Genomic DNA, 51525 nt, shown 5'->3' with positions numbered 1-51525 from the left:
TCCTCCACACCTACAACCACCACCGCAGCCACACCGCACTGGCCGGCAAGCCGCCGATCAGCCGCGTTAACAACGTTGCAGGTCAATACACCTAGCGCGTCGAGAGCCGTGCTCAGTTCGGCTCGTTGCCGGTGGAGGGCGGGGACGCGGTGCCGGGCCAGATCCTCCCGGGCCGCGGCCCGCTCACTGTGCCGGATCCGCAAGGTCAGCACCGACAGCCGGTCGACGACGGAGGCGAGGGTCTCGGTGTGCGGTGGCGCGTCGGCCGGGCCGGCTGCCGCCAGGGTGCCGAGAACCTCGTCAGCCCGCTCGGCGAGCGCGTTGCGTTCGGCGTTGAGCTGGTCGATCTCGCGCTTGCAGTCGGCGACCCGGGTGGCCGGGAGAAGGACGCCGCGTACCCGGTCCTCGGCGTCCCACAGGCGTCCGTTGACGGTGTGGAGCCGGGTGATCGTGTCATGCAAGCGGTGCCGGTCCTTCTCGGGCAGATCGGACAACGCTCGGATCAGTCCCAGGGGAAGGGCCAGGGGCGGGGATTCCCGGGTCATCGGCGACTCCCCTCCGTGAGTCCGGTGAGCAGGGCCGGGCCGAGGCGGTCGACCACATCGGCGTGGACCTCATCCACGGAGCGGTCCTCGCAATCCACGACCGCGGTGTACGCGCCTTGGTCGGCCTGGTGGAGCAGAACCGCGTGCAGCGTTTTCTGGTACGCCGGATACACCCCGGTCCAGGGGCGGCCCTCGCGGGCGCTCGTGACCGCGTAGCTGGGCCCGGCGTCGAGCGACGGGAGCAGAAGAATCGAGGTCTCCACCGCTCCCGCCCGCGAACCCGCGATCCCCGCCACCGTTCTGAGGGCCTCGCGCACCGTCAGCCCGTCCTTGACCACACAGGTCGCGGCGGCCACGGCGAGGAGCATGGGCAGGCCCCGGTCCAGCAGCCCCGTACGTCCCGGTGCGCGGGCCGCGGCCCGCTTGGCGTGGCCGACGAGCAGCATCTCGGTCAGTTCGACCGTCGTGGACGTCTCGAACCACCATCGGGCGTAGCCGCCGTCACGTACCCGCGCCCACGGCCCGGGGTCGTGCTCGTGAACCGAGCCCAGGGAGTGGAAGCCCTCCCACCGCTCGGCCAGCCGGGTGAGGTGTGTCGTCTTCCCCGCATTGTCGGGGCCGTTGAGGCTGATGAAGTCCGGGACCCGCGCCATCGCTCACGCCTCACGGATCGGGGTGTCGAGGACCGAGACGATCGCGTCCCGGTTCACGGTGATGAACTCGGCGAGCTCCGGCGGCATCACGTTCAGCCCGCGCACGGCCTCGGCGGTGAACGGCACCCGGACGACCTCGTACCCGCCCCGCTCCGGCCTGGCGAACTCCGTCCCCGTACGGGCGGCCAGGTCCATCGTTTCCAGACGCGCGGCGAAGATGTGCTGGACGCCGATCCCGCCGTCCACATGGTCGGTGATCAGATGGACCAGTTCGGCATGTGCGACCTTGCCGCCCAGCTCCTCGAACACCTCGCGGCGCAGGGCCGCCTCGATGGTCGAGTCGCTCTCCTCGACGCCACCGCCGACGGTGACCCAGTACGGGTCCCGGCCCGGCTTGGTGCGCTTGATCAGGACGAGGTCGTCTTCTCCGTCGAGGAGGATGGCGCGGGCGTTGCGCTTGACGATGTCGGTCATGGTGGCGGCTCCTTCTGGTCGGGGGTACAGGCACCGGGTCGACCCTTCCTGCCCGGTCGCACCAGAATGGAGCAGGACGGTGGCGGAGCGTGACGTACCAGCGCTGCAGCAATGCCGCAGCTCTGCCGAACCCGGCTCGCTACGCTGAGCGTTTCGGCGTTTCGCCGGGCGGTACGGAGGGGGTACGAGTGGTCACGGTGCAACGATGGTCCGGGCGGGAAGCCCGACTCTTACGGGACGCACTGCGTATGAGCTTGCGGGACTTCGCCGCGTATCTGGGCGTGAGCGATCGGACCGTATCGAACTGGGAGGGCGGCGGCGCCCGTTATCAGCCCCGGGCCGAGTCTCAGGCCGTCCTCGACACGGCGCTCGGCCGGGCGCCGGACGAGGCGAAAGCACGGTTCTCCGCCGCGCTCGGAGCGCAGGGCGCAGCACCGCCCGCCACCGCCGGTCTTGGCGCCATCGCGGTCGACTCCCACAAGTTTCTGCCGGTCTTCATCGGAGTCGAACGGGCCCGCCGCCTCCGTGCGCGTATGAACGACGGCGGGGGCGCGGGGTGGCTGGAGTCGTCTTCGGCCCGGCTGGACCACCCGGAAGCACGGGAGTGCGTCCTCCACGTCTTCGCCTGCGGGGTCGCCGTCTTCCACCTCGTCCAGCCGCACGAACCCCCGTCGCTCACCGAACTCGCCGTCTGGCGCTACCGCTCGTACGCCACCGATCTGCCCTGGGGACACGACAAGCTCCGCGACCTCCTGGACGAGGACCATCGACAGACCCCGAAGCCCGAGTACGTCCTCTCCCTCTACTGGCTGACCTCCGGCCCCTGGGCCGATGACGTCCACGACACCGCCCTGCGGCTGCTGTCCACCCCCTCGGTCCTCGTGGACCGAGGCGCCCCCGGCGGGCCCGCCCCGCTGGACGGCTCCGTCGAGGCGTCGCTCCTCGCCACCGGATTCGACCACCCGGACATCGTGTCCTTCGGCGTACGGGGAGTCTCCACGGGCTATGCCGGATGGTCGGGGGTCGCCTACGCGTCCCACTGCCGTGACCGCAGTCTTGCCGCGGACGAGCTGATCAGCTGCGAACTGACGGTCCAGGCCCTGTGGTGCTTCACCCGCCGGGTCCAGCAGATGATCGAGGACGGACAGGACCCGTCCATGCCCGAGGAGTACGGCTGGCGCTTTCTGCGGGCCGCGTACTCCCGTCTCACCGCGGCCCGCGCGCAGGAGACCGCACAGCACGTTCTGATGCGGGAGGCCATCATGAAGACCAGCGGACTGGCCGAACAGCTGCGTGCCGCGCAGGACGCGCTACGCGAGAGCGCCGGCTGAGGACACGGGTGGGAGAGAGCGTATGGACATCGGTAATGCCGCGCTGGTCGTCATCGATATGCAGAACGGCTTCGTGAACCACCACAGCCGCCAGGCCGTGCCCGCTGTCTCTGACCTGGTCGCGCGGTGGTCCGCCGCCGGTCGTCCGGTGCTCTTGACCCGCTACTTCAACTATCCGGACAGCCCCTACGAGCGTTTCTTCCAGTGGCGCCGCCTCCGTGATTCGCCGGAGACCGATCTCGTCCCGGAACTCGCCGAGCCCGCGGCCAGGGCCCATGCCGTGGTCGACAAGACGGGGTACACGCTCTTCACTCCCGAAGCCACTGAGCTGATCCGCCGGGCGGGGTGGACCGACCTCGTCTTCTGTGGGATCGCCACCGAGAGCTGCGTGCTGAAGTCCGCCGCGGACGCCTTCGAGCACGGTTACGCGCCGTGGATCGTGACCGATGCGTGCGCGAGTGACGCGGGCCCGGATGTCCACGACGCCGGTCTCGTCGTAGGTCGCCGGTTGATCGGATCCGGCCAACTCGTTTCGATGGACGCCGTGGTGCGACAGATCACTGCGTATGCGGGGACCGTGGTGCTGGAATAGGCACATGGTCGATACGCCGTCGCATGAGGGTTCGTCTGTCAGCTTCGACACCGATCTGATCGTCGTCGGCGGAGGGCCGGCCGGTTGTGCGGCGGCCCGGATGGCCGCGAGTGTCGGTATGCGCTCGATGGTGATCGAGCCGGACCGGTTGTGCCGGAATCTGTATCGGATCCCGGCGTTGAACAATGCTCTGGGCGGCTACAGCAGAGGTGTGGAGCTGGCGGACGCGATGACGGCGGAGCTGAAGGCCACCGAGCTGTGCCGTCTCGAACTCGGCCGCCAGGTGGTCGAACTCCGTGCCGATGACGACCTGGTGGCGGTTGCGTTGGATGACGGTACGCGCCTGGTGGCGCCGTACGCGGTCGTCGCCACCGGTGTCGGTCCGCTGCAGCCCGATGACGTCCCGTGGGTCACGGCGCCCGCCGGTCTCGTCCTGCCCCCGCTGTGGGAGGCGGAGGCGGACGTCGCCGAAGGCCGTACGCTCCTCGTCCTCGGCGGCGACCGCCCGATCGGCACCTTTCTCCGGGCTCACCCGGGCCTGGATGTCCGGCTTTTGGTGGCGTATCCGGAGGCGGACGCGTACAAGGTGGATGAGATCCGGGACGACCCCCGCGTTGTGCTCCAGCCTGTGGAGCATCTGACGGTGCGCTCTGCCGAGGGGGCCTCGGTGACGGCGGAGGCGGTGGACGCGGACGGCACGCGACGTGATCTGCCTGCGGATGCTGCCTACCTGTCGATCGGCAACGCACCTACGGCTCCGTCCGGTGACCTGGTACGTGGCACGGACGGCTACTGCCCGCCGACGGGTCAGCATCCGCGCGTCATCGTGGCGGGTGATCTGCGCTCCGCCCGCTACCAGCGGATCATGACGGCACTCGGCTCCGGCGCGGAGGCAGCCCTGCAGGCTTACTACGCGGGACGGGGACTGCCTGAGAGGGGCTGAGTCGGTTGGGTTGTGAACCCCGACCCCCCTGGGTTGATGACGACCTGCGCGACCACGGGCCGGGCCGGGGCGCGTCGTTGTTGTGAACCCTCCAGGGTTGATGGCGACCACACCCGGACAGCCCGGTGAGCCGTTCCACGACGGGTTGCGAACCCTCCAGGGTTGATGACGACGTGGCCTCGGACGTGGGCGAGGGTGTGAGTTTTGGTGTTGCGAACCCTCCAGGGTTGATGACGACTCGGCGACGGCAGCGGGCAGTAGCCGAGCAGGGCCTGTTGCGAACCCTCCAGGGTTGATGACGACTCATGGTCGGGTCCATGCCCTGCTGGGTCATGATGCGTTGCGAACCCTCCAGGGTTGATGACGACCCCGGTCCGGGAGGTGCTGGCCTATCTGGCGGACGCGTTGCGAACCCTCCAGGGTTGATGACGACGGCCAGGCCCGGCTGGGTGCAGCGCCACGACCGGCGTTGCGAACCCTCCAGGGTTGATGACGACGGCCAGGCCCGGCTGGGTGCAGCGCCACGACCGGCGTTGCGAACCCTCCAGGGTTGATGACGACCCGAGTGTAAAGTCGCAGGTCAGTCGGCTCTACAAGGCTCGCTTGGCTGCCATTTTTGCAGTGACTCGATGATGATGCATCTGCCCAGGTCAGACGGTTCCGCTGGGCCTTGCTGCCTGGGCAGCCGAGGGAGCGGACCGCAGCCGGTGGGAGGAGTCGTTGGAGCTGCTGGAGGGCAAGATCGACTGAGAGGGTTCCGGCTGCCCCGGGCCCTTGCGCGGGGGACGGATCCGGTCCCGGACTTCGGGGAGATTTCAGAAAAAACAGCCGCCACGAGCCGCCCCGGACCGTCCACAGCCGGACCGCCGGGGCGGTTCGGTGGGCCTCCATCGGGACCGGGTCGCGCCCGGTGAATGGTCCCGACCGGCAAAAACGCCCTCCCGGCGGGGAGGGCGGACGGCAAAGAAGGAAAAGCGCCCCCGGCAGGACTCGAACCTGCGGCCAAGCGCTTAGAAGGCGCCTGCTCTATCCACTGAGCTACGGGGGCCGGGTGTGGTGGGTGGCCGTGGGAAACGGAGTGCTTGAGTCCGTGGCCGTGCCGGGGACAAGGATAGGGCTCCCGTCGCCTTGACCCCGATGCTTCGCCTGCGTGGCTCGATGTGGAGGTTCGGTGAAGCGAACCGATAATCGCAGGCAGGTGCGATTCCTGCATCGCTTTTCCCGCCTCTGGTCCCGGGTGTTGTGCACTCGTTATGCCTGCGCCCCACTCATCCCCTCTGCCCCTTGTGTCCGACCGGCGCGCAGACATGGCCATACGCTTCAAAATAGCTGAAAAATTGGGCATTCTTCACATGTGGTGACCTTGGATGCCCGGCCTCAGCTGATCGACGCTCTGACCGTCCTGCGCGACCGTGTGGCCGGCGTGCGTCTGCCGCTGCCGCTGGCGGGGGCGCCCAGGGCCCGGCAGACGCGGGGGGAGCTGCTCGCGCAGCTCGACGACTATCTCGTACCACGGCTCAAGGATCCGGGGGCGCCGCTGCTCGCAGTGATCGGGGGGTCGACCGGGGCGGGGAAGTCGACGCTGGTGAACTCGCTCGTGGGGCGGCGGGTCACGGAGGCGGGGGTGTTGCGGCCGACGACCAGGACGCCGGTGCTCGTGTGCCATCCCGACGATCAGCACTGGTTCATCGGGGCCCGGGTCCTGCCCCGGCTCGCCCGGGTCCGGCCGCCGCATCGGGAGGAGGCCGTCGACGATGGCGGGGGGAGCGGGGAGCTGCGGGTGGAGACGGCGGGGGCCCTGCCGCGGGGGCTCGCGCTGCTCGACGCGCCCGATATCGACTCGCTCGTCGTCGAGAACCGGCTGCTCGCCGCCGAGCTGATCTGCGCGGCCGACGTCTGGGTGATGGTCACCACCGCGTCGCGGTACGCCGACGCGGTGCCCTGGCATCTGCTCCGTACCGCCAAGGAGTACGACGCCACACTGGTCACCGTGCTCGACCGGGTACCGCACCAGGTCGTCGCGGAGGTGTCGAGACAGTACGCGGCGCTGCTCACCAAGGCCGGGCTCGGGCATCTGCCCCGGTTCACCATCCCGGAGCTGCCGGAGTCCGCGGGCGGGGGCAGCGGGCTGCTGCCGACCTCCGCCGTCGCGCCCCTGTACGAGTGGCTCGCCCACCGGGTGCTGGACCCGGCCGCACGGCAGCAGGCGCTCGGGCGGACCGCGACCGGGGTCGTCGACTCCCTCAAGGCGCGGATGCCCGAGCTGGCCGCCGCCGTCGCCGGGCAGTACGCGGCCACCGTACGGCTCACGGGGACCGTGGAGGACGCGTACGAGACCGAGCGCGCCCGGCTCGACCAGCGGCTGACCGCCGGGGCCGTGCTCGCCGGGGACGCCAGGACCCGGTGGCGCGGCTTCCCCCGCGACAGCACCGCGGGCGAGCTGCTGGACGCGCTGGCCGACGGGCTGGCCGCGCTGGTGCAGTGTGCCGTGGCCGCCGCCGACGAGCGGGTACGGGACGCCTGGCGCCGCGACCCCGCGTCGGCCGGGGTGGCCGCCGTACGGACCGACCCCGAGGCGGGCGAGCGGATGGGTATCGCGGTCCGGCGGTGGCGGCGGGAGCTGGAGGAGCTGGCGGACGAGGAGGTGGGGCAGCTGGAACGTACCCCCGCTCCCGATCCCGAGACCGTCGCCGCCCTCGTCGCCGCCGCCCTCCTCGGCGGGCGGCGGGCCCGTTCGGCGGGGGAGCGGCTCGCCGAGCGGATCGGGGCGCAGGCCGCGCTCCGGCTCCGCGACCGCGGCGGTGAACTGCTGACCGCCGCCGTCGGATCGGTGTTCGACGGGGAACGCGACCGCAGGCTGGCGCCCGTCGACGCCCTCGATGTCTCGCCCGAGCCCCAGGCCGGGCTGATCGCGGCCCTGTCCGTACTGCAGAAGGTGAAGTGACTGGCGTGGAAGACGACGACCGGAGCTGGGACGACGGACTGATCGCCCGGCGGGCCGCCCCCGCTCCAGCACCCGCCCCCGCACCCGCCTCCGTCGACGAGCACGTGACGTTGGAGCAGGAGGAAAACGAGGCGGAAGGGGAGGCTCCGGGATTTTCCGGTGGCGGGATCCGGGTCCGGCTCGACGCCCTGCGGGAACTCGTCGGCCTCTCCCGCGCCCGCCTCGACGACGACGCGCTCGCCGAGGCCGGACGGGTCCTGGGCGAGGCCGCCGCCCGGCAGCGGCTCTCCGGACGGCATACCGTCGTCGCCGTCGCCGGGGCCACCGGCAGCGGTAAGTCCACCCTCTTCAACACCCTCGCGCAGGTACCGCTGTCGGAGACCGGTCTGCGCAGACCCACCACATCGGCGCCGATCGCCTGTGTCTGGTCGGAGGGCGCGGCCGGGCTGCTCGACCGGCTCGCCATCCCGCCCCGGCTGCGGCGGCGACCGCTGGCGGGCGGCGCCGAGGAGCTGTCGGGCCTGGTCCTGGTGGACCTCCCCGACCACGATTCGGCGCTGCGCAAGCACCGCGACCAGGTCGACCGGGTCCTCGCCCTGGTCGACGCCGTGATCTGGGTCGTCGACCCGGAGAAGTACGCGGACGCCGCCCTGCACGAACGCTATCTCCGGCCGCTCGCGGGCCATGCCGAGATCACCTTCGTGGTGCTCAACCAGATCGACCGGCTCCCCGGCGAAGCCGCCGATCAGGTACTCGACGATCTGCGGCGGCTGCTGGACGAGGACGGCATGGCATTGGGCGAGCACGGCGACGCGGGCGCCACGGTGCTCGCGCTGTCGGCGCTCACGGGCGAGGGCGTCGGTGAACTCCGGGAGGCGCTGGGCGCGTTCGTCCAGGAACGTACCGCCGCCGCCCGCAGGCTCTCCGCCGATGTCGACGCCGCCGCGCACGGGTTGCGCGGCGCCTATGTGTCCACCGGCAGGACCGGTCTCGACGAGGGGGCGCGCGAGGAGTTCGCGGACCGGCTCGCCGAGGCGGTGGGCGCCGACGCGGCGGGCGAGGCCGCCGAACGGGAGTGGCGGCGGCACGCGGGACGCGCTTGCGGCACGCCCTGGCTGCGGCTTTGGCGCTGGTACGAGCGCCGGCGCACCCCCGGTGCCGCCCCGGTACCCGGCGCGCCGCCCGCCGAGGACGAACCTACGGCCCGGCAGCGGGTGGAACAGGCGGTCCGTACGGTCGCGGACGAGGCGGCTTCGGGGCTGCCCGCGCCTTGGGCGCAGGCGGTGCGCGAGGCGGCCGTCCGGGGCTCGGAAGGGCTGCCGGAAGCCCTCGACGAACTGGCTGCCAAGGAGGCGGAGGAGACCGGGAAACGGCCGCTGCGCCCGGCCTGGTGGCCCGCAGCCGTCCTCGCCCAGGCGTCGATGACGCTGCTGCAGATCTACGGCGGGCTGTGGCTGGTGGGGCAGATCGTGGGGGTGTTCCCGCCGGGGCTCGTCTTCCCGGCGCTGCTGATGCTGGTCGGGATCGTCGGCGGGCCGCTGGTCGAGTGGGCCTGTACGGCCGCCGTACGCGGCCCCGCGCGGCGTTACGGGCAGGACGCCCGGCGCAGGCTGCGCGAGGCGGCGGCCGGTTGCGGCCGGGCGATGGTGCTCGATCCCGTCTCGGGTGAGCTGATGCGCTATCGGGAGGTACGGGAGCGGTACGCGACCGTCACGGGCGTCACCCGTACGGTGCTGGGCGGTTCGCGGGGCGCGATCGACGGGCGGGGCGGCCGGGGCGCGGGTGGTCCCCTGGGGGTGACGGGTTTCTCCACAACCGGCCGGTAACCCACAGGGCCGGGACGGAAATCGGCGGCGGCTCCAGCATGGATGTCCGGGGCCGCGCAGGGCGGCCGTCCGGTCGAGCGGCGGGTCGTGTGGTCCGCCGGGGGGAGTGGTCGTGATGTACGAGGCGACGGTGACGCTGGTGGGGAACGCCGCCACGGCGGTGGAGTACCGGGAGACTGCCAACGGCCCTGTGGCGCGGTTCAGGATGGCGGTGACGCCGAGGCGCTGGGACCGGCAGAACGCCACCTGGTCCGACGGGCCCACCAGCTTCTACACGATCTTCGCCTGGCGGGGGCTCGCCACCAATGTGTCGGGGTCGGTGTCGGTCGGCGATCCGGTCCTGGTCCACGGGCGATTGCGGGTACGGGAGGCCGAGCCGGCCGGCCAGGAGAGGGACGGCGGCGGGCGAGACGGGCGGGACGGGGGCGGCAGGCGGACCTATGTCGACGTCGACGCGATCTCGGTGGGGCACGACCTCGGCCGGGGGACATCCGCCTTCCGGCGGGTCGGACGGGCCGCCGCCGGAGCGGATACCGGTGAGCCCGTTCCGGCGGCGTGAGACGGCCCCTTCCCCGGGCGGGGTAAGGGTAGGTGATGCGCGGCGGCCGGTCGTCGCCGGACGCCCGAAGACGGGATCAGGGGTTGCATTTCCCCTGCAACCTCTTCGCCGCTCGGGCTGTTCACCGGTCCCGGAGATGCTCGCCGGCTTCTTCCGGTCGTCCTCCCCGTATTTGTCCAATGTTGTTGCGAAAGTTGGAAATTCCGCGTTGACCTGCGGATTAGCCGCTTGATGGGGGGTGTTGGGGGTAAAGCGGAGTGGTGATTTGTCGATAAGGAAAGGAGGGAGGGCAGTTGACGCGGGCATCTGCGATAACGATTCCGATTCGGAATGGTTGTATGACGGTACGGCGGGGGATGGGGCCGCTCCGGCGTTCATAGGATCCCTCCGTACTCACGGGGGCACTTGAGTCTGTTGGCGAGGCCCACTCCCCATCTGCATCACGCACACCGCTGCGAAGCCTCGCCCGGAGGGGATTTCTGTGTTTGCACTGTTCTCCGCGCCGTCTGTGTCGTCAGGGGCGCCCGGTTCGGCCGCGTCCGGTCGCCGCGGGCGTTCCGCCGTTCGCCGTATCGCCGCCGCCACCGCTGTGACGGGCCTGGTCGCGACCGGCGCGCTCACCGGTGCCGGTGCCGCCGTCGCCCTCGACGGGGTCCCGCACACCGGCGGCGCGGTGGCCACGCTCGCCGGGCTGAAGGTCTACGACACCGCGCTTCTGCACACTCCGGGCGACAAGGAGCCGTTCCGGATGCCCGCGGGGCTCTTCGAGCTCAACGGCAGCGGCACGCTCAAGACGTACTGCATCGACCTCCACAACCCGACCGAGGACGGCACCAAGTACCAGGAGACCCCCTGGGACCAGAGTGTCCTCAACAAGAACGCGAACGCGGGCAAGATCCGCTGGATCCTCCAGAACTCCTACCCGCAGGTGGACGACCTGGCGGCGCTGGCGCGGAAGGCCGGGTCCGGACAGCTCACCGAGAAGACCGCCGCCGCGGGTACCCAGGTCGCCATCTGGCGCTACTCGGACAAGGCGGATGTGACCGCCGCCGACGAGAACGCGGAGAAGCTGGCCGACTACCTGGAGAAGGAGGCGCAGAACCTGGAGGAGCCGAAGGCGTCCCTCACGTTCGAGCCGCTCGCCGTCTCCGGCAAGCCGGGCACCCGGATCGGTCCGGTGACCGTCACCACCAACGCGGCCCGCGCGGCCCTGACCCTCGACCCGGAGGCGGCCGGCGCCGGCGTCAAGGTCGTGGACGCGGCCGGGAAGCCGGTCACCGGGGTACCCACCGGCGCGAAGGTGTTCTTCGAGGTCCCGGCCGACGCCCCGGACGGGCGGGCGAAGCTGACCGCGAGCGCCACCACCACCGTTCCCGTCGGCCGGGTGTTCGCGCCGCAGGTCGGTACCAGCCAGACCATGATCCTGGCGGGCTCCAGCAACTCCGACGTGACCGCGGAGGCCACCGCGACCTGGGCCAGGACCGGTCCGGTCCCGGCGGTCACCTTCAAGGAGAACTGCGACAAGGGCGGCGTCGACGTCACCGCGACCAACAAGGGCGACGCGCCCTTCACCTTCACCCTCGTGGGCAAGGAGTACACCGTTCCGGCGGGCGGCTCCAAGACGGTGACCGTCCCGGTCGCCGAGGACCAGGCGTACGACATCACCATCACCGGTCCGAACGACTTCCAGGAGAGCTTCAAGGGCGTCCTCGACTGCGAGACCAGCGGTAAGCCGGACCCGGAGCCGAAGCCCTCCAACGAGCCCACGCCGAACTCGGCGGGCGGCACCGGGACCAGCGGCGGCACGGCCTCCCCGGGGACGACGACCGGTGGCACGGCGGGCACGACCGGCTCCACCACCGGTGGCGGCCTGGCGGCGACCGGCGGCTCCAGCGCCACCCCGGTGATCGCGGGCGTCGCGGTGGCCCTGGTCGCCCTCGGCGGCGGCGCGGTCTTCTTCCTCCGGAAGAAGAAGGCGGCCGCGGGCGAGTGACCGCACGGGCGCGCGCAGTGACAGCGCGCCGCCGATGACACGGTGACGGCCCCGGAGCGTGACGCGTTCCGGGGCCGTCGGCCTGCCCGGACACTCCCGGACACGTCGCCCGCGCCGGGCTATGACCTGGCGCCCGGGCGCCGCCGGGACGGGACGCCGGACGTTGCCGCGCCCCCCGGCCGGGAGGTGGCGTCGGGCGGCGTCGGGTGGGGTCCGTGGCGCCGCGGGGCGGGGCCGTGCCGCGGCCGGGCGGGCTTCGGTGCCGGGCCTCGGGGGCCGTCGGTTTTCGCCCCGGGAGCGCGGTACGGCAAGATGGGGTGTATCTCTGCCCACCCACTTATCTGCCGGACGGTTTCTCTTGGCTGAGTACATCTACACGATGCGCAAGACGCGCAAGGCGCACGGCGACAAGGTCATCCTCGATGACGTGACGCTGAGCTTCCTGCCCGGCGCCAAGATCGGTGTGGTCGGTCCGAACGGCGCCGGTAAGTCCACGGTCCTGAAGATCATGGCCGGTCTGGAGCAGCCCTCGAACGGCGACGCCTTCCTGTCGCCCGGCTACACCGTCGGCATCCTGCTCCAGGAGCCGCCGCTGGACGAGTCCAAGACCGTTCTGCAGAACGTCGAGGACGGTGTCGCGGAGATCAAGGGCAAGCTCAACCGGTTCAACGAGATCGCCGAGCAGATGGCGACCGAGTACACCGACGAGCTGATGGAGGAGATGGGCAAGCTCCAGGAGGACCTCGACCACGCCAACGCGTGGGACCTCGACGCCCAGCTGGAGCAGGCCATGGACGCCCTGGGCTGCCCGCCCGGCGACTGGCAGGTCACCAACCTCTCCGGTGGTGAGAAGCGCCGCGTCGCGCTCTGCAAGCTGCTGCTCGAAGCCCCCGACCTGCTGCTCCTCGACGAGCCCACCAACCACCTCGACGCCGAGTCGGTGCAGTGGCTGGAGGCGCACCTCGCCAAGTACGCGGGCACCGTCGTCGCCATCACCCACGACCGGTACTTCCTCGACAACGTCGCGGGCTGGATCCTGGAGCTCGACCGCGGCCGCGCCATCGGCTACGAGGGCAACTACTCCACGTACCTGGAGAGCAAGCAGGCCCGCCTCAAGGTCGAGGGCCAGAAGGACGCCAAGCGCGCCAAGCGGCTCCGGGAAGAGCTGGAGTGGGTCCGCTCCAACGCCAAGGGCCGCCAGGCCAAGTCCAAGGCCCGGCTCGCCCGGTACGAGGAGATGGCGGCCGAGGCCGACAAGATGCGGAAGCTGGACTTCGAGGAGATCCAGATCCCGCCGGGCCCCCGTCTCGGCAGCATCGTCGTGGAGGTCAACAACCTCTCCAAGGGCTTCGGCGAGAAGCTGCTGATCGACGACCTCAGCTTCACCCTGCCCCGTAACGGCATCGTCGGCATCATCGGCCCCAACGGCGCCGGCAAGACGACGCTGTTCAAGATGCTCCAGGGCCTGGAGGCGCCGGACGCCGGCACCATCAAGGTCGGCGACACCGTCAAGATCAGCTACGTCGACCAGAGCCGCGAGAACATCGACCCCAAGAAGTCGCTGTGGGCCGTGGTCTCCGACGAGCTGGACTACATCAACGTCGGCCAGGTCGAGATGCCGTCCCGCGCCTATGTGTCCGCCTTCGGATTCAAGGGCCCGGACCAGCAGAAGCCCGCCGGGATCCTCTCCGGCGGTGAGCGCAACCGCCTCAACCTGGCGCTCACCCTCAAGCAGGGCGGCAATCTGCTGCTCCTCGACGAGCCGACCAACGACCTCGACGTCGAGACCCTGTCCTCCCTGGAGAACGCGCTGCTCGAGTTCCCCGGCTGCGCCGTGGTCGTCTCCCACGACCGCTGGTTCCTCGACCGGGTGGCCACCCACATCCTCGCCTACGAGGGCGACTCCAAGTGGTTCTGGTTCGAGGGCAACTTCGAGACGTACGAGAAGAACAAGATCGAGCGGCTCGGCCCGGACGCGGCCCGGCCGCACCGCGCCACGTACAAGAAGCTCACCCGGGGCTGATACCCCCGCCCCCGGTCCGGCCGGCTGCCGGCCGGACGGGGGGACTCGGGACCCGGGGAAAACCGGAGCCCGGAGCACGAACCACGTCAGAGACCGAGAAGGCGGGAACCGTCACCCATGGCCCGGCACATCTACAGCTGTCCGCTCCGCTGGTCCGACATGGACGCCTTCGGGCACGTCAACAATGTCGTCTTCCTCCGCTATCTGGAGGAGGCGCGGATCGACTTCATGTTCCGGCTCCGGCCGTCCGACGGCTCCGCCTCCTTCTCCGGGGGTTCGGTGGTGGCCCGCCACGAGATCGACTACGTACGGCCGCTGGTCCACCGCCATGAGCCCGTCGTCGTCGAGACCTGGGTGACCAAGATCGGCGCCGCGTCGCTGACCGTCGCCTACGAGGTCAAGGACGCCGAGGGCGCCGCCCAGGTCTATGTACGGGCCTCCACGGTCGTCGTCCCCTACGACCTCGCGGCGGGCCGCCCGCGCCGGATCAGCGCCGAGGAGCGCACCCACCTCCGCCGGTATCTGGAGGAGGCCGACAAGGGCGCCCTGGTCGCATGACGGTCCCCGTGCAGAGCCCGGATCTCGCCGACGCCCGCGAGGCGGACGATCTCACCGCCTTCCTCGCCAGGCTGCTCCACTACGACCGCGCCGCAGCCGTCCGCCTCCAGGCGGGCGGCCCGGACGGCCGCCCCCAGCCGCATCTCGCGATCTTCGGCCGCCCGCCCTCCTTCGAGGTGCTGGCGATCAGGACCGCCCGGCTGAGCACCCCGATCGCCCTCGACACCACCGTCTCCGCCGGTGAACTGCTCGAACGGGTCCGGGGCACCGGATTCACCCTCCCCGCGCCCGTCACAGGACCGCCGTGGACCGGTGTGCTGCCGCCCCGCGGCGGCTGGAGCGCCTCCCCCGGGCTTCCCGGCGTCGCCGAGATGCGTGCCGCGGTCGCCGCGGCCGTCGCCGAGTTCCGCCGCCGTGACGAGGACCTCCCGGCCGAGCGCCGTACCCGCGCCGAACGCGACCGCATCGGACGCGAGATCTGGTCGCGCGACGTCGCCGGAACCGGACTGCCGCTGCGCGCCGTGCACGCCGCGCACTCCCTGGGATTCCTGCGCCCCGGCGCACCCGTGGCCCTGCTGACCGCCCCGGGCTCCTGGCTGCGCCTCCGTACGCCCTTCGGGTCGATCGCCGTCCGGGCGAACGGTCTCGGCGGACTGAGCGTCACCCCCACCCGGGGCGGCTGAGCACCGGCGTGCTGGGGGAGAGATGACGACCGACAGATCCGGAGCGGTGCAGTCCGTGGACCGGGCCGTGAGCGTGCTGGAGAGCCTGGCCCGGCACGGCGAGGCCGGGGTGACCGAGATCGCCGGTGAGCTGGGGGTCCACAAGTCGACCGCGTTCCGGCTGCTGGGAGCGTTGGAGAACCGCGGCCTGGTGACGCAGTCCCGCGAGCGCGGCAAGTACCGTCTGGGCGCGGGCATGTTGCGCCTCGCGGGCGCGGCCGCCGGACGGCTGGACATCGTCCAGGAGGCGGCGCCGCTGTGCCGGGCGCTCGCCGACGAGGTCGGGGACACGGTCAATGTGGCCGTACTCGACGACGACACGGCCGTGAACGTCGCCCAGGCCAGGGGCGCCGCGTCGGTGACCACGTACAACTGGATCGGCCGCCGGACCCCGTTGCACGCCACCTCCAGCGGCAAGGTGCTGCTCGCGCACGCGCCGGGCGCCGTACGCGACCGGGTGCTCACGGCCGGGCTCGACGCCTTCACACCGGGGACCGTGACCGACCCCGCCCGGCTGGCACGGCTGCTCGACGAGACGGTGGAGCGGGGGTACGCGATCGCCGTCGAGGAGCTGGAGACCGGGCTCAACGCGGTGGCCGCGCCCGTGTGGTGCTACGACGGTACGGTGACCGGCGCGCTGAGCGTGTCGGGGCCCGCCTACCGGCTGCGGGCCGAGCTGCTGCCGGAGATCGCCGGGCGGACCGCCGCGGTCGCCGCCGAACTGTCGTACCGGATGGGGCACGCGGGCTGATCGCCGCCGACCAGGATCCCGGAGCCGGAGCCGGAGCCGGAGCCGGAGCCGGAGCCGGAGCCGGAGCCGGAACCGGGACTCCCGAGCCTTCAGAGCCCTCAGAGCCGGAACCGCCGGTTCAGCCCTCGGTGTTGATCATGGAGGCGGCGGCGTACGTCATGTAGTTCCACAGCTGGGTCGCGTGCTCCGGCGCGAGCTCCAGCTCGTCCACCGCGTCCCGCATATGCCTCAGCCAGGCGTCGTGCGCCGCCCGGTCGACCCGGAACGGGGCGTGCCGCATCCGCAGCCGAGGGTGACCGCGGTTCTCGCTGTAGGTCCGCGGGCCGCCCCAGTACTGCATCAGGAAGAGCGTGAACCGCTCCTCGGCCGGGCCGAGGTCCTCCTCCGGATACATCGGCCGCAGCAGCGGGTCGTCGGCGACGCCCTCGTAGAACCGGTGAACAAGGCGACGGAAGGTCGGCTCGCCGCCGACCTGGTCGTAGAAGGTCTGCTCCTGAAGGGTGCCCCGGGGAATCTCGTTCACCCGTCCATCGTCTCAGATGACCGGGACCAGGACCGGGGTCCTAGGTCCTCCGGGCCCGGGACCGATGGCCGAGCCACCGGAGCGGGGCGGCGGGCCGCCGCGCGGGGCGGGCGGTGCTCGCCTCGGGGCCGCCCGCGCAGCACAGTGGGAGACATGGGGACCCTTCCGCAGCGGTACGCCGAGCCCGCCGACGAGGCCCGCCGCGCGCTGGTGAGTGCGATGGTGGCCGACGGCGGACTGCGGGACCCCGCGTGGCGGCTCGCCTTCGAGGAGGTCCCCCGCCATCTCTTCGTGCCGTACTACTACGTTCCCGTGCCCGCGGGCACGGGCCGGCCCGCCCGCTGGGAACGGCTGTGGGGCGAGGACCCCGATCCCGTACGCCGTGACCGCTGGCTGCGCGGCGCCTATACCGACGGGCCGCTGGCCACCCGGGTCAGGGACGGCGAGCTGATCTCCTCCAGCAGCCAGCCGTCGCTGATGGCGCTGATGCTGGAGGCGCTGGAGGTGCGGTACGGGGACCGGGTGCTGGAGATCGGGGCGGGCACCGGCTACAACGCGGCCCTGCTCTGCCACCGCGTCGGCGACGACCGGGTCACCACCGTCGACCTCGACCCGGAGATCACCGAATCCGCGCGGGCCCATCTGGCCGCGGCGGGCCGGCGTCCCGCGGTCGTCACGGGCGACGGGGCGCGGGGCGTACCGGGGCGGGCGCCCTTCGACCGGATCCTGGCCACCTGCACCCTGCCCGTGATCCCGTACGACTGGCTCGCGCAGTGCGCCCCGGACGCCGGGATCGTCGCCCCGGTCTCCACGGGGCTGGTCGTCCTGCGGGTCCGCGACGACGGCCGGGGCCGGTTCGCGGAGGGCCGATTCCTGCGCACCCCGGCCTATTTCGTACCGCTGCGGGGCGCGGGCGGCGCACCGGGGATCCGGACCCGCGGCCTGCCCCGGCGCACGGTCGAGAACGAACTCTTCCGGTTCCTGCTGGCCCTGACGGCGGGCGGCCTCGACCCGCACGAGGCCCTCGCCCTGTGGGAGCGCGAGGGCCGGCCGCGCCGCGACCGGTTCGGGATCACGGTCGGGGCGCGCCGTCAGTGGGCGTGGCTTGACGATCCCGGGGGCCCGTACATCTGGCCCCTGGGAGCGTCCCTGCCCGGCTGACCCGGCTGACCCGGCTGACCCGGCTGCCGCGGGTGGTGGTGTCAGCCGCGCCGGACGGTGATCGTCGTCCAGGCGCCGACATGGACCCGGTCGCCGTCGTTCAGCGGTACCGGGACATAGGGCTGGATCGGGTCCTCGGCGCCGTTGAGCGTCGTCCCGTTCGTCGAGTTCTGGTCGACGACCGCCCATGACCCGTCGGGCTGCTGCACCAGCACGGCGTGCTTGTGCGAGACCCCCGGGTCCTCGGGCGGCACCGACAGATCGATATCGGGCGACTCGCCGGTGGACTGGCGGCGGCGGCCGATGGTGATCTGGTTGCCGGTGAGCGGGAGATGCTGTTCGGGGCTGTACGCGGGCAGGTTGAGGCTGCCCGCGTCGGGCCCGCTGCGCTGCATCATCGCCAGGAAGTAGTCGCGGTCGGGGCCGACGACCGCCGTCCAGGTGCCGGACCCGCCGAAGGCGGCGGGCGGTGCCTGGTGCTGACCCGGGCCGGGACCCTGCTGACCGGAGCCCTGCGGACCGGGGTCCTGGGGGTTGCCGTACGGCGGCTGGTACGCGCCCGGGGGCGGGCCCTGCGGCGCGGAGGACGTCGACGGCGGGTTCAGCGGCCAGTCGTCGACCGGGGGCGCCTGACCGGAACCACGACCGCCGCGACCACCGGGGCCGGGCGTGGGCGGCTGCGGTGCCTGGGGCTGCTGGGGCTGCTGGAAGGCGGACGGCGCGCCACCGGGACCGCCCTGCGGGCCGCGCGGGTCCTGGCCGCCGAACGCCGAGGGCGACGGGGTCGGGGACGACGGCTGTCCGCCCTGCTGGAACGCGGACGGCGGGGGCGGCGGTGTCTGATGGCCGGGGGAGTGGTGCCCCTGCCCCGGCACCTGATGACCGGGCGACTGGAGACCGGACTGCTGATGACCGGACTGCTGATGACCGGGCTGCTGATGACCGGGCTGCTGATGGCCCGGCGTCTCGTGCAGCGGCTCGGCGGGCCGGTTCAGCTGCGAGGGGCGCGAACCCTGGTACTCGTACGGATCATGCGACTGCGGGCCCGCGCCGGGGCCGGACGTGGGCGGCTGCGGTGCCTGGGGCTGCTGGGGCTGCTGGAAGGCGGACGGTGCGCCACCGGGACCACCGTGGCCGCCGTGCATACCGCCGCCGTGCATCCCGGCGCCGGGACCGGGGGATCCCGGACCCTGCGCGGGCGGCGGGAAGCCGGGCGCCTGCGGGCCGGAGCCCTGGAAACCCGAGTCCGGGAAGCCGGAGCCGCCCTGCGGACCCGGGCCGCCCTGCGGTCCGGGACCCGGCGGCGGTCCGGGCTGGTTGGTGAACCCTGCGGGCAGGTTGAGGCCCTGTCGCGGCCCGGTCGCCACCGGGGTGTACGACGTCGCCGTGTTCGTCAGGAAGTTGTACCGGCACTCCTCGCAGAAGGGCGCGTTGGCCTCCCGCGGCGTACGGCACTGGGGGCACAGCTCCGCGTGCGCCGTGGCGTTCGGATCGCCCTGGGGCGGCGGGAAGCCGTATCCCGGCTGCGGCGGAGGGGGCGGGACCGCCCCCGCGGGAGCGCCGGGGCCGGCCATGCGGTGGCCACAGACCTCGCACCAGTCGTCGGAACCCGACTGGTGTCCGTTCGGGCAGGTCGGCATGGAGGCGCCTCCCCCTCTCCTGTCCGGCCCGAGAGGGCCGCTGCTTCATCCGTCCTGGCGGTGGTACGCGGCTATTTCTTGACGCGAACCGTTTTCGTCGAGCGCGTTTCGAGAGTCATCTCGTCCGCGTCGGCGACCTTTGCCTTCAGTCGCACAGTACCCGTCGCCACGTCGACCACGTCCACCACCTTCGAAAGGAGTTTCGCAGTGTCCGCGTTTCCGGAGGCCGCCGCGAGCTGTACGGCACGGCCCAGTTTCGCCGTAGCGCCATCGATATCTCCGGATTTGCGGGCATCCAGTCCCTGCTGGATGACCTGGGCCAGCTCGGCCTGGCCGGTGTAGTGCGCCACTTGGGGATTGATCGCGGTCGACGAGGCCAGGTCGTCCGTCCACACGGCCCGCACCAGCCCCTGCGACAGCACCTCGGGGGTGCCGCCGTCCGGCGCGGGAACGATCAACGAGGCACGGGCCGCGAGCATCTCCCGGCCGACCGCGGCGGACGGGACCCGGACGCAGACGTGATAATCGCGGGACTCGTCGCCCCAGGACCCCGTGGGGTAGTCGCCGGCGCGCGGTCCCGCCTCCGTGCGCCGCGCGGTGAGATCCTCCACGGTCGGCGCCACCTGCTTGACGAAGGCGATCTCGACCCCGACGGGGGTCCAGAGCCGCAGGGCGACATCCGCGATCTCCTTGCCCATCGCCTGCTCCATCATCGCCGTGAAGTCGGCCGCGAGATGGGCCGGATCGGCGACGATGTCGGCGGTGCCGAGGAGCGCGGAGGCGATCTGTGTGACCTCCTTCACCTCCCAGTCGGTGCCCACGCCCCGGGCGTCGCAGGTGAACCGGCCGGCCACCGCGTCCAGGGCGGCCGCCAGATCGGCCGGTGACTCGTGTTCGTTGCGGCCGTCGGTGAGCAGGACGCCGTGGCGGATCGGGGCCTCGGAGCTGCCGAACAGCTCGTCCGCGAGCCGGAGCCAGGTGCCGATGGCGGTACCGCCGCCCGCCGAGAGCCTCCGCAGGGCGTTCCTCGCCTCGGCCCGGGTGCCGGGTCCGGCGATCGCGAGCCTGCCGCCCTTGGGGTAGACCTGCCGGGCCACATGCGTACCGTCGACGACGGCGAACTCCGTACCGTCCCGCAGGGTGTCGATCGCGGCGGCCGTCGCGTCACGGGCGTTCCGCATCTTCTCGGGCGGGTGGTCCATCGACCCCGAGCAGTCGACCATGATCACCACGGCGGCCGACGCGCCCGGTCTCGGGATGGCGGCCGGTGAGGCCGAGACCCCGGTCAGCGGCGCTCCGCCGGTGGTGCCGCCGCCGGTCGAGGTGACCGTGACGATGGCGCTGACCTCCCGGCCGCCCTCCGGCAGATACTCGTTCTGGTAGACGTCGACGGAGAACCGGGGCACCTGGGACTTGGCGAAGTTGGCCATCGTAAGGGCTCCTTGCACGCTCCTGAACGGAACAATGCGTATCGATACGGATCAACGCAAAGGATCAACGCAAAACAACACAGAGCTGGACGGGAACGGGCGGAAGCCGCGGCGGAACGGTCACCTCGTCGTGCGCGGCCCCGCGGGCGGGTGGACGGCGAACGGCAGGACCGCCACCGTCACATTGTCGTGGCCTCCGCCGTCGAGGGCGTGTCCGACCAGGACCTGGGCGGCACGCAGCGGTCGCTCGGCCGCGTCCGCGGGCACGGCCCGGGCCATCTCGTCGGCGGACTCCGCGTAGTTCCACAGACCGTCGGTGCAGACGACGACCACACCGGAGCGGTCCGGTTTGAACGCGGCCGTGTGCGGGTCGAGTTCGTACGCGTCGGCGCCCAGCCAGCCCGTGATGGCGTGGGCGCGCTCGTCGGCGTACGCCTCCGCCTCGTTCATCAGGCCCGCGGCCACCATCTGGGCCGCCCACGAGTCGTCCTCGGTGAGCCGGGCCGCGGGGCCCGACCGGTCGTCGGGGACCCAGTAGACGCGGCTGTCGCCGACCCAGCCCACGACGAGGAGTTCACCGGCGGCGATCGCGCCGACGATGGTGCACGCGGGGGCGTTCTGCCGGGCGTGCGGGTCGGGTTCGGGGGCCTCGGCGCCGGGATCGGGGGCGGCCAGGGCGTTCACCGCCGAGGCGGCGGCGACCACCGCGTCCCGCATGGCCTGCTGCGGGTGGGTGCCCCGCGGCAGCACGTCGATCAGGGTGTCGCAGGCCGCGCGGGCGGCGGCCTGTGACGCCTCGTCGGGCCGGGTGGCCGAGGAGACGCCGTCGCACACCATCGCCACGACCGCGGGCGAACCGTCCGGCAGGGCGGTGGACGCCACGGCGAACGAGTCCTCGTTGCGGTGGTGGCGCAGCCCCCGGTCGCTCACCACGGCGACCGCGTCCAGCTCGCGTTCCATGTGGTCGCGTTCGCGGGGCTGGGCGTGGCCGCAGTTCTCGCAGTAGCCGTCGGTGTCCACACGCCCGGCCCGGCACGCGACGCACAGCTTGACGCCGCCGCCTTCCGTGCCGGAGTTCCTCGGGTCGGCCGCCGCGGGTTCGGGAGTCACGGGTTCGGGTGCCGGGGGCGCGACCGGGGTCGTGACCAGTGTCGGGGTGGGGGCGGCCGGAGCCGCCGGAGCCGCCGGGGGCGGCTGGAGCGTGAAGTCGCCGGAGCCCGTGCCCGTGCCCGTTCCCGTTTCCGCCGGTCCGGCCGGAGCCCCGGCGGGATAGCCGGTGCCGGTCCCGTACGCCGTCGCGCCGGTGGGCCGCCCGTACGCGTCGGCCGGGTCGGCCGGGTCCGGTGCCGCGCCCCGGGGGGCGTCCGGGGCCCGGTGGTCGTGCCGTACGTCGGCCGGGGATCCGGCCCCGCCGGGCGCGGGTCCGCTCATCTCGGCGAGCGCCGCGATCCGCGACCGCGGCGGCCCGCCGGGGGCGGCCTCCGTCGCCCCGGTCCGCTCACCCGCCGGTGGTACGGCCCCGGCGGGCGCGGGCGGAACAGGCGGCGCGGGCGGGACGGTTGGGACCGGCGGAATACGCGGCGGTACGGCGCCGGTGGCGGTGGCCTCCGGAGCCGTACGGGCCACGGGCGGCGCCGGGTGCCCGGGTGTCACCGGCGGGCCTCCGTGCGGCACGGCACCGCCCGCCGGGGCGGGCGGCGGCGGTACCGGGACGCCGATGGCGAGCGTCGGCCGGTCGCCCGAGGGCGCGGCGGCGGGCACGGGCGGAAGCTCGGTGCCGCACCGACCGCAGAAGCGGTCGTCGGACTCCACCGGCTCTCCGCAACCCGGGCAGACGGCCGTTCCGGCCTGCTGAGGATTCTGCGACGGCATCGATCACACCCACGTCCGGGGGCGGAAGCGGTTGGCACGCTCCACCAGGTCCATGCGCTCCTCGCCGCGCCGGGCGAGCCGGGCGAGTACCCGGTAGGAGCGTTCCAGCCCGAAGCGGAGGCCCCGCTCGTCGAGCGGGCTGCCGAGCAGCGCACGGGGTGCGCCGCCCCGCTGGGGCGTTGCCGCCGCGCCGGACCCGGCGGGCGGTGCTCCGGGACTACCGGAGAGTACCCAGTCCAGGGCCGTACCGAGTACTTCGGTGGCGAGCGACTCTCTGCGTACCGTGTCGAGACCGGCCTCCTCCAGGTCCTGCACCTGGTGCGCCGCGGCCGTCAGATCGGCGATCAACTCCTCCTCCGGGGCCCGGTGTCGCAGTCTGGACCGTACGGCGGCGACCCGGGCGGCCGTGTAGTGGATCGACGCCTCGGGCACCGACTCCAGGGTTCCGACGGACCCGGCCCGGTCCCCGGCGGCGAGTTGCACCCGGGCCAGACCGAACGCGGCGCTCACATAACCCGGATCGGTCGTCCACACCAGGCGGTAGTACTCGGCGGCGTTGTCCAGCTGGTCCAGCACCTCGGCGCACACCCCGAGGGCCAGCTTGGGCGCGGGCTCGCCGGGGAACGCGTCGTACACCGCGTCGAAGGCGAGCGCCGCCGCCTCCTTGTCCCGGGTCACCAGGGACGCCAGACCCCGGTACCAGATCACCCGCCAGTCGTCGTCGAACCGCCCCTCCAACTCCTCCAGGACGGCGATCGCGGCCCCCGGATCGGCCATCTCCAGCCGGGCCCGCACCTCCCGGAGCCGGGTCTCGCGCGACGGCGACGGCGCGGTCGCGAGCGCGGCGATCAGCTCGGCGGGCGCGGCGGTGAGCAGCCCGGCGAGGAAACCGGCGTTGGGATCGTCCTGGTCGACGCGGGGGACCGGCAGCGCCAGGGCCACGGCCGGGAGGTCCACTTCGCGCAGATGCGGCGCGAGCCGCCCGCCGCCCGAGCCGGACAGTCCGCCCGAGCCGGTCGGTCCGGTAGAGCCGGACAGTCCGCCTGGTCCGGCAGGTCCCGTAGGTCCCGCGGGTCCGGCCGGGCCCGGCCGCGGGGAGCCGGGCGACGGCTGTGCGGGGATGGTGAGCCCGGCCCCCGTGCCTCGGGCGGCGGTCCGGCCGCCCGGGCCCGCGCCCGCGCGCAGGGCGCCCCGGGCCGCCGGGCGGGCCCCCAGCCGGGAGACGTCGTCGGTGAACTCCGCGAAGAGCTGGGTGTCCGTGACCTTCACCTCGGGCCCGAACAGGGTGGAGAGCGCCGGGCGCGCCCGGCCGGTCTGGAGCGACACCACCTCCCGCAGCACCCCGGTCAACTGCTCGGCCATCTCCTCCGCCGAGGCGAACCGCCGCGCCGGGTCCGGGTCCGTCGCCCGTACCAGCAGCCGGTAGAAGGACTCGTACGTCCGGAAGACCTCGACCTTCTCCGGGTCGGGCAGGGAATCCGAGTAGACGTTGGTGTATCCGGTGAAATCGATGGTGAGGACGGCCAGGGTCCGGGCGACCGTATAGAGGTCGGAGGCGACGGACGGTCCCCGCTCGGGGACTTCGGGGGCCTGGTAGCCGACGGTGCCGTAGATCGCCGACTCGTCGTCGTCCATCCGGCGGACCGCGCCCATGTCGATCAGCTTCAGCTGGTCGGCCTGCTGGATGGCGTTGTCGACCTTGAAGTCGCAGTAGAGCAGATTGCGGCTGTGCAGATGCCCGAGGGCCTCCAGCGCCTCGATACCGTACGCGCACGCCTGCTCGACCGGGAGCGGATCGCGCCGCCCGCCGATGCTCCGCCGGTCGTTGGCGATCTCCTTGAGGGACTTCCCGCCGACGTACTCCATGACGATGTAGCCGTCGAGCGAGCCGGTGCGCTGGTCGAGATGTTCGACGAAGTTGTAGATCCGGACGATGTTGGCGTGCTCGATCTCGGCGAGGAACCGCCGCTCGGAGATCGCCACCTCCATCGCGTCCTGGTCACCGCTGTCCAGCAGGCCCTTGAGCACCACCCAGCGGTCGGAGACCGCGCGGTCGATGGCGAGATAGATCCAGCCGAGACCGCCGTGCGCGAGACAGCCCACGACCTCGTACTGCCCGCGCACGATATCGCCCGGGTGCAGCTTGGGCACGAAGGAGTACGGATGGCCGCAGGAGGTGCAGAAGCCTTCCGTACGGCCCCGATGGTCGCCGCGGGACCGCCCCACCGGCGCCCCGCAGTCGGAGCGCGAGCAGTACCGCTTGCGCTCGGGCACCTCGGGCTCGGTCATCACCGCGGCCCGCGGATCGGGGCGCGGCACCTCCGGCACCGACACCAGCCCGGCGCCCAGCCGGTTGCGTGCCGAACCCCGGCTGGCGGAGCCGCTGGAGCGGACCGACACCGACCGGGACGGTGTCGTCGACACGGTCGATTCGGCCGAATTGCCGGAGAGGGAGCGGGAGAGCCGGCCGGAGACCGACCGCCGGGACACCGACGACCGGGCGGATCGCGCGGACCGCGCCGACCTGGCGGAGCGCGCCGAGCGGGCGGACCGCGACGAACTCCCGCCGCCCTGTTCGCCGGAGGTCTCCGACGAAGCCGAAGCCGAAGCCGGAGCCGGAGCCGGAGCCGCCGGCCGCCCCGAGCCGCCGCCGGCCACCACGGGCGCCAGACCGCAGGTGTCGCAGTACATCTCGCCGCCGCCGACGTCCTCGTACGTACCCTCGCAGTCGGGTCGCTGACAGCTCCCCGGACCGCTCCCCTCGCCGTGCCCGCTCACACGCCCCCCTCGCCACCGCCGGATCCGGTCCTTCCGGGCTCCGTGTGCGCCAGCGCCTCCGCCGCCGCCCGCTGGTACCGCAGCACCGCCTGCTCGGCGACCCGCAGATCGCACGGCGCGCTCCACAGCATTCTGCGGGCCGCGTCGTACCGCTCGATCAGGACGGGGTCCTCCGCGAGGCCGTGCCGGGACGTCTTCGCCTTGTACGCGTCCAGCCGGCCGCGCAGCTCGGCCCGGACCGCGAGCGGCGCCGTCACCGCGGTCAGCGACTCACGGGCCCGCATCAGCTCGTCCTCCGCCTCCCGCTCCAACGACTCCAGCAGCGGCGAGAGCCGGTGCCACTGCGAATGCCTGCGGTACTCGGCGGCGGTCACCAGCCGCTCCTGCAGCGCCGTCGGCGGTCCGCCGACGGCGGGCACCTCCGTCGCGGCGATCTTCGCCAGCACCTCTCCGCGGGCCGCGCGCGCCTCACTCAGGGTGCGGTCGGCCCGCGACAGTACGTCCCGCAGCCGGACCAGCCGCTCCTCCGAGTCCTGGCGGACCCCGAGCACCGCCTCGATCTCCCGGCGGATGTCCTCCAGCGCCCGCGCCGCACGGTCGTAGCGGTCGGTGTCGGGACGGCCGCCGCCCGGCGCCGAACTGCGCGCGCCGGGACGCCAGAACGCCAGCGGATCCGAGATCACCTGAGCCCGCAGCAGGGTCAGCTCCTGGGTGATCGCCTCCAGATCGTCGCCCGCGGGGTGCTCACCGGGCCGTACGCCCACGGAGTGCGCCAGGGACCGGGTGCGCTGGAGTTCGGCGGAGAGCAGATCGATCCGGGCGGGCAGCGCCGACCAGACCGCGTCCGCCGTCACCACCATGTCGAGGGAGGCCGCGTACAGCTCGTTCATCCGCTCCACGAGACCGCCGAGGGTGAACCGTTCGGCGAGCCTGGCGGGGGTGCCCGGGGTGAGCGAGTCCGGGGCGCCCGCGGCCGCTCCGGGCACCGTCACCCCCTGGCCGCGCAGCCGGTCCGTCAGCTCCGCGAGGTCCTCCCGGCTGGCCCAGCGCCGCCGCGACCTGATCTCCCGGATCTCGGTCAGCGCGGCGGAGTACGCCTCGAAGTACCCCCACAGCAGGGCGATCGACCGCTCGGCCGCCGCCCACCGGTCCCGGGTGACCCCGGTCAGCTCGGCACCTTCGAGCAGTCTGCGGCCCGCGTGGTCCTGGAGGGCGAGCAAGGAGGACTCGACCGCCTCGTGTTCGGCGCCCAGCCGGGCCAGCGCCCGGTCGATCTCGTCCCGGTCCATCACCGGCCCGGGTAGACCGCCTCCGGTCCCGGAGAAGGATCCAGCGACGCCCATCGATCACCTCTTTCGTCGGTCAGCCGCTGCGGTACTTCGGGGCGGGCGGTTCGGGTGTCTTCTCGGCGGGGCCGCTCTTGAGCCATTTGTCGTACGAGGTCTTCCACCCGGACTGCCGGTACTCCTCCAGCACCCGGTTGATCCGCCCCACCAGATCGTCCTTGCCGAGCTTGGTCGCCACGCCGTAGTACTCGGTGGTGAACGGCCCGTCGCCCTTCAGCTCCACCGCGGGGTCCTGGGCCGCGTGCCCGGCGGCCAGGGCGTTGTCCGTGAGGACCGCGTCCACCAGACCCTGCTGGAGCCGGACCAGGCAGTCCAGCTGATTGGGCACCGTCAGGATGTCCTCGTCGGCCGGTCCGCCGTCGCCGGGATCCTTGAAGACCGCCCCGAAGGTGTTCTTCCGCAGCTCGTCATAGGCCGTCGAACCCTCCGCCGAGCAGACCCGCTTGCCCTTGAGGGTGCCGTCCCAGCCGGTGATGTCGGACTGTCTGGGGGCGAGGATCTGCTGTCCCGCCTGGAAGTAGGCGGTGGAGAAGGCGACCTGCTTGATCCGGTCGCAGTTGATGGTCATCGTCCGGACCACGATGTCCACGGTGCCGTTGTTCAGGGCGGGGATCCGCTGGTTGGTGGGGACGGCCCGGAAGACGATGTTGTCCTTCCCGCCCTCCTCCACCTCTCCGAGCAGGTCGTCGGCGATCGCCCGCGCCAGATCGATGTCGAAGCCCGTGATCCGGTCGGTCGCCGGGTCGCGGTAGCCCCAGCGGTAGCTGTTCTGGTCGACGCCGACGATCAGATGGCCGCGATCCTTGATGGCGTCGATGTTCGGCCCGTCGCCGCCGGACGCCGGCAGCGACGCCTCGGGGGACGAGCAGTCGCCCGTGGTGGCCGGGGCCGCCCGGGTCGACCCGGCGGTCAGCTCCCCGCCGGAGATCGCCGTCCCGGCGTCCCGGGAGAGCGGGATCAGCGTCGCGGCGGCGAGGGCGCAGGCGGCGGCCATCGCGGCGACCCCGCCCCAGCCGCGCAGGCTGAACCGGCCCCGCGGGGCGAACCGGCCCGGCAGGGCGAACCGGCCCCGGACGAGCGGGCCCCGCGCGGCGAACCGGCCCCGCGCGGCCCCGGGGCCGCCGTCGGCACCGGCGGACTCCCCTTCGCCCCGCACGTCCTGTCCGTCCGTCATCACGCCCCCTCTCACCGGTACTCCGACAGTCTGCGATTGATCCCCAGCACCGCGCCCAGGGCACCCAGCACCCCGAGCGCCGCCGCGCCGACGGGCAGCAGCCCGAGGGCGTCCCGGCCGCTCTCGGCGGCCCGGGTGAACTCGCGCTGCTCATGCTCCAGCGCCTGCTCCAGCGCCTCGTCCACCCGGTCGAACGACTCACCCGTCGAGTCCGCGCGGCCGATGACCAGCTCCCGCGCGCGCGAGTAGTCCCCTCTTCGGTCGGCCGTGCCGACCTTCTCGTGCCGTTCCCGCCACTCGCCGACGCTCGCGGTCGCCTTCCGCAGCGGGTCACCGCCCCGGTCGTCGTCCGCCAGCCGCTGCGCCCGGCCCAGGGCGTTGACGAGAGCGCCCATGTCCTCGTCGTACTCCGTCTCGTACTTGTCGTGCTTTCCGTCGTCGGTGAGCACCGCGCCCCGGGCGACCAGGACGAGGTTCTCGTTGGCCCGGGCCTTGAGGGAGCTGATCCGGGCCTCGTTGAGCGCCCGCAGCGACTGTTCCCCGCCGGTACGCGCCTCGCCGAGCTGGGACGCGGCCACCGCGTGCGCGGCGACCAGCCACAGCAGCAGGACCACCGAAGCCGCCGTGGCGGCCAGCAGTCCCTGGTTGAAGACCCGGTTGGTCCGGAGATAGTTGCGCCGCTGGGCCCAGCCGAGCGCCCCGACCGCGACCAATCCGGCGAGCAGGGCGAATACCGGCCAGGCGGTGGCGTCGTCGTCGTCGCGGTCCAGCCGGGCGGTCTCCGCGTCGTACAGCTTCTGGGCGGCGGGCAGCAGCACCTTCGTCATCCGCTCGTTGGCGAACCGCAGATACGCACCCCCCAACGGCTTGCCCTGCCGGTTGTACGCCCTGGCGGTCTCGATCAAGCCCGTGTACAGCGGCAGCTGTTCGTTGAGCGTCCGGATCTGCCGGGCCGACGCGCTGCCGGCCTCCGTATGCGTCGCGGCCTTCACCAGCAGCTGGGAGGCGCGGGTGATGTCCTTCTCGTACCGCTCGCGCACCGCGCGGGGCTCCTTCACGGGACCCGCAAGGAAGCCGCTGGACGCGGCGGTGTCGGCGTCCGCGAGGGAGCGGTAGACCTGGGCCGCGTCGGCGCTCAGCGGCTGACTCCGGCCCACCACGTCGTCCGCCGCCGCCGCCCGGTCCGACACCTCCGCCGCCGTCACCGCGCCGAACGCGATCACCAGGGCCGCGAGCACCGCCCCGATGATCCGCAGTCGGCCCGGCTCGGTCGTGGCCGCCGCGCGCAGCCGCGCCACCGCGTCCCCGACACCCGCCGGTCCCGAGCCCGGTACCGAGCCGGATCCCGGTCCCGGTTCCGTCCCCGGGGCGTATCCCGGTCCGTTGAAGGATCCGGGCCCGTTGGACCCCGGCCCGTTGGACCCGGGCGCGCCGGATACCTGCCCGGCGGTACCGGGCACGGACGCGGGAGCCGACGGGCGCGCGGCGCGCACCTTTGGCGGATGTGCCATATGACCTCCCCCTCGGTCGCCGACGGCGGCCCGCCCCCCGGCGGGTCGGGGCCTCGCCCCTGTGGCCTCGTCCGGATCCGGCGAGCCCGATGAGCATGAGCCCGATCAGCCCGGCGGATCCGAACGGAAGGCCCTTGTCGAGCAGTATGGCGGCGAAGGCCGTCGTACACAGCAGGCTTGACTGGATCTTGCACCGGTATATCGATCGCCGGGTGATGAACCCCCGCCGCCGCCGGATGTCCCGTCCGCCGTCCCGAAGCCCCGCGCCGCTCTTCGTTCCTCCTGTATACGCTCCCGCCGCGCTCGCGGTTCCACTCCGGCCCTTCCCTGTGGACAACGCCCGTCCGTCCCTGTGGACAACTCGGCGAAGGGCCGCCGGCCGCGCGGTGCGGGGCAGGAGCGGGGGCCGGGGCGCGGACACCGTCCGGGCCCCGGGGACAACTCCCGTACCGCTCCCTTCTACAGCCCGTAGTGCTCCCGCTCTACAGCCCGTAGTGCTCCCGCGCCCTGGCCCGGGCCTCGGGAGGCGCCCCCACCCGGTCCAGACCGAGCAGGACCGCCCCCAGCACCGGGGGCGCGGTAAGCCAGGCCGGTACCGCCTTGGGCGCCTTGGCCGCCAGCGACGCGGTGATCCGCGCGTCCAGCTCGGGGTGGCGGGCCGCCAGCACACTGCCGCCGAGCACCACCGGCACCTCCTCGGCCAGCAGATCCAGCCGCTCCAGGGTGACCGTGGCCATCGACACCACCTCGTCCGCGAGCCGGCGGACGATCGCCCCGGCCACCGGGTCGCCCCCGGCGCTCGTGGCGAAGAGCACCGGAGTCAGCTCGTGCACCCGGGGGTAGGGCAGGGTGCGCCGGTGCAGCGCCTCGATCAGCTCCGCCATCGTCGCGAGCCCGAAGTGCCCCGGCAGGGTACGGGCCAGGGCCGACGGCTCACCCCGCCCGTCCTCGGCGCGCGCCGCGGACCACAGGGCCTCCTCGGCGAGCCCCAGACCGCCGCCCCAGTCGCCGGAGATCTTCCCGATCGCGGGGAAGCGGGCGGTCCGCCCGTCGGGGAGCATGCCGACGCAGTTGATGCCCGCGCCGCAGACGACCGCGACGCCCCGGGGCTCGTCCACCCCGGCCCGGAGCAGGGCGAAGGTGTCGTTGCGTACCACCGTCGTACGCCCCCAGCCCCGTTCGTGCAGCGCGGCCGTCAGCTCCGCCTCCTCCACCGGCAGATCGGCGTTGGCGAGACAGGCCGACACTTCGATCACCTCGTCCACCGCCCGGCCCGCGATCCGGGCCGCCTCACGGGCCGCCGCGACGGGCCCGGCGAGGGCGTCGACCGCGGCGGTGAGGCCGACCTTCGGGGGCTGGAAGCCGACTTTCTCCCGTGCCGATCCGAGGACCGCGCCGTCCGGTCCGACGAACGCGACATCGGTCTTGCTGTTCCCCGCGTCGATCGCGAGGACGGCTGCCGTCACGCCCACGCCAGATGCTCCCGGTTGTGCGCGATCAGCCGGTCGGTGAGCTGCTCCGCCGCGGTGTACTGGCCGATCAGCGGATGGGCCAGCAGCGCGCGGAACACCCGCTCCCGCCCGCCGCGCAGGGCCGCGTCCAGCGCCAGGTCCTCGTACGCCGTGACCTGGGCGATCAGCCCCGCGAACAGCGGGTCGACCCGCGGTACCGGCAGCGGCGCCGCGCCCTCGGCGCCGACGGCCGCCTGGACCTCCACGACCGCGTCGTCCGGGAGGAACGGCAGCGTCCCGTTGTTGAAGGTGTTCACCACCTGGTACCGGCTGCCCGACCCGCCGAGCAGGGCGGCGGCCAGGTCGACCGCGGCCTCCGAGTAGAACGCCCCGCCCCGCTTGGCCAGCAGCTCCGGCTTGGTGTCCAGCTCCGGGTCCCCGTACATCTCCAGCAACTGCCGCTCCATCGCGGCGACCTCGGCCGCCCGGGACGGCTTGGTCCGCAGCTCATCGACGACCTCGTCGTGCTGGTAGAAGTAGCGCAGATAGTACGAGGGCACCACGCCGAGCGCGTCCTGTACGGCGCGCGGCATGCGCAGATCCGCGGCGATCGCGTCCCCGTGCGCGGCGAGCAGCTCCGGCAGCCGGTCCGGTCCCTCGGGTCCGCCGATCCTGACCCCGGTCTCCCAGGTCAGATGGTTGAGCCCGACATGGTCCAGATGGATCTCGGACGGCGCCACGTCCAGCAGCCTCGCGAACTTCCGCTGGAAGCCGATGGCGACGTTGCACAGCCCGACGGCCTTGTGCCCGGCGGTCAGCAGGGCCCGGGTCACGATGCCCACCGGGTTGGTGAAGTCGATGATCCAGGCGTCCGGGTTGGCGCGCCGGACCCGTTCGGCGATGTCGAGGACGACGGGGACGGTCCGCAGGGCCTTGGCGAGCCCGCCCGCCCCGGTGGTCTCCTGGCCGACGCAGCCGCACTCCAGCGGCCAGGTCTCGTCCCGCTGCCGGGCCTCCTGTCCGCCGACCCGCAACTGGAGCAGGACGGCGTCGGCGCCCTCGACCCCGGCGTCCAGGTCGGACGTGGTCACGATCGTCCCGTCGTGCCCCTGCCTGGCGAAGATCCGCCGGGCCAGCCCGCCCACGAGTTCCAGCCGTTCGGGAGCGGGGTCGACCAGGACCAGCTCGGTGATGGGGAGGGTGTCCCTCAGCCGGGCGAACCCGTCGATCAACTCCGGTGTATAGGTGGATCCTCCACCCACGACTGCCAGCTTCATACGGTTCCTCGCCCTTCACTCCGGTCGGTGTCGCCGGGTCTCGTCTCGGCCCGGGTCGGTAAACGATCTTCAGTAGGGGTCTTCGGTAGGGGTCTTCGGCAGGGATCTCGGTACGTATCCGGGGGCGGCGCCGCGGTCTCAGCGGGCGGAGGTGCCGGCGGAGGTGTCGAAGACCTCGTCGCGGGTGGCGGCCAGGGCGCTCTCCAGCGCCCCGCGCAGCACGGGATGCCGTCGTACGGAGGACATCAGCAGCCGGGGCCGGGGCGCGGCCAGCTCGGTCAGCTCCGCCTCGACCAGGGCGCGCAGCGGTTCACCGCCCGCGGTGATCGCCTCCCCGGCGAGGACCACCAGCTCCGGGTCGAGGACCGCGACGACGGACGCGAGTCCGGTCGCCAGCGCCGTGGCGTACGCCTCCAGCAGCGCGCGGCAGGGTCCGTCACCGGCCTCGGCGGCGCGGGCCACCAGCGCCGGGGCCACCTCGGTGTAGTGGCCGCCGCCGATGTGCTCGACGCCCAGGTCGCGGGCGAGCCGCGGCAGTACCTGGGCGCCGGCCAGCTCCTGGAAGCCGCCGCCGCCGACCCGCGCGACCCCGCGGACCAGCGGGGTGCCGGGCACGGGCAGGAAACCGACCTCGCCCGCGCCGCCGGTGAACCCCCGGTGCAGCCGTCCCGCGATGACCACGGCGGCGCCGAGGCCCTCCTCGTTCCACAGCAGGACGAAGTCGTCGTGGCCGCGGGCCGTGCCCAGCCGCTGTTCGGCGACGGCGACGAGATTGACGTCGTTCTCGTACGCGAAGGGCATCGGCAGGGCGGCGGCGAGGTCGTCCAGCAGGGTGGGGGAGTGCCAGCCGGGCAGATGGGAGGCGTACCGCAGCCGTCCGGTCGACGGGTCGAAGGCGCCGGGGGTGCCGATGACCAGACGGTGGATCCGTTCCGCGGCCACCCCGGCGGCCTCGGCGGCGCCGCCGACGGCCTCGGTGACCTGGCCCACCGCGTCCGCCGCGCGACGGCGGGGCGTGGGCAGTTCGTACTCGCCGACGATCGCGCCGGTGACATCGGCGACGGCGGCGCGGATCCGCCGCGGGGAGACGTCGAGGCCGGCGGCGAAGGCGGCCCGCGCGTTGATCGCGTACAGCTGGGCGCCGGGTCCCGGCCCGCCCTCCGTGGTGCCGGTGGCGACGACGAGACCGGCCGCCTCCAGCCGGACCAGCAGCTGGGACGCGGTGGGCTTGGAGAGTCCGGTGAGGGTGCCGATCCGGGTCCGGGAGAGGGGGCCGTGCTCCAGCAGCAGACCGAGCGCCGCGCGGTCGTTCATGGCGCGCAGGACGCTCGGGGTTCCGGGGACCGTTCCGGCCACGGCGGCACACCTGCCCTTCGGCTATTAGGAAAGTTTCCTAACCGTTCAGGTCGAACGTAGGCCGAGGTGAGGGGAGCGTCAACGGCCTCACCCGTGATAACGGGCGATATGTGCCGTACGGGATGGTTAATCGCGCAAGCAGAGTGCGGGCGCGGAGTGTGGGCGCGGGCGCGGGTGCGGCGCCCCGGAAAGGGCCCCGCGCCCGCATACCCGCTACTTCTGGAGGTTCGGCGGCGCCGGCGGTATCGGGGCCGTGGCCAGCGACTGCGGCGACGTCGGGCTCGCCAGCGCCGACGGGGCGGCCATCGACGCCGACGGATCGGCCGCCGATGCCTCCTCCGGTACGGGGAGCCCGCCGACGATCCGGATGCCCTCCGCGTCGAACGCCCGCTTGATCCGCCACCGCAGCTCGCGCTCGACGGAGAGCGCCTTGCCCGGCATGGTCTTGCCCGCGACCCGGATCGTCATCGAGTCCAGCAGCACCTCGGTGAGGCCGAGGGCCTCCACCGGGCCCCACAGCTGCTCGTTCCACGGCTCGGACTTCGCCAGGCCGTCCGCGACCGAGCCGATCACCGCATTCACCTTGTCCAGGTCCTCGGACGGCCGGACCGTGACATCGACCGTCGCGGTGGCCCAGCCCTGGCTGAGGTTGCCGATCCGCTTGATCTCGCCGTTGCGCACGTACCAGATCTCGCCGTCGTCACCGCGGAGCTTGGTCACCCGCAGCCCCACCTCGACGACCTCGCCGGTGGCCACCCCCGCGTCGACCGTGTCCCCGACCCCGTACTGATCCTCCATGATCATGAAGACGCCGGAGAGGAAGTCGGTGACCAGGTTGCGGGCGCCGAAGCCGATCGCCACACCCGCGACACCCGCGGAGGCCAGCAGCGGAGCCAGATTGATCTTGAAGGCGCCGAGGATCATCAGTCCGGCCGTGCCCAGGATCAGGAACGACGCGATCGAGCGCAGGACGGAGCCGATGGCCTCGGAGCGCTGCCGCCGCCGCTCCGCGTTGACCAGAAGTCCGCCGAGGGCCGTACCCTCCACCGCCTGGGCGGAACGGTTCATCCGGTCTATCAGCTTGGTCAGCGCCCGGCGCACCAGCATCCGCAGCACCAGCGCGACCACCAGGATCAGCATGATCCGCAGTCCGGTGTTGAGCCAGGAGGACCAGTTCTCCTCCACCCAGCCCGCGGCGTTCGAGGCCCGCTCGGCGGCCTCGTCGAGGGTCACGGGGGCGACGGGCTCGTCGGTGGGCGGCCCGGACGGGGACGGCGTCCCGGCCGCCCGCGGGGCGGTGGCGAGGACGATCGACGACCAGAAGCCGGTCACGGGGGGAACCTCCAGGCATGGCGTACAGCAGATCAACCACCCTAACGGCGGCATCGCTCCCGACCCCTGGTTCACGGCCCCGGAGAGACCATACTCACCCGACCGCCCCGGGAGGCGGCGGCGAAGGCGGCGACGGCGGAGCCGGGAGCAGCGGCGGGAACAGCCGTTCGTTCTTCGTGTGGGGACGGTGGTGTGGTTGAAAACACTTCGAGCCCGTTACCGCCACGTGGTGGCGCACCCGGCCGCCCTGAGGAGAGACTGACAGCAGATCGTCCCGGCGCGAGCCACGCGCCGCCGGCGTACAAGGAGGCATCAACCGTGCCGCATGTCCTGGTCCTCAACGCGTCGTACGAGCCGCTCGGCGTCGTACCGCTCCGCCGCGCGCTCGTCCTCGTCCTGGAGAACAAGGCACTCTGCCTCGAGGAGTCCGGCGCCTTTCTGCACAGTGCGACCCGGGCGGTCGCGGCGCCCAGTGTCGTCCGTCTGAAGCGGTTCGTACGGGTCCCCTACCGGGGGCCCGTTCCGCTGACCCGCAAAGCGCTGTTCGCCCGCGACGGCGGGCGCTGTATGTACTGCGGTGGCGTCGCAACCAGCGTCGACCACGTGATCCCGCGCAGCCGCGGCGGACAGCACGTCTGGGACAACGTCGTCGCCGCGTGCCGCCGCTGCAACCATGTCAAGGCCGACCGCCATCTGCGCGAGCTGGGCTGGCGCCTGCGCCATCAACCGGCGCCGCCGAGTGGTCTCGCCTGGCGGATCATCGGCACGGGACACCGGGACCCCCGGTGGCTGCCGTATCTGCAACCGTACGGCGCCGATGACGCGATGGCCCGGATCGACGGCGTTTCCGCCTGAGAACCGAGCCATTTTTCGTTCCCCGGGCAGACCGGCCGCCCGGGGCTTCCGCATGTGCGCCCGACCCCCGCAGGTCCGGCCCCGGCTCGCCCGGCCCCCGTGCGCCCGGCCTCAGCGCTTCGGCCGCTCCGTCACCGCGTACGCCTCCACCGTGAACAGGGAGTAGCCGAAGCGGGTGGCCCGGCGATCCCCCTGGATCCGGACGAAGCGGGTCCCGGGCTCGTCCAGCCGGACGGTCTCGGTGCCGCCCCGGCCGTCGCGGACCGTCGCCGCCGTCCGCCACCGCCGGCCGTCGTCCGACACCTGGACCCGGTATCCGGCGGCGTACGCGTCCTGCCAGCGCAGGACCACCTTGCCCAGCCGTACCGGCTCCGGCAGCTCCGCCTGCCACCACGCGCCGTCCTCGTACGCGGACGACCAGCGGCTGCCCCGGTCCCCGTCGAGCGCGGCCGACGCCGGGAAGTCGGCGGTCTCGTCGCCCGACGACGACGCGGTCACCCCGCCGCCGCGCAGCAGATCGGGGCCGCCGGCCCGCGGGACGGCCCGGACGGTGACCGTCCGCTCCGTTCCGGCGAAGGAGAGCGCGACGGGGTACGCGCCCGCGGGCGTCCCGGCCGGGACGGTCACCCGTACCGGTACCGTCACCGGACGTCCGCGCGGGACCGCGACCCGCTCCGGGACCGCCACCTCCACCCCCGGCGGCGCCTTCGCCACGAGACCCCCCGCCACATCCGCCGGCCGCCGCGACGTGAGCCGCAGGCCCACCGTCACCGCGGCGCCCCCGATCTCGGCGTCCGCCTCGGCCCGCTCCGGCTCCAGCCCGGCCGCGGGCTCGTCCGCGTACCAGGGCGCGATCGACCGGACGGCCGCGCCGCCCGCCGCGCCGGTGACCCGCAGCGCGTCCGCCCGCAGCCCGCCCGCGGCGGCCTGGGTCCAGCCGTCCGGGGAGAGCGCGGCGACCGTACGCCACCCCTCGCCCGGCACCCGGGCCTCCAGCCGCCCCGGATCCGCGCCCGGAGCGCCGGGAGCCACCATGACCGTGACCGACGCCAGGGCCCGCGGACCCGCCAGCCGGACCGTGCCGTCACCGTCCGGGCGCGGCGCCCCGGCCGCCCCCGTCCAGACCGCGGCGTCGGCGACCGCCCGGTCGACGAACGGCCCCAGCACGCCCTTGCCGACCACGGCCCGGTCCGCCGCCGCGGGACCGGAGCGCAGCGGCTCCAGCGCCAGCGACGCCCGCCAGGCCGCCGCTCCCGCACCGCGGGCCTGGGCCTCCAGCAGATCGACCGCCAGCTCTCCGGCGCGCCCGTACGTCTCCAACTGGTCGAGCCACGGCCGTATCTCGTCGTCGAGCCGCCCGCCGTCGACCTCCGCCAGCCGCCCCGGCGCCGTCCGCATCGCCGTGAACCGGTCCCGCAGCGCGCCGGCCGCCCGCGCCCGGACCTCCGGGTCCGTACCGGCGGCCCGGGTCCGCCGGAACGCGTCCAGCTGGGGCCGCAGATAGCCCGACTCGACATCGGCCAGCACCGAGGACGCATGGTTCCCGGCCAGCACCCCCAGCGCCTCACGGGCCGCCGGATCGCCGCCCGCCAAGTCGTCCAGCGCCGCGAGCCAGGACTCCCCGGGCCGGTAACCCTTGGGGTTCCAGGCGTAGTCGGCGGCCGTGAACAGCGGGATCCGCGACGCCGACGCCTGCTCCATCGCGTTCGCCAGCAACGCGGCCGAACCGGCCGCCACCGCCGGGTCGCGGCCTGTATAGGGGCCCAGGAAGAGCCGGTCCTGCGCATAGTCGTTGACCGGGTAGTTGTCCATGGTGACCAGCGGATGGTCGAACGCCGCCCGCGCCCCGGCCAGCTGACGGCCCGTAATGGTCTTCGGTACGACCCCGACACCGGTCCAGGCCACCTGCACCCCGTCGTCCAGCTCCGCCGCCAGCGCCCGCCGGTACTCCGTCTCGCCCGGCTGGTAGAACTCCGTCGGCAGCACCGACAGTGGAGCCGCGCCCGGGTAACGCTCCCCGAGATGCCGGGAGACCGCGTCCGCGACCCGGGCCTGCGCCCGCGCCGCCGCCTCCGGACCCCGGCCGAAGGCCCCGGCGTCCTCGTCGCAGTGCCACTCGCTGTAGCTGACGTCCTGGAACTGGAGCTGGAACGCGCGGAACCCCAGCGCCCACATCGCGTCGATCTTGCGGGTCAGCGCGCGGAGGTCCGACGCGTCGGAGAAGCACATCTCCTGACCGGGCGCCACCGCCCAGGCCAGCGTCACATGGTTGCGCGCGGCCCGATCCGCCAGCGCCCGGAACTCCGCGCGCCGCTCCGCCGGATACGCGTCCCGCCAGCGCGCCTGCCGGAAGGGGTCGTCCCCGGGGGCGTACAGATAGCGGTTCTGCTTGGTACGGCCCATGAAGTCCAGCTGGGCGAGGCGCTGCTCCCGGCTCCACGGGCGGCCGTAGAAGCCCTCGGTGGTGCCGCGGACGGCCGTACCCGGCCAGTCCCTTACGACGACTCCGGCGACCGTGCCCCGCCCCGGGCCGCCGCCGATCAGCCCCCGCAGGGTCTGGACGCCGTGGAACAGGCCGTCGGGTCCCGTGCCGTCGACGGCGACCGTGCCCCGGCCGCCGACCGGTCCTACCGCCAGCCGGTAGCCGCCGGACGGCAGATCGCCCCGCTCGGCGACCCGCAGGGTCCGCAGCGCCGCCCCGGCTCCCGCGCCGCCCAGATACAGCACGGGCCCGCGCCCCGGGAGATCGGTGTAGAGGGTGTCGACCCCGGCGTCCCGCAGCACGCGATGGGCCGCCTCCACGGCGTACGGATCGGCGTCGGGCGCCGCGACGACGGTGACCTCGTCGCCCAGCGCCACGGCCGGGCCCAGCGGCCTCGCCGACTGCGGCCGGGGCCAGACCTGCGGTACGGCACCCGCGCTCTTTCCCCGGGGCTCGGCAGGTGTACGCGGCCGGTCGCCGGGGCCAGGGGGCGCGGCGACCGCGCCCTGCGCCCCGCCGAGCAGCCCGCCCATCACCGCGACGGCGACGGCCGCGGCCGTACCCGTCCCGGTACGCGTCCCGCGCGCGAACCGCACACCGACTCCCTTCCGCTCCGGCGCCGGCGCGGTGATGTCCCCATCACCCCCGGGCCCCTGCACCCCTCCCGGGCCCCTGACTCCCAGGTCTCCGAACGGTAACGAGCCCATCACCCGTGACCGGAAGGTGTCAATGCGCCCGGGAGAACTGTGGCTTATGCAGGGATCTGTCGGCGCGCGGTGCCGCGTGGAAGATCCGTACGGATGGAAACACGGTCGCCGGGTAGGCGTGCCGCGGAACCGCACGCCCCATCCGAGGAGTGACGACGATGACCGCGTCCGCCGCCCAGCTGCTGCTCTCCGCGCTCGCCGACCTGTCGGTGCCGCCCCCGTGCGACGAGTGCGCCGGGTCCCCGGACGCCCTCCCGGGGCTCGACGCGGTGCCGGGGCCGCTGACGAGCGAGCCGCCCATGCCGGGACCCGCGCCGCTGACGAGCGAGCCGCCGCTGGTGGACCTGCCGCCGCTGACGAGTGAGCCGACGGCCCTCGGCACCGCGGGCGGCGGCCCTTCGGCGGGGGGCTGACAGCGCTCCCGGCCCCGTACGGCACCCCCGGGCGCGCGGCCCGGACGGCGGTTCGCTACTTTGGGGACCGTGGACAAGAAGAACGCTCTGCGCACCGGCACCGTCGTGACCGGTACGACGCTGATGATGCTGCTCCTGTCGTCGCCCGCGCTGGCGCTGACCCGCGACGACGGCGACGACCCGGGCTCCGGCCTGAGCGTCGCCGAGACGCTGGGACTGTTCGTGATCACCCCGGCCGCGATCTTCCTCGCGATCACGGCACTGGTGATGATCCTCGACAAGTCGAAGAAGCAGCAGCAGAACTGATCCCCGCGGCCGGGTGACCGTGCCCGGTTGAACGATCTTCGCCGAAGCGGCCCGAGGCGTGTGCGCCCCGGGCCGCTTCTGTCATGCCGTGCGGCCTTCGGGCGGGGCCGGGTCGTCAGTGCGCGGCCATGAGTTTGCGGAGCAGCGCCGACAACTGGGCGGCCTCGGTCTCGTCGAGAGCCGTGGCGAAGGCCTCGTGCTGGACCGCGAGGCCCGCCGTCACCGCCTCGTCGACGAGGTGGAGGCCGGGCTCGGTGAGGCTCACCCGCAGTCCGCGCCTGTCGTACGGGTCGGGGCTGCGGACCAGCAGCTCCGCCCGCTCCAGCTTGTCGAGGCGGCCCGTCATCCCGCCCGTGGTGAGCATCAGCGTCGCCGACAGCTCGCGGGGCGAGAGGGTGTACGGATGCCCCGCGCGCCGCAGGGTCGCGAGGACGTCGAACTCGCCCCGGCTGATCCCGAAGCGCGCGTACTCCTTCTCCGTCCGGTCGCCCATCGCGCGGGCGATCCGGTAGATCCGCCCGTACGCGGCCATGGGCCCGGTGTCGAGGTCGGGGCGGCACGCGGCCCACTGGTCGACGATGGCGTCGACCGCGTCGGGGGGCGTCGGGGCGGGGGCGGGGATACGGGAAGCCATGGGGCGATTATCGACCGGCGGTGAGTCTTTCTCAAGTAAGTGACTGACTAAAAAGCCTCTTGCGCCTAAGTGGCTTACAGGTAAGCTACTTCCTGTTGAGCCAGTCACCGTCGGCGCGGATGCCCTTGTGCGTCCGGCCCGCAGTCCGAGAGGCCCGTCATGCGCCGTGCCGCCGTTATCGCCCTCACCGCGTTGGCCCCGATCTCCTGGGGCTCCACCTATGCCGTCACGACCGAACTCCTCCCGCCCGACCGTCCGCTGTTCACGGCCGTGGTGCGGGCGCTGCCAGCCGGATTGCTGATCATGGCCATGACCCGGGTGAGACCACGGGGGAGTTGGTGGGGGAAGGCGGCGGTCCTGGGCGCGCTGAACATCGGGGCGTTCTTCCCGCTGCTCTTCCTCGCCGCCTACCGGCTGCCGGGCGGGGTCGCCGCCGTCGCCGGATCGGTCGGCCCGCTGTTCGTGATCGGGCTCTCGGCCCTGCTGCTGGGGGAGCGGGCGTCGACCCGGGCGACACTGGCCGCGATCGCCGCGTCCTTCGGCGTCAGCATGGTGGTGCTGAAGGCGGGCGCGGGGCTCGACACCGTCGGCGTGATCGCCGGACTCGCCTCGTCCGCCTCGATGTCCGCGGGCACCGTGCTCACCAAGCGCTGGGGCCGTCCCGAGGGGGTGGGGCCGCTGGTGATGACGGGCTGGCAGCTCACCGCGGGCGGTCTGCTGATCGTGCCGGTCGCCCTCGCGGTGGAGGGCGCCCCGCCCGCTCTCGACGGGACGAACGTCGCCGGGTACGTCTATCTCGCCCTGGTCAACACCGCGGTGGCGTACTGGCTCTGGTTCCGGGGCATCGAGCAGCTCACGGCGACCTCGGCGACCCTGCTCGGTCCGCTCTCCCCGATCACGGCCGCCGTGGTGGGCTGGGCGGCCCTCGGCGAGGCGCTGACGCCCGTACAACTGCTCGGTATGACGCTGGCGTTCGGCGCCACCCTGGTCGGCCAGTGGCGGCCCGCCCCCCGGCCGGCCTCCGGGGCCGCCGCCCCGCCCGTGCCGCCCGCCGGACCGGCCCCAGAGGCCCCGGCCCCCGAGGGCCCGGCCGCGAAGACGACGGCCGCGAAGACGACGGCCGCGAAGACGACGGCCGGGACCGCCGCCTCCGGAGCCGTACCGGAGAAGGTCTAGGCCGGGCCCCCGTCTAGGACGCCGGTGCGTCCGCCGCCGTCGCGAGGCTCTGGAGATAGCGCATCAGCGCCATCAGCACATCGCGGCTGGAGCGGCGGAGCCGGGCGTCGCACTCCACGATCGGCACCGAAGCGGGCAGATCGAGGGCGGACCTGATGTCCTCCATCGCGTGGACGGGGGCGTCGGGGAAGGCGTTGACGGCCACCACGAACGGCACCCGGCGCTCTTCGAGCCGCCCGATGACGTCGAAGCTGACCTCCAGCCGCCGGGTGTCGACCAGGACCACCGCCCCCAGCGCCCCTTCGAACAGCCCCCGCCACAGGAACCAGAAGCGTTCCTGGCCGGGGGTTCCGAAGAGGTACAGGACCAGTTCCTCGTTGAGGCTGATCCGGCCGAAGTCCATGGCGACCGTGGTGGCGGTCTTCCTCTCCACCCCCGCGACGTCGTCCACGCCGACGCCCGCCTGGGTCATGGTCTCCTCGGTCGTCAGCGGGCGGATCTCGCTCACCGCGCCGACGAGGGTCGTCTTGCCGACCCCGAAACCGCCCACGATGACGATCTTCACGGCGGCGGTCGCCGTGTCCGGCAGGACGTCCTCGGCGCGCGGCCCGGTGGGCCGGGCCGTGGTCGTGGTCGTGGTCGTGCCCACGGCGCCCGGCGCGTTGGCGTCCGGCGCGTCGGCGGCGGGCCCGTCGGCGGCCGGCTCAGAGCTTCTGTAGTCCATCGATCACTGCCTCAATCAGAGCTCGGTCGGGGAGGGGCGCGCGCCGGACCGGTGCCCGCGCCGTGACCTGCTCGTCGACCAGGAGGTCGCCGAGCAGGACGGTCACCACACTCACCGGGAGGCCCAGATAGGCGGAGATCTCCGCCACCGACAGCGGCGACCCGCAGAGCCGGACGATGGCGGCGTGCTCGGGCTGCATCCCGTGCCGGGGGCCCGACCTGGCCACGATCAGGGTGACCAGGTCGAGGGTGGCCGGGACCTGTGAGCCGCTCCGGCCGCCGGTGATGACGTAGAGGCGTTCCGGATTGCTGCCCTCCCAGTCTCCCGGTCGGCTCACGCGGACTGCCGATCCTGTCGCGGTGGGGCGCTGAGGTGCTCGCCGATGCGCAGGACGAGATCGCGCATCCGCTGGCCCATGAGTCCGGCGTCGACGCCCTCGTCGGCGAGTACGGCGAGGAAGGCGCCCGCGCCCGCGGCCATCAGATAGAAGAAGCCGCCGTCCATCTCGATCACGACCAGCCGCATCCGGCCGTCGCTGCCCGGCAGTTCGGAGGCGACGGCGCTCGCCAGGCTCTGGAGTCCGGCACAGGCGGCGGCCAGCCGGTCGGCGGTGTCGTCGTCGGAGCCGTGCTGCGCGATGCGCAGCCCGTCGGCGGAGAGCACGACGACATTTCTCGTCTGCGGTACGCCTTCGGCCAGGTCTTTGAGCATCCAGTCCATGTTGGTCCGGTACTGCTGCTGCATCATGGCTGCGTACTCCCCTTGTTCGTCTGAGGGTCTTCACCGGCGAGGCCGCTGTGGAACGCCGCGAGCCAGATTCCGGGTTGGACCTGGGGCGCCTCCTTCGGCTGCTCGGACCGGGGTGCCGCCGCGACCGGGGCGGTGAGGTCCGGGGCGGGTGCCTTGCGGCGCCGCTGGGGCAGTCCGCCCGGGGTCCGCTCGGTGACGAGCGGGACGTCGTCGTCGGGTCCGGCCCCCATGGCCGCCGGGGCGGGCACGGCGGCCCCGGGGGGCGCCGGTGGCGCCGACGGGGCGGCGGAGGGCCCGCCGGCCCTCCGGGCGCCGCTCGCGGCCCCGGCCCGGCTCGCGGCGATCGCGGCCGGGTTCGGCCGCGGCCCGGACGCGGTGCCGATGCCGTGGGCGAGGCCGGTCGCCTTCGCGGCGGTGGTGATCAGCTTCTTCGGTACGACGAGTACGGCGCGCACCCCGCCGTAGGCCGACGACCGCAGCGACACCTGGAAGCCGTACGTACGGGAGAGCCTGCCGACCACCGCGAGGCCCAGCCGCGGGGTCTCGCCGAGGTCGTTGAGGTCGATGCCCTCCTGCGCCTCGCGCAGCATCCGCTCGGCGCGCAGCCTGGCCTCCTCGCTCATCGCCACGCCGCCGTCCTCGATCTCGACGGCGATGCCCGAGTTGACGTCGACGGCGGTGAGATGGACCCGGGTCTGCGGGGGCGAGTAGCGGGTGGCGTTGTCGAGGAGTTCGGCGATGGCGTGGATGAGCGGCTCGACGGCGGGGCCGACGACGGCGACCTCGGAGACCGAGTGCAGTTCGACCCGCTGGTAGTCGAGGATCCGGGACATCGCGCCGCGCAGCACGCTGTACAGCGGTACGGCCCGGCTCCACTGGCGGCCCGGCCGGGCGCCGCCGAGTACGGCGATGGAGTCGGCGAGCCGGCCGACGAGCGCCGTGGCGTGGTCGATCCGGAGCAGATCCCCGAAGACGGCCGGGCTGTTGCCGTGCCGGTCCTCCATCTCGCGCAGTTCGAGCGCCTGCTGGTGGATGATCGCCTGCACCCGGCGGGCGATGTTGACGAAGGCCCGCTGGGCGGATTCGCGGAGGTCCTCCTCGGTGCTCAGGGCGTCGAGGGAGGCGGCGAGCACGGACCGGTGCATGGGCGGGAGATCGACCGTACGCAGCATGTCCTCGGGGTACTCGCCCCGCTGGACCCTGGCCAGCATCGTGGGCAGCAGTTCGGTCGTGAGCCGGCGGGACATCTCCTGGTCGCGGGCGATCTCGGCCTCGCGCTCCGCGAGCAGGGCGGCGAGCGCGTCGGCCCGGCGGCCCTGCCGTACGGCCGCCAGGGCGGCGATCGCGACGGCGCCGACGGCGACGGAGCCGACCCAGACCGCGGCGCCGCGGGCCGACCCGGAGACCAGGACCGCGGCCGCCGCGGCCGCCGCGGCGGTGACGACGACGGGCACGAGCCAGAGCCAGGAGGCGGGGGCTTTCGTGCTCCGCGGACTTCCGGTCGACGTTTTCTGTCGGGCCATCAGCACCCTCAAACCATCGGAACGGGAATGATCATAAGACGACGGTCCGGAAGCATATCCCCGTCCGCTTACGGTTCGTGACGCTCGGTCAATGATTGGCGCGATGTGAGCGCAGACGATTGGCCGAGACGCTGGTGCCGTGCACAGTGGACATGCGAGCGACTAATTTCAGCCAGAGGGAATCGATGGGCGACGACCGCGGCCCGACCGCGGCCGCCGATTCGCCCACGCGGCTGTCGCGGCCCGAAGCGGAATCCGCCGCCGATCTCATTCCGCCCGTGCTGACCTGGAGTTCGGCCGGTGTTTCCGGGGTCTGTGGACGCCGGTGCGGGCTTGGAGTGCGGGTTCGATGCCCGAAAACGGTGTTCCGTACGGCTCGAAGAAGGATTTCCGCCCCCGGGGGCGTACGCCCGCGCGGAATCTCCGCCCGATGAACGCGCCCCGGCCGTACGGCGGCCGGACGCCCGGGTTCCCCGAACCCGTGAAGATCATCGGGATGATCGGCGCAAGACGGGTACCGGCCAAGGGATTGGTCCGGACCCGACGGGGATTTCCCGGGGTGTACCGGACATGATCGACGGCGTCCGGCCGCCCGCCGACGCCCTTCGCCATGCCGCCGTCATATCCCCTTGTCCCAGGCTGTTACTGCTGGTCACGACCGTGGGTCCGGTACGCGTACCCGTACCGGACCCACCGGATCGTGTGCGGCGAACCCGGCGGCCGGAAGGTTCCGGCCGCCGGATCCCCCGGGATCCCCCGGGATCCCCCAGGATCCTCCGGATTCCCCCGGATCAGCCGCGTGCCGCGGCCGCCTCGTCCGCCGCCCGGGCGCGCAGCGCCCGCTCCACACCGGACCGGGACTCCGAGATCAGCCGCCGCAGCGCCGCGTTCGGCTCGGCCCGCTCCAGCCAGGCGTCCGTCGCGTCCAGCGTCGTCCGCGACACCTGGAGGGCCGGGTAGAGCCCGATCGCGACCTGCTGGGCCATCTCGTGGCTGCGGGACTCCCAGACGCCCTTGACCGCCGCGAAGAACTTCTCCGTGTACGGCGCCAGCAGCTCGCGCTGATCGGACTGGACGAAGCCGCCGATCACCGCCTCCTGCATGGCGTTGGGCAGGTCGTCGCGCTCGACCACGGACGCCCACGCCTCGGCCTTGGCCTCGGCGGTCGGCCGGGCGGCCCGCGCGGTGGCGGCGTGCCGCTCGCCCGCGGCGGTGCGGTCGCGCTCGTACTCCGCGGCGATCCCGGCCTCGTCGACCCGGCCGGTGGCCGCGAGCCGCTCCACGAACGCCCACCGCAGCTCGGTGTCGACCACCAGGCCCTCGATGGTCGCGTTGCCGTCCAGCAGCCCGGCCAGCAGCTCCAGCTGCCCGTCGGTCCTGGCGGCCGCCGCGAACGCCCTGGCCCAGGCGAGCTGGTGGTCACCGCCCGGCTCGGCGGTCCGCAGCCGGGTCAGCGCCTCCCCGGCCCAGGTGTGCAGCAGGTCCTCGCGGGTCGCGGGGGACGCGTACAGGTCGATCGCCAGCTTCACCTGCCGGTGCAGCGACTGCACCACGCCGATGTCGGTCTCCTTGCCGATACCGGAGAGCACCAGCGCCGCGTAGTCCCGGGTGGCCAGCTCGCCGTCGCGGGTCATGTCCCACGCCGACGCCCAGCACAGGGCGCGCGGCAGCGACTCGGCGAAGTCGCCCAGATGCTCGGTGACGACCCGCAGGGACTCCTCGTCCAGCCGGACCTTGGCGTACGACAGGTCGTCGTCGTTGAGCAGGATCACCGCGGGCCGCCGGGTGCCCTCCGGCAGCGGTACGGGAGTCAGCTCGACGGCCTCGACGTCCAGCTCGATCCGCTCGGTGCGCACCAGCCGGCCGCTGTCGTCGAGGTCGTAGAAGCCGACCGCGATCCGGTGCGGGCGGAGCGTCGGCTCGCCCTTCGCCCCGGCGGGCAGGGCCGGGGCCTCCTGGCGGACGGCGAAGGAGGTGATCACACCGTCGGCGGTGGTCGCCAGCTCCGGGCGCAGGATGTTGATGCCCGCCGTCTCCAGCCACTTCTCCGACCAGACCCGCAGATCGCGCCCCGAGGTCTTCTCCAGCGCGCCCAGCAGATCGCTCAGCCGGGTGTTGCCGAAGGCGTGGGCCTTGAAGTACGCCTGCACCCCGGTGAAGAACGCGTCCTCGCCGACATACGCCACCAGCTGCTTCAGGACGGAGGCGCCCTTGGCGTAGGTGATGCCGTCGAAGTTCACCAGGACGTCGTCCAGGTCCCGGATCTCGGCCATGATCGGGTGCGTCGACGGGAGCTGGTCCTGACGGTACGCCCAGGTCTTCATCGAGTTCGCGAACGTGGTCCACGAGTGCGGCCAGCGCGAGCCCGGGGCCGCCGCCTGGCAGGCGATCGAGGTGTAGGTGGCGAACGACTCGTTGAGCCAGAGGTCGTTCCACCACTCCATGGTGACCAGATCGCCGAACCACATGTGGGCCAGCTCGTGCAGAATCGTCTCGGCCCGGATCTCGTACGCCGCGTCCGTCACCTTGGACCGGAAGACGTACTGGTCGCGAATGGTCACCGCGCCCGCGTTCTCCATCGCGCCCGCGTTGAACTCGGGCACGAAGAGCTGGTCGTACTTGGCGAACGGGTACGCGTAGTCGAACTTCTCCTCGAACCAGTCGAAGCCCTGCCGGGTGACGTCGAAGATCGCGTCCGCGTCCAGGAACTCCGCCAGCGACGGCCGGCAGTAGAGCCCCAGCGGTACGGTCCTGCCGTCCTTCTCCCAGGAGCTGTGCACCGCGTGATAGGGACCGGCGATCAGGGCCGTGATGTACGTCGAGATCCGCGGCGTCGGCTCGAACCGCCACAGGTTGTCCACCGGCTCCGGCGTCGGCGAGTTCGAGATCACGGTCCAGCCCTCCGGGGCCTTCACGGTGAACTGGAACGTCGCCTTCAGGTCGGGCTGCTCGAAGCTGGCGAAGACCCGGCGGGCGTCCGGCACCTCGAACTGGGTGTACAGATAAGCCTGCTCGTCCACCGGGTCCACGAAGCGGTGAAGCCCCTCACCGGTGTTCGTGTACGAGCAGTCGGCGACGACCTTCAGCTCGTTCGGGCCCTCGTGCAGATGGTTCAGCTCGATCCGCGCGTCCCGGAAGACCTGCGCGACGTCGAGCGACTTGCCGTTGAGGACGACCTCGTGCACGGCCGGGGCCACCAGGTCGATGAAGCTGTGGGCGTTCGCCTCGGCACAGTCGAACCGGACGGTCGTCACGGAGCGGTACAGGCCGCCCTCCTGGGCGCCGCTCAGGTCGAGCTCGATCTCGTACGCGTGAGTCGTGAGCAGGCGCGCCCGCTGCTGCGCCTCCTCGCGGGTCAGATTGGTGCCAGGCACGCGGTGTCTCCTCGGTATATGCGGTGTTTGCGGCCATCCTTCCACGGGGTCGTCGCGGACCGCCGCCGAGTTCCCCGCCGGGCGGGCGGGCGCGCCGCCGGGCCCGGCACCGGGGGTGCCGGGCACACGACCCGAACGCCCTGTCCGAATTCCGCCGGAAACCGGGGGCGGACCGGGCGAGGCTGATCCCATGACGACCCCCGAGACCGCCGTGAGCGCCCCTTCCGTGCCTTCCGTGCCTGCCGCGACTTCCGCGACTTCCGTACCGGAACCGCCGTCCGCCGGACGGCGCTACCGGCCGCTGCCCGTCGATCCCGGCGTCCTCGCCGCCCTGCGCGCCGGTGACGACGCGGGGCACCCGTGCCGGCCGTTCACCGACGACGAGGGCGGCGCACCCCTGCGCTGCTGTCTGCGCCGCAGCCGGCCCGGTGAGCGGATCGCCCTGGTGTCGTACGCCCCGCTGCGCCGCTGGGCCGCCGAGCGGGGGGCGGAGCCCGGCGCCTACGACGAACAGGGACCGGTCTTCATCCACGCCGACGGGTGCGACGGCCCGGCCGACGGCGACGGCTACCCGTTCGCCCGTCCGGGCGTCCTGCGGACCCTGCGCCGCTACAACCAGGAGGGCCGGATCGCCGGGGGCCGTCTGCTGGAGCTCTCCGCCGCCCCGGACGGCGGCTTCGACGCCGCGCTCGACGAGGCCTTCACCGACCCGGCCGTCGCCCTGGTCCACATCAGGGCCGTCGAATACGGCTGCTTCCTCTACGAGATCCGTCGCTGACGGTCCCTGCGGGGGCGATCAGGTGGAGGTGTTTAGGGGCGCGAGGAACTGCGCGACCAGCCCGCCACGGTCCGCGGACCGGATACGGCGTACGGGAGCCGTACGGCTCCGGGCGCCGGAGGCGCGACAAGCTCCGCGAGCGGCGGTGCCACCGAGGTATCGATGCGGACCGCGGACCGTCCTTGGCTGAGCGCGCAGTTCCGCCCCCTATGCCTTCGGCAATGGGGGACCCCCAGCGCCCCTAACCACCTTGGCCTGACCCACCCCGCAGGGACGCGGCGCCCCTGAACACTCCACCTGCCGGCCTGGAAAAAGCCCGAGGCCCCGGGGTCACCCCCGGGGCCTCGGGCCTTGGACGGCCGTCGCGGCGGCGGTTACTTCTTCTCGGACAGCTCGTCCGCGATCAGCTCCGCGAGCTGGACCGCGTTCAGCGCGGCGCCCTTGCGGAGGTTGTCGTTGGAGAGGAAGAGCGCGAGGCCGTTCTCGACGGTCTCGTCGACCCGGATCCGGCCCACGTACGACGCGTCCCGGCCCGCTGCCTGGAGCGGCGTCGGGATCTCGGACAGCTCCACGCCCGGCGCGTCCGCCAGCAGCTCACGGGCCCGCTCGACGCCCAGGGGGCGGGCGAAACCGAGGTTGACCTGGAGGGAGTGGCCCGAGAAGACCGGGACCCGGACACAGGTGCCGGAGACCTTCAGGGCGGGCAGTTCGAGGATCTTGCGGGACTCGTTGCGGAGCTTCTGCTCCTCGTCCGTCTCGGCGGAGCCGTCGTCGACGAGGTTGCCCGCGAGCGGGACCACGTTGAAGGCGATCGGCCGCCGGTACACACCGGGCTCGGGGAACGCGACCGCCGAGCCGTCGTGGGCGAGCGCCGTCGCCTCTCCGGCCACGGCCTTGACCTGGCCGTCCAGCTCGGCGACGCCCGCGACACCGGAGCCGGAGACCGCCTGGTACGTGGTGGCGACCAGGGTCAGCAGCCCCGCCTCCTCCGACAGCGGCTTGAGGACCGGCATGGCGGCCATCGTGGTGCAGTTCGGGTTGGCGACGATGCCCTTGGGGCGGTTCCTGATCGCGTGCGGGTTCACCTCGGAGACCACGAGCGGGACCTCGGGGTCCATCCGCCACGCCGACGAGTTGTCGATCACGACCGCGCCCTGGCCCGCGACCTTCTCGGCCAGCGCGCGGGAGGTCGCGCCGCCCGCCGAGAACAGCACGATGTCGAGGCCCGAATAGTCCGCGGCCGCCGCGTCCTCGACGGTGATCTCCCGGCCCTCCCAGGAGATCGTGGAACCCGCCGACCGGGCCGAGGCGAAGAGCCGCAACTCGTCCACCGGGAACTTCCGCTCGGCCAGGATCCTGCGCATGACTGTGCCGACCTGACCGGTGGCTCCGACGATTCCGACCCTCACGGATACTCCTCTGCGTACGTTCTGGGCTGCCGCTCCATGATGCGTGTGCCCACGGCCGACTTGTCCAGTCCATTGTCCAAAGGGTGGAATGTGTGACGCTCCGAACACTCCCCCCGAACGCATCCGACCGGAGGTCGAACGTTTCAGCCGCTCCCCGCGTCACAGGGGAAACGCGGTTTGGGGGAGGAAACCTTGGCGGTCGCGGACGGTGGAGTGGACCCTCTCGCCCCGGCTCAGGTCAGCCGGGTATGTGCGGTGCTCGCACTCGGCGGGGTGCCACGATCCGATCTTCAGGACGGGGTACAGCAGATCCGGCTGCGTCTGCTGGAGCGCCGGGCCCGGGGGGACGATCCGCCTCGGGACGTGGGCGCCTGGGCCGCGGTGGTCGCCTCCAACCTGGCCGCCGACTGGCACCGGGCCCGGGGGCGCTTCGAGCGGACGGCCGCCCGGCTCGCGGCGCTGAAGGTCTGGAACCCGGAGAGCCAGGGCGGCCAGGAGTCCCGGCTGCTGGCGCTCGCGGTCGCCGAGGGTCTCGACGCCCTGCCGCCCGCGCAGCGGCAGGTGCTCGTCCTGCGGTTCTACGCGGACCTGACCGTGCCGCAGATCGCGCGTGAGCTGGGGGTGCCCGAGGGCACGGTCAAGAGCAGGCTGCACTCGGCGGCGAAGGCGATGCGGGAGCGGCTGCGTACGGACGAGGTGGTGTGAGATGCGCGACAGGTACGACGACACCGGGGCCGACGCCGAAGCGCTCATGGCGGTCCTGATGGGGGAGCCCGTACCGGAGGGTGACGCGGCGGGGGCACGCGCCGCGCGCGATATGGCGGTCCTGGCGGAGCAGCTGAAGCTGATCGGCGGCGCGCTCGCGGACGAGGAGACCCCCGCGCGGGTGCCGGACGAGCCCCCCGCTACGGCCCCCGACCCGGATCCCGACCCCGACCCCGAGCACGCGTACGCCGAGACGCCGCCGCTCCGGCCGGTACGGAACCGCCCGGCCCGCCAGGCCCGCCCGAACCGCCGACCCCGGCGGAGCCGCCGGACGGTGATCGCCCTCGCCGCCTCCTTCGTCCTCCTGGCGTCCGTCCTCGGGGCCGCCGCCCTGGTCCAGTACTACGTTGCGGATCCCGCCGCGATCTCGGCGCCCGAGAACGCGGGGATGAAGGACGAGAGCGCCGGGTCGGCCGGGGAGGACACCGCCGCCGCCAAACTCGCCCCGGACGGACTGGTGGCCTGCGCCCGGCTGATCGTCGAGGGCACGGTCTCCGGGGCCCGGAGGGACGGGGCGGGCCGGTTCACCGTCACCCTCGACGCCGATACGTATCTCAAGCCGGACCGGGGGCCGGGGCGGGAGCGCGTGGTGCTGCCGGAGGACGCGGCGAAGGAGGTGACCGTCGGCGAGCGGATGCTCGTGGTCGTGTTCCGGGACTCGGGCGAGGAGCCGCTGTACTACCTGGGCGACTCGGTCGCCGACGGCCGGAGGTGGGTCGACGAGGGCCTGTCCGGGAATCGGGAACTCGCCTGTCCGGGAAGGGGCTGAGCCGGAAACCGGACGGACGGGACGGGGAACGGGGGATACACGGGGGTACGGGGCCCCGGCCTGACCAGCCGGGGACACGGGAAACGGGAGGGGGC

General features: G+C 73.0%; 41 protein-coding genes, 1 tRNA gene, 1 pseudogene and 1 CRISPR repeat array. Of the genes and pseudogenes, 19 read left to right on the top strand and 24 right to left on the bottom strand.

Annotated features, from left to right (window positions below; translation table 11 throughout):
• Nucleotides 1-152: 152 nt before the first annotated feature.
• From ACFXG1_RS23940 to ACFXG1_RS23930, 3 genes and pseudogenes are all read right to left on the bottom strand, one after another.
• Nucleotides 153-545, bottom strand: a pseudogene (locus ACFXG1_RS23940) (DUF4254 domain-containing protein); the annotation flags it as partial.
• Nucleotides 542-1198 carry a hypothetical protein gene (locus ACFXG1_RS23935; RefSeq protein WP_384723290.1) on the bottom strand — a complete coding sequence of 219 codons (657 nt, stop codon included), beginning with the start codon at nucleotides 1196-1198 and terminating at the stop codon, nucleotides 542-544. The pseudogene ACFXG1_RS23940 and the gene ACFXG1_RS23935, both read right to left, overlap by 4 nt.
• A 3-nt stretch (nucleotides 1199-1201) precedes the next feature.
• Nucleotides 1202-1672, bottom strand: coding sequence for an NUDIX domain-containing protein (locus tag ACFXG1_RS23930; RefSeq protein ID WP_384723287.1), 471 nt, complete (start codon nucleotides 1670-1672; stop codon nucleotides 1202-1204).
• 248 nt (nucleotides 1673-1920) lie between these two features.
• Here ACFXG1_RS23930 and ACFXG1_RS23925 point away from each other — a divergent pair, with 248 nt between their 5' ends.
• The 3 genes from ACFXG1_RS23925 to ACFXG1_RS23915 are packed head-to-tail and all read left to right on the top strand — an operon-like array spanning nucleotide 1921 to nucleotide 4538.
• Complete coding sequence (locus ACFXG1_RS23925; RefSeq protein WP_384744458.1) at nucleotides 1921-3003, top strand: helix-turn-helix domain-containing protein; 1083 nt, start codon at nucleotides 1921-1923, stop codon at nucleotides 3001-3003.
• 22 nt (nucleotides 3004-3025) lie between these two features.
• Nucleotides 3026-3595, top strand: a complete 570-nt coding sequence (locus ACFXG1_RS23920) for an isochorismatase family cysteine hydrolase (RefSeq protein WP_384721649.1) — start codon at nucleotides 3026-3028, stop codon at nucleotides 3593-3595.
• Between the two features lie 4 nt (nucleotides 3596-3599).
• Nucleotides 3600-4538, top strand: coding sequence for an FAD-dependent oxidoreductase (locus ACFXG1_RS23915; protein ID WP_384721646.1), 939 nt, complete (start codon nucleotides 3600-3602; stop codon nucleotides 4536-4538).
• A gap of 79 nt (nucleotides 4539-4617) precedes the next feature.
• A CRISPR array of direct repeats spans nucleotides 4618-5099; the repeat unit is 29 nt; unit sequence GTTGCGAACCCTCCAGGGTTGATGACGAC.
• 414 nt (nucleotides 5100-5513) lie between these two features.
• On the opposite strand, the gene ACFXG1_RS23910 is transcribed toward ACFXG1_RS23915, so the two are convergent.
• Nucleotides 5514-5586 (bottom strand) — tRNA-Arg (locus tag ACFXG1_RS23910).
• Between the two features lie 306 nt (nucleotides 5587-5892).
• Between ACFXG1_RS23910 and ACFXG1_RS23905 the strand changes: the two genes are divergently transcribed.
• The 8 genes from ACFXG1_RS23905 (at nucleotide 5893) to ACFXG1_RS23870 (ending at nucleotide 15914) form a co-directional block, all read left to right on the top strand.
• Nucleotides 5893-7482 carry a dynamin family protein gene (locus ACFXG1_RS23905; protein ID WP_384744456.1) on the top strand — a complete coding sequence of 530 codons (1590 nt, stop codon included), beginning with the start codon at nucleotides 5893-5895 and terminating at the stop codon, nucleotides 7480-7482.
• A 5-nt stretch (nucleotides 7483-7487) separates the two neighbouring features.
• Nucleotides 7488-9308 (top strand): GTPase, encoded by a 1821-nt coding sequence (locus tag ACFXG1_RS23900; RefSeq protein ID WP_384744454.1) that lies wholly within the window; start codon nucleotides 7488-7490, stop codon nucleotides 9306-9308.
• A gap of 115 nt (nucleotides 9309-9423) precedes the next feature.
• Nucleotides 9424-9867, top strand: coding sequence for a single-stranded DNA-binding protein (locus tag ACFXG1_RS23895; protein WP_384712073.1), 444 nt, complete (start codon nucleotides 9424-9426; stop codon nucleotides 9865-9867).
• A 508-nt stretch (nucleotides 9868-10375) separates the two neighbouring features.
• Nucleotides 10376-11860 carry a Cys-Gln thioester bond-forming surface protein gene (locus tag ACFXG1_RS23890; protein ID WP_384712094.1) on the top strand — a complete coding sequence of 495 codons (1485 nt, stop codon included), beginning with the start codon at nucleotides 10376-10378 and terminating at the stop codon, nucleotides 11858-11860.
• A 358-nt stretch (nucleotides 11861-12218) separates the two neighbouring features.
• A complete protein-coding gene (gene ettA, locus ACFXG1_RS23885; RefSeq protein ID WP_384712076.1) occupies nucleotides 12219-13883 on the top strand; it encodes an energy-dependent translational throttle protein EttA in 1665 nt (554 codons plus the stop codon).
• A gap of 117 nt (nucleotides 13884-14000) precedes the next feature.
• Nucleotides 14001-14441, top strand: a complete 441-nt coding sequence (locus tag ACFXG1_RS23880) for an acyl-CoA thioesterase (RefSeq protein ID WP_384712079.1) — start codon at nucleotides 14001-14003, stop codon at nucleotides 14439-14441.
• Nucleotides 14438-15124: a hypothetical protein gene (locus tag ACFXG1_RS23875; protein ID WP_384712082.1), complete on the top strand. Its 687-nt coding sequence runs from the start codon at nucleotides 14438-14440 to the stop codon at nucleotides 15122-15124. Before ACFXG1_RS23880 ends, ACFXG1_RS23875 begins: the two co-directional genes overlap by 4 nt.
• Before the next feature lie 22 nt (nucleotides 15125-15146).
• On the top strand, nucleotides 15147-15914 hold the full coding sequence (locus ACFXG1_RS23870) for an IclR family transcriptional regulator (protein ID WP_384712085.1): 768 nt from the start codon (nucleotides 15147-15149) through the stop codon (nucleotides 15912-15914).
• Between the two features lie 118 nt (nucleotides 15915-16032).
• Here ACFXG1_RS23870 and ACFXG1_RS23865 read toward each other — a convergent pair whose 3' ends face one another.
• Nucleotides 16033-16437: a globin gene (locus ACFXG1_RS23865; RefSeq protein ID WP_384744451.1), complete on the bottom strand. Its 405-nt coding sequence runs from the start codon at nucleotides 16435-16437 to the stop codon at nucleotides 16033-16035.
• A gap of 153 nt (nucleotides 16438-16590) precedes the next feature.
• On the opposite strand from ACFXG1_RS23865, the gene ACFXG1_RS23860 reads away from it, so the two are divergent.
• Nucleotides 16591-17598, top strand: a complete 1008-nt coding sequence (locus ACFXG1_RS23860; RefSeq protein WP_384744449.1) for a methyltransferase domain-containing protein — start codon at nucleotides 16591-16593, stop codon at nucleotides 17596-17598.
• A 41-nt stretch (nucleotides 17599-17639) separates the two neighbouring features.
• On the opposite strand, the gene ACFXG1_RS23855 is transcribed toward ACFXG1_RS23860, so the two are convergent.
• The 11 genes from ACFXG1_RS23855 to ACFXG1_RS23805 form a co-directional block, all read right to left on the bottom strand.
• Nucleotides 17640-19238, bottom strand: a complete 1599-nt coding sequence (locus ACFXG1_RS23855) for an FHA domain-containing protein (protein WP_384744447.1) — start codon at nucleotides 19236-19238, stop codon at nucleotides 17640-17642.
• A gap of 71 nt (nucleotides 19239-19309) precedes the next feature.
• A complete protein-coding gene (locus ACFXG1_RS23850) occupies nucleotides 19310-20668 on the bottom strand; it encodes a VWA domain-containing protein (protein WP_384712088.1) in 1359 nt (452 codons plus the stop codon).
• Nucleotides 20669-20788: 120 nt separating this feature from the next.
• Nucleotides 20789-22540: a PP2C family serine/threonine-protein phosphatase gene (locus ACFXG1_RS23845; RefSeq protein WP_384744445.1), complete on the bottom strand. Its 1752-nt coding sequence runs from the start codon at nucleotides 22538-22540 to the stop codon at nucleotides 20789-20791.
• A gap of 3 nt (nucleotides 22541-22543) precedes the next feature.
• Nucleotides 22544-25231: a tetratricopeptide repeat protein gene (locus ACFXG1_RS23840; RefSeq protein WP_384718293.1), complete on the bottom strand. Its 2688-nt coding sequence runs from the start codon at nucleotides 25229-25231 to the stop codon at nucleotides 22544-22546.
• Between the two features lie 83 nt (nucleotides 25232-25314).
• Nucleotides 25315-26661: a hypothetical protein gene (locus tag ACFXG1_RS23835; protein WP_384744443.1), complete on the bottom strand. Its 1347-nt coding sequence runs from the start codon at nucleotides 26659-26661 to the stop codon at nucleotides 25315-25317.
• Between the two features lie 19 nt (nucleotides 26662-26680).
• The gene (locus ACFXG1_RS23830) at nucleotides 26681-27658 is read right to left on the bottom strand and encodes a glutamate ABC transporter substrate-binding protein (protein WP_384716269.1); all 978 of its coding nucleotides are present in this window, start codon (nucleotides 27656-27658) and stop codon (nucleotides 26681-26683) included.
• A gap of 191 nt (nucleotides 27659-27849) precedes the next feature.
• Complete coding sequence (locus tag ACFXG1_RS23825; protein ID WP_384716266.1) at nucleotides 27850-29349, bottom strand: hypothetical protein; 1500 nt, start codon at nucleotides 29347-29349, stop codon at nucleotides 27850-27852.
• A gap of 482 nt (nucleotides 29350-29831) precedes the next feature.
• Nucleotides 29832-30821, bottom strand: a complete 990-nt coding sequence (locus ACFXG1_RS23820; RefSeq protein WP_384716263.1) for an N-acetylglucosamine kinase — start codon at nucleotides 30819-30821, stop codon at nucleotides 29832-29834.
• The gene (locus ACFXG1_RS23815) at nucleotides 30812-32077 is read right to left on the bottom strand and encodes a 6-phospho-beta-glucosidase (RefSeq protein ID WP_384716260.1); all 1266 of its coding nucleotides are present in this window, start codon (nucleotides 32075-32077) and stop codon (nucleotides 30812-30814) included. The genes ACFXG1_RS23820 and ACFXG1_RS23815 overlap by 10 nt, the downstream gene beginning before the upstream one ends.
• Nucleotides 32078-32215: 138 nt before the next feature.
• Nucleotides 32216-33391: an ROK family transcriptional regulator gene (locus tag ACFXG1_RS23810; RefSeq protein ID WP_384744461.1), complete on the bottom strand. Its 1176-nt coding sequence runs from the start codon at nucleotides 33389-33391 to the stop codon at nucleotides 32216-32218.
• A 255-nt stretch (nucleotides 33392-33646) separates the two neighbouring features.
• The gene (locus tag ACFXG1_RS23805; protein ID WP_384744440.1) at nucleotides 33647-34765 is read right to left on the bottom strand and encodes a mechanosensitive ion channel family protein; all 1119 of its coding nucleotides are present in this window, start codon (nucleotides 34763-34765) and stop codon (nucleotides 33647-33649) included.
• A gap of 318 nt (nucleotides 34766-35083) precedes the next feature.
• On the opposite strand from ACFXG1_RS23805, the gene ACFXG1_RS23800 reads away from it, so the two are divergent.
• The gene (locus ACFXG1_RS23800) at nucleotides 35084-35620 is read left to right on the top strand and encodes an HNH endonuclease (RefSeq protein ID WP_361141857.1); all 537 of its coding nucleotides are present in this window, start codon (nucleotides 35084-35086) and stop codon (nucleotides 35618-35620) included.
• Between the two features lie 111 nt (nucleotides 35621-35731).
• Here ACFXG1_RS23800 and ACFXG1_RS23795 read toward each other — a convergent pair whose 3' ends face one another.
• On the bottom strand, nucleotides 35732-38698 hold the full coding sequence (locus tag ACFXG1_RS23795; RefSeq protein WP_384716407.1) for a beta-N-acetylglucosaminidase domain-containing protein: 2967 nt from the start codon (nucleotides 38696-38698) through the stop codon (nucleotides 35732-35734).
• A gap of 269 nt (nucleotides 38699-38967) precedes the next feature.
• Between ACFXG1_RS23795 and ACFXG1_RS23790 the strand changes: the two genes are divergently transcribed.
• A complete protein-coding gene (locus ACFXG1_RS23790) occupies nucleotides 38968-39222 on the top strand; it encodes a hypothetical protein (RefSeq protein ID WP_384716405.1) in 255 nt (84 codons plus the stop codon).
• A gap of 69 nt (nucleotides 39223-39291) precedes the next feature.
• A complete protein-coding gene (locus tag ACFXG1_RS23785; RefSeq protein WP_384716402.1) occupies nucleotides 39292-39528 on the top strand; it encodes a hypothetical protein in 237 nt (78 codons plus the stop codon).
• A gap of 115 nt (nucleotides 39529-39643) precedes the next feature.
• Here the strand turns inward: ACFXG1_RS23785 and ACFXG1_RS23780 are convergent, their stop codons facing one another.
• On the bottom strand, nucleotides 39644-40162 hold the full coding sequence (locus tag ACFXG1_RS23780) for a MarR family winged helix-turn-helix transcriptional regulator (protein ID WP_384744437.1): 519 nt from the start codon (nucleotides 40160-40162) through the stop codon (nucleotides 39644-39646).
• Between the two features lie 159 nt (nucleotides 40163-40321).
• Between ACFXG1_RS23780 and ACFXG1_RS23775 the strand changes: the two genes are divergently transcribed.
• The gene (locus tag ACFXG1_RS23775; RefSeq protein ID WP_384744435.1) at nucleotides 40322-41338 is read left to right on the top strand and encodes an EamA family transporter; all 1017 of its coding nucleotides are present in this window, start codon (nucleotides 40322-40324) and stop codon (nucleotides 41336-41338) included.
• Nucleotides 41339-41351: 13 nt separating this feature from the next.
• Here the strand turns inward: ACFXG1_RS23775 and ACFXG1_RS23770 are convergent, their stop codons facing one another.
• From ACFXG1_RS23770 to pepN, 5 genes are all read right to left on the bottom strand, one after another.
• Entirely contained in the window at nucleotides 41352-42062 is a 711-nt protein-coding gene (locus ACFXG1_RS23770; protein ID WP_384716396.1) for an ATP/GTP-binding protein, read from the bottom strand.
• Nucleotides 42043-42399 (bottom strand): DUF742 domain-containing protein, encoded by a 357-nt coding sequence (locus ACFXG1_RS23765; protein WP_384716393.1) that lies wholly within the window; start codon nucleotides 42397-42399, stop codon nucleotides 42043-42045. The genes ACFXG1_RS23770 and ACFXG1_RS23765 overlap by 20 nt, the downstream gene beginning before the upstream one ends.
• Nucleotides 42396-42809, bottom strand: coding sequence for a roadblock/LC7 domain-containing protein (locus ACFXG1_RS23760; protein ID WP_384716390.1), 414 nt, complete (start codon nucleotides 42807-42809; stop codon nucleotides 42396-42398). Before ACFXG1_RS23760 ends, ACFXG1_RS23765 begins: the two co-directional genes overlap by 4 nt.
• Entirely contained in the window at nucleotides 42806-44335 is a 1530-nt protein-coding gene (locus ACFXG1_RS23755; RefSeq protein WP_384744432.1) for a sensor histidine kinase, read from the bottom strand. Before ACFXG1_RS23755 ends, ACFXG1_RS23760 begins: the two co-directional genes overlap by 4 nt.
• Nucleotides 44336-45126: 791 nt before the next feature.
• The gene (pepN, locus tag ACFXG1_RS23750; protein ID WP_384722064.1) at nucleotides 45127-47709 is read right to left on the bottom strand and encodes an aminopeptidase N; all 2583 of its coding nucleotides are present in this window, start codon (nucleotides 47707-47709) and stop codon (nucleotides 45127-45129) included.
• Nucleotides 47710-47944: 235 nt separating this feature from the next.
• On the opposite strand from pepN, the gene ACFXG1_RS23745 reads away from it, so the two are divergent.
• Entirely contained in the window at nucleotides 47945-48487 is a 543-nt protein-coding gene (locus tag ACFXG1_RS23745; protein ID WP_384744429.1) for a DUF1203 domain-containing protein, read from the top strand.
• A 374-nt stretch (nucleotides 48488-48861) separates the two neighbouring features.
• Here ACFXG1_RS23745 and ACFXG1_RS23740 read toward each other — a convergent pair whose 3' ends face one another.
• Entirely contained in the window at nucleotides 48862-49896 is a 1035-nt protein-coding gene (locus ACFXG1_RS23740; protein WP_384721863.1) for an aspartate-semialdehyde dehydrogenase, read from the bottom strand.
• A 192-nt stretch (nucleotides 49897-50088) separates the two neighbouring features.
• Between ACFXG1_RS23740 and ACFXG1_RS23735 the strand changes: the two genes are divergently transcribed.
• Together ACFXG1_RS23735 and ACFXG1_RS23730 are read left to right on the top strand one after the other, a co-directional pair.
• The gene (locus tag ACFXG1_RS23735; protein WP_384721866.1) at nucleotides 50089-50601 is read left to right on the top strand and encodes an RNA polymerase sigma factor; all 513 of its coding nucleotides are present in this window, start codon (nucleotides 50089-50091) and stop codon (nucleotides 50599-50601) included.
• Between the two features lies 1 nt (nucleotide 50602).
• A complete protein-coding gene (locus ACFXG1_RS23730) occupies nucleotides 50603-51430 on the top strand; it encodes a hypothetical protein (protein ID WP_384721869.1) in 828 nt (275 codons plus the stop codon).
• The last annotated feature ends 95 nt before the right edge of the window (nucleotides 51431-51525 follow it).

This window comes from Streptomyces sp. NPDC059248 (assembly GCF_042753905.1).
GTDB lineage: Bacteria > Actinomycetota > Actinomycetes > Streptomycetales > Streptomycetaceae > Streptomyces.
This window is presented reverse-complemented; position numbering and strand designations above follow the sequence as displayed.

Coding starts and splice junctions, on each gene's coding strand:
- ACFXG1_RS23935 (WP_384723290.1), bottom strand. CDS start 1,198: ATGGCGCGGGTCCCGGACTTCATCAGCCTCAACGGCCCCGACAATGCG.
- ACFXG1_RS23930 (WP_384723287.1), bottom strand. CDS start 1,672: ATGACCGACATCGTCAAGCGCAACGCCCGCGCCATCCTCCTCGACGGA.
- ACFXG1_RS23925 (WP_384744458.1), top strand. CDS start 1,921: ATGAGCTTGCGGGACTTCGCCGCGTATCTGGGCGTGAGCGATCGGACC.
- ACFXG1_RS23920 (WP_384721649.1), top strand. CDS start 3,026: ATGGACATCGGTAATGCCGCGCTGGTCGTCATCGATATGCAGAACGGC.
- ACFXG1_RS23915 (WP_384721646.1), top strand. CDS start 3,600: ATGGTCGATACGCCGTCGCATGAGGGTTCGTCTGTCAGCTTCGACACC.
- ACFXG1_RS23895 (WP_384712073.1), top strand. CDS start 9,424: ATGTACGAGGCGACGGTGACGCTGGTGGGGAACGCCGCCACGGCGGTG.
- ACFXG1_RS23880 (WP_384712079.1), top strand. CDS start 14,001: ATGGCCCGGCACATCTACAGCTGTCCGCTCCGCTGGTCCGACATGGAC.
- ACFXG1_RS23875 (WP_384712082.1), top strand. CDS start 14,438: ATGACGGTCCCCGTGCAGAGCCCGGATCTCGCCGACGCCCGCGAGGCG.
- ACFXG1_RS23870 (WP_384712085.1), top strand. CDS start 15,147: ATGACGACCGACAGATCCGGAGCGGTGCAGTCCGTGGACCGGGCCGTG.
- ACFXG1_RS23860 (WP_384744449.1), top strand. CDS start 16,591: ATGGGGACCCTTCCGCAGCGGTACGCCGAGCCCGCCGACGAGGCCCGC.
- ACFXG1_RS23855 (WP_384744447.1), bottom strand. CDS start 19,238: ATGCCGACCTGCCCGAACGGACACCAGTCGGGTTCCGACGACTGGTGC.
- ACFXG1_RS23850 (WP_384712088.1), bottom strand. CDS start 20,668: ATGGCCAACTTCGCCAAGTCCCAGGTGCCCCGGTTCTCCGTCGACGTC.
- ACFXG1_RS23845 (WP_384744445.1), bottom strand. CDS start 22,540: ATGCCGTCGCAGAATCCTCAGCAGGCCGGAACGGCCGTCTGCCCGGGT.
- ACFXG1_RS23840 (WP_384718293.1), bottom strand. CDS start 25,231: ATGTACTGCGACACCTGCGGTCTGGCGCCCGTGGTGGCCGGCGGCGGC.
- ACFXG1_RS23835 (WP_384744443.1), bottom strand. CDS start 26,661: ATGGGCGTCGCTGGATCCTTCTCCGGGACCGGAGGCGGTCTACCCGGG.
- ACFXG1_RS23830 (WP_384716269.1), bottom strand. CDS start 27,658: ATGGCCGCCGCCTGCGCCCTCGCCGCCGCGACGCTGATCCCGCTCTCC.
- ACFXG1_RS23825 (WP_384716266.1), bottom strand. CDS start 29,349: ATGGCACATCCGCCAAAGGTGCGCGCCGCGCGCCCGTCGGCTCCCGCG.
- ACFXG1_RS23815 (WP_384716260.1), bottom strand. CDS start 32,077: ATGAAGCTGGCAGTCGTGGGTGGAGGATCCACCTATACACCGGAGTTG.
- ACFXG1_RS23810 (WP_384744461.1), bottom strand. CDS start 33,391: ATGAACGACCGCGCGGCGCTCGGTCTGCTGCTGGAGCACGGCCCCCTC.
- ACFXG1_RS23790 (WP_384716405.1), top strand. CDS start 38,968: ATGACCGCGTCCGCCGCCCAGCTGCTGCTCTCCGCGCTCGCCGACCTG.
- ACFXG1_RS23780 (WP_384744437.1), bottom strand. CDS start 40,162: ATGGCTTCCCGTATCCCCGCCCCCGCCCCGACGCCCCCCGACGCGGTC.
- ACFXG1_RS23775 (WP_384744435.1), top strand. CDS start 40,322: ATGCGCCGTGCCGCCGTTATCGCCCTCACCGCGTTGGCCCCGATCTCC.
- ACFXG1_RS23770 (WP_384716396.1), bottom strand. CDS start 42,062: ATGGACTACAGAAGCTCTGAGCCGGCCGCCGACGGGCCCGCCGCCGAC.
- ACFXG1_RS23760 (WP_384716390.1), bottom strand. CDS start 42,809: ATGATGCAGCAGCAGTACCGGACCAACATGGACTGGATGCTCAAAGAC.
- ACFXG1_RS23755 (WP_384744432.1), bottom strand. CDS start 44,335: ATGGCCCGACAGAAAACGTCGACCGGAAGTCCGCGGAGCACGAAAGCC.
- ACFXG1_RS23730 (WP_384721869.1), top strand. CDS start 50,603: ATGCGCGACAGGTACGACGACACCGGGGCCGACGCCGAAGCGCTCATG.